This window comes from Micromonospora sp. Mcm103 (assembly GCF_024519755.1).
GTDB lineage: Bacteria > Actinomycetota > Actinomycetes > Mycobacteriales > Micromonosporaceae > Micromonospora > Micromonospora aurantiaca.
On record NZ_JALJRJ010000012.1, the window covers coordinates 69,778 to 127,290 of the forward strand.

The following is a 57,513-nucleotide window of genomic DNA, read 5'->3' on the forward strand; positions in this document are numbered from 1 at the left end:
CCTCTTCTACCACTACTACGCCGACGACGGCGCGTCGCTGCTCGGCGTCAACCGCATCGGCTACGACGCCGCTGCCTGGCCCTACGTGTACTGATCCGGCCGGCGCCCCGGCACGGACCGACGAACTCGCCGACCTGGGAGGGCGCGTATGTCGCCTCGGCACCTTCTCCGCCCGGTCCTGGCCGCGGCGCTCGCGCTGCTCACCACCTCGGCCGGCCTTGCCGTGCCCGGCCCCGCGCAGGCCGCGCCCGCGGTGAGCTACACCAACCCGCTTGTCGGCCAGCGGGCCGACCCGCACATCGTCCGGCACACCGACGGCTACTACTACATGACCGCGACGGTGCCGCAGTACGACCGGATCGTGCTCCGGCGGGCCACCACGCTGCAAGGGCTCGCCACCGCCGCCGAGACGACGATCTGGCGCCGGCACACCAGCGGCGAGATGGGCGCCCACATCTGGGCCCCGGAGATCCACTTCATCAATGGCAAGTGGTACGTCTACTTCGCCGCCGGGCGGACCGACGACGTGTGGCGGATCCGGATGTACGTGCTGGAGAACGCGAACGCGAACCCGCTGACCGGCTCGTGGACCGAACGCGGCCGGATCACCACGCCGTGGGACACGTTCAGCCTGGACGCCTCGACGTTCGTGGTGAACGGGGTGCGGTACCTGACCTGGGCCCAGCAGGAACCGGGCATCGCCACCAACTCCAACGTCTACCTCGCCCGGATGGGCGCCGAACCGTGGCAGATCACCGGCCCGGTGGCCCGGCTGGTCGTGCCCACGTACGACTGGGAGACCCGCGGTTACCGCGTCGCCGAAGGGCCGACGGTGATCCAGCGCAACGGCCGGGTCTTCCTCACGTACTCGGCCAGCGCCACCGACGCGAACTACTGCCTCGGCATGCTCACCGCGTCGGCCGGCGCGAACCTGCTCGACCCCGCCTCCTGGGCCAAGAGCCCGACCCCGGTGTTCACCAGCAACGCCGCCACCGGCCAGTACGGCCCCGGCCACAACTCGTTCACCGTCTCCGAGGACGGGCAGAGCGACATCCTGGTCTACCACGACCGCAACTACCGGGACATCAGCGGTGATCCGCTCAACGACCCGAACCGGCGGACCCGGATCCAGAAGCTGTACTGGAACGCCGACGGCACCCCGAACCTCGGCATCCCGGTACCCGACGGGGCCACCCCGGTCCGGTTGCGCCCGCACGACCTCACCGCGAGCTACGTCCGGCACTACGACTACCGGGCCCGCGTCGAACCGAACGTCACGAACCTCGCCGACTCGCAGTTCCGCATCGTCCCCGGCCTGGCCGGCGCCGGATCGGTGTCGCTGGAGTCGACGAACTTCCCCGGCTACTACCTGCGGCACCGGGCCTTCGCGCTCTACGTCGAACGCGACGACGGCTCGGCCCTGTTCGACAACGACGCGAGCTTCCAACGCCGCGCCGGCCTGGCCGCGGCCGACGGGCTCTCCCTCGAATCGCAGAACTACCCCGGCCGGTACGTCCGCCACCGGGACGGCCTGCTCCAGCTCGAAACGGTGGCCACCGACGCGGACCGGGCCGCGGCCACCTTCCACCTGGAGTGAACGCCCGACAACCGCTGCCGCCAACCAGCAGTTCCAGGTGCGCTACTCGGACGGCGGCCACATCCGGCTGATCAACACGCACTCCGGCAGGGCACTGGAGGTCTGGGAGAGGTCAACGACCTGACGCTCGCGCAGATCGACATGCGGCTGTTCGGCGGGACTGCCCGCAGGGCGTGAGGTCCGCGGTGTTCCGCGTTCGGCAGCGCGGGACGGGCCGTCTTTGTGACGCTTCGATCGTGGAGATACCCGGCGGCGACAGAGGCGTCGAGCTGCGCATCCACGGGGTGTCCGGCGCGTCGGCGGAGACGATCGTCGACCATCCCATCGTGGTACGCGTGGCCGGCGACGGGCACGCCGGGTTCTACCGGGTCCGGGAAGGGCTCGGCCCGGCCGGCGGCGCGACAGCCGGGGTGGTGGTGGAGGCGTACCGCTGGGGGACCCTGACCGCCGGGGTGGCGGTGCGTACGGCGTCGATGCTGGTGCTGCTGCCGTTCATGCTGAGCAACCTGGCGGTGTGGATGCGTTCCACCCCGGTGGACCGCTACGGCCTGCTCGGCGGGCTGTGCCGCCTGCTCGCCGGATCGCTGACCGTGGCGTTCACGCTGGCGCTGGTCGGGGTCACCATGAACCTGACCGGCTGGCAGTGCGTCCCGTACGCCGAGTGCCGGGAGGGGAGACCGTACCTGTCGTGGCTGGTGGCGTTGCCGATCGGCCCGCGCCTGGCCGTGCTGGCACTGGTCCCGCTGCTGGCGCTGCGGGTGTTCTGGGCCGTCGGGAAGCGGTCGGCCGCCGCTTTCGAGGGCTTCGGATCGGCCCCGCCGCGCGGGCGGTTCCTGGAGGCGACCGGGAGTCTCGCCGCCCCCGGCGTCTGGCACGACGAGCGGATGACCTCGTGGCTGCGCCAGATCCACGCCGGTCTCGGCGCCGGCACCGTCGGCGTCAGCCTCGTCGTCGCGGTGTCGCACGGCCGGTGGAGCGCCGTCGCCGTCGGGCTGCTCGGCCTCGCCGCCGGGCTCGTGGCCCTCTGCGCCGTGCTGCTGACAGTGACCGTCCCCGCCGGGTGGGCCGGACCGTTGCGCCGCGCGGTCTGGATCCTGGTCGCGGTCGCCACCGTGTCGAGCCTGGGATACGCCATGTCCCGGCGGGAGGTTCCCGTGCCGGCCGGGCAGATGCCCGGCTACGAGGGCGCCGTCGCCGGTCTGGTCGCGGCGCAGGGGCTGCTGCTGGTCCTGATCGCCGCGGTGACGCTCGCGCGCCGGCATGCCCAGCCGGCCGGTTCCCGCGCCCTGCTCCGCGGGCTCGGCACACCGCTGGTAGCCGCCATGTCGGTCACCGTCGCCTCCGCCTACACGGCCACGCTCGTGTTCCGGACGGCGGACCAGCTCGACCGGGGCCGCATCCCCGACCCGATCCGGAACAACCCGCCCGCCCTGGGACCGCTGGAACCACCCGTCGGGTACTGGTGGGCGGCGCTGGCCGGGCTCGCCGCTCTGCTGGTCGTCAGCGCGGCCATCGCCGTCACCCTGCCGGTGGCCCGGCACCGTCGGCGGGCGTACGCGCGACACGTGGTCGAGCGCGACTATCCCGACGCGCCCGCCGAGGCGACGCCACGACTCGACGCGGTCCGCTCGACGATCGCCCGGTCCTTCGTGACCGACGAACTCGGGCCGACATTCGTGGCGTTCTTCGTGATCTCGTCGGTCGGGCTCGCCACCGTCGCGCTCGACCTGATCGGGATCGGCCCCACCCAGCTCGTCGCCCGCCTCGGCCGCCGGCACGACACGCTCGCCGTGCTGACCGCGTACGTGACGGACGTCGGCATCTGGGTCATCAGTCTGCTCGTCATCGGGCTGCTGATCCTGGGCTACCGGGCGTACCGGTCGCCGGAGACCCGCCGGCTCGTCGGCGTGCTGTGGGACCTGGGCACGTTCTGGCCGCGTACGGTGCACCCGTTCGCGCCGCCGTGCTACGCCGCCCGCGCCGTACCGGAGCTGGCCCGGCGGGTCACCGCGCTCGCCGCGCAGGGCCCGGTGGTGATCTCCGGACACAGCCACGGCTCCGTCCTGGCCGCCGCCACCGTCCTGCAACTGCCGCCGGAGGCACTGCCCCACGTCGCGTTGCTGACCCACGGCAGTCCGCTGCACCGCATCTACGCCCGCCTCTACCCGGCGTATCTCGGTGAGCAGGCGCTGCGCGACGTCGGCGACCGGATCGGCTGGCGCTGGCGCAACCTGTGGCGCGACACCGATCCGATCGGCGGTCCGATCTTCGCCGACCCGGGTCTGCGGGCCCACCTGCCCCCGGCCGCCGGGGCGGTCGACGTCCGGCTGCGGGACCCCCGCAGCGTCGTCGTGGAGGCGCCGGACACCGTGCCGCCGCCCGTCGAACGCCACTGGCACTACCACACCGAGCCGGAGTACCGGGAGGCCGTGCGGGAACTCGTCGACGACATCCGGGCCGACGCCCCCGGCTGAGGCCGCCCCGCGTACCGGTGCCGGCCACCGCGACGACCGGCGGTCGCCGGCGCTCACAGCAGCCGGCGGCGGGTCAGGAGGCGGAAGGCCAGATACCCCGGCGGTACCGGGAGCCAGAACGTCGCGAGACGGTATATCAGGGTGCCCGCGACGGCGGCGTCCAGTGGCACTCCGTAGAGCAGCAGCCCGGACACGAGCGCGGCCTCGGTGGCGCCGAGCCCGCCGGGGGTGGGCGCGGCGGACGAGACGCCCTCGCCGACGAGGCAGACCAGGATCACCGGGGGCAGGTGCGCGAGGGGGAGCGGGCCGGTGGCCAGGAGCGCGAGGTAGAGACAGAGGCCGTAGGTGAGGGTGAGCGCCGTGGACGCGACGACCAGCCACCACAGGCCGTGCTGACGGGTCAGGGCGCGCAGGGCGGTGACGACCTGGCCGGCCGCGTCGCGTCCGCGCCGTCGGAGCCGTGGCGCGGCGAGGACGGCCGCCAGGACGAGCAGCACGGCCAGGGCGCCCAGCAGCAGCGGTATCGCTCTGGTCGCGTCATGGGTGAGGATGCGGGCGGGCCGGCGGGCGAACGGCAGCAGCACCGGCAGGAGCAGCACGACCGACACCGCACCGGCGGCGCGGGAGACGCCGACGGCGGTGGCCGCGTCGGCGGTGGTGAGTTCCCTCTGGTGCAGGTACCGCAGGCTGAGCGCGGCGCCGCCGAGGCTGCCGGGAGCCAGCCGGTTGGCGAACGACGCGGCCACCTGCACCAGGGTGGCCTCGCCCAGCGGGATCCGCTTGGCCGCGGCGAGCCGGAGCACGACGCCGCTGAGCAGGTAGGTCAGGGCGGAGCCGAGCAGCGTCGCGGCGACCGCGAGCGGATCGGCGTGCAGGATGAGCCGCGCCGCCGTGCGTATCTCGCCGAGCTGCGGGAGCAGCAGGTGCACGATCAGCCCCAGGATCAGCAGCTCCAGGACGGTGCGGCGGTTGAACCGGACCACCTTCGCCGCCCGGCGGTCGCGTTCGGGGCAGCGCCGCACGATCTCCTGGCGGAGGCTGTCGAGCATGCCGGGACGGCCGCGCAGGGCGCTGCGGCCGGCGCGGGACAGCACCGCGGGTTGCAGGAACGGCACGCTGTCCGCGACCGCCGCGGCGCCCAGACGGTCGACCGCGGCGGCGACCACAGCGGCGGGGTCCACCCGCGTGGACAGGGCGACCATCAGCTCGACGACGTCGCGGGCCCGCTGGTCGGCCGGGGCGTCGTCGGTGGCGAAGCCCAAATCCACCAGGTGGACGTGGTCCCGGCCGACGAGCACGTTAGCGGCGCGCAGGTCGCGGTGTGCGATGCCGGCCCGGTGCAGGCGAGCCACCTGGTTCCACGCGTCGCGTACGGCGGCGGGCGGGACCGGTCCGACGACGGCGTGCAGCGGGGCGGCGTCGATGAACTCCTGCACCAGGACGGCGTCGCCGCCGGACACGGCGGCGGTCGTGACGACCGCCGGGACCCGCACGCCGGCGCGCTCGGCCAACAGGGTCATGCAGGTTTCGTGTTCGCTCTGCTGGCGGGCGCTCAGATACGGAGGCGCGTCGGCCACATGCCGGTACCGCGCCCTGCGGTAGAGCTTGTAGGCCCAGTCCGCGTCGCGTTGCTCGCCGCCGGTCACCTTGACGAACAACCGCCGCCCGCCGGTGGTGACCGCCCGCCACGGCTGCGAACCCCGGGCGTCACCGTGGATCGGCGTCAGCCCTGCCACGTCGATCCCGCGCCGCCGCAGCGCCGCCCGCAGGGCGGGCACCGACCGCTGCGGCCCGACCTCGCCGACCACGAGCCGGGTCACGCAGACCGCGAGCCAGCCGACGAGGAACCCGCCGACCACGTCGACCGGCAGGTGCGCCCCGACGTGGATCCGGGCCACGGCGACCAGGGCGATCGCCGCCCAGGCCGCCCGGCGCCACCGGGTGCCCCCGGCCCGCGCCGCGACGAGCGCCAAAGCGGTGGCGACCGCGACGTGTCCCGACGGGTATCCGTACCGGCCGCTGATCGTCTCCCGCAGGACCACATCGGTGAGCAACGCCACCGGCCGCTGCCGGGCGACCGCGGCCTTGGCGGCGACCGCGAGCCAGTACGCCAGGTTCCCGGCCAGCAGCAGGCTCCACGCCGTGCCGATCCGGCGGGCCAGGACGGCTGCGGTGGCGGCGACGAACACCGCCGGGTAGGAGCCGAGCTGCATGACCAGGACCAGGACCGGAGTCAGCCCGGCGGGAAGGTGGTTGAGGAGGGCGAACAGGTCCCGTTCCCAGGGCGGCACCCGGCGGCTCCGGACGGCCGCGCTGAGCGCTGTCAGCAGACCGGTCGAGGCGGCCAGGCTGACCAGCAGGGCGGGCGACGGGCGATGCGTACGCGCTGCCACCGGTCCTCGGCCGCCCCTCAGTCGGCGCAGATGCCTGCTGTCGACCCGAACCCTACGGATCGCCGCCCCGGCGGATGCTCCGGTTCGCCACCGGTCAACCCGTCGGGGGCGACAATCAGCTGGTGGTGGACACGGTGGTGCAGACGCTCGTCGGGCTGCCGCCGGTCCTCGTCCTGACGCTGGTGTTCGTCCTGCCGGCGCTGGAGTCCTCGACGCTGCTCGGGCTCGTCGTACCGGGTGAGACAGCGATCCTGATCGGCGGGCTGGTGGCCCACGGTGGCGCGCTGCCGCTGTGGGCGGTGGTGGCCGCCGGGGCGGCCGGGGCCTGCCTCGGCGACCAGGCCGGGTACGCCCTCGGCCGCCGGTACGGCCCGGGTGTGCTCGCCCGCGCTCCACGGGTGCTGCGCCGGCGCCTCGACATCGCGCGGGCCCGCCGCCTGGTCGCCCGCCGAGGGGGGGGTGGGCGGTGCTCATCGGACGATGGGTGGCGGTGCTGCGCGCCGTGGTCCCCCTGATCGCCGGCACCGGTGGGATGCGGTGGCCGGTGTTCCTCCGGGCGAACCTGGCCGGCGGGCTGGTGTGGGCGACGGCCGTGGCGCTGCGGGTCTGGCGGATCCGGCGCCGCGCGGCGCAGCGCTGAACGGTGGCGTCAGTCGTGACCGCGTACCAGGGGCAGGAACACCTCGTCCACGATCTCGACCAGTACCTCGTCGGGGACGGAGGGGACGCCGCGCATCGCGTACTCGGCGCGCAGCAGCATCATCGGTACCGTCGCCACCCGGTGACGGACTGCTGCCGCCGGCGCCTCGCCCCGGGCCGCGGCCCGTTCCAGCATCCCGATCCACGCACGGTCCATGGTGTCGGCGCCGGACCGTTCGCGCATGAGGGTGAGCAGCTCCGGGTCGTCGGCCGCGGCGGCGAGCAGGCCGCGCAGGACGGCCCCGTGCGGCGACGACCACGTCTCGTTCGCGAGCCGGAGCATCTCGAGCGCGTCACCGCGCAGCGTGCCCGTGTCCGGGTTCGGCATGGCCGCGTCGGTCAGGTGGCGGTACGCCGCGACGCCCAGCGCCGCCCGGTGCGGCCATCGGCGGTAGATCGCGTTCTTGTTGGTCCCGGCGCGGGCGGCCACCCGGTCCATCGTCATCCCCGCGTATCCGGACTCGCGCAGTTCCTCCGCCGCGGCCCGCAGGATCGCCTGTTCCAGTTCCTCGCCCCGCCGCCTCCTGCTCATGCCTTGCAGGGTACGCGCCGTACCTTATAGGGTACGGCGCGTACCCTAAGAGTGGAGTCATCGATGCGCGTCTTCGGCATGAACTACGACACCGGCTTCGTCAGCGCCGGGTCCACCACCCACGAGCCGTTCGACCCCGACGTCGTGCGCAGCGACCTGCGTGTCATCCGCGACGAGCTGCGGTGCGACGCGGTCCGCGTCACCGGCGGCGTGCAGGATCGGCTGGAGCTGACCGCACGGCTGGCGGCCGAGGCGGGGCTCGAGGTGTGGTACTGCCCGTTCACCAACGGCCTGGACCGCGACGGCCTCATGGCGTTCCTGCTCGACGGCGCCGAGCGGGCCGAGCGGCTGCGGCGTGACGGCACCCCGGTCGTCTACCTCACCGGTTCCGAGATCTCCCTGTTCACCGACGGTTTCCTGCCCGGCCGTGACCTGACCGAGCGGATGGCGGTGTTCACCGACCCGATGCGGATGCGGGAGGCGGTCCCGGCCGCGCGGGCCGCGGTGCGCGACTTCCTCGCCGAAGCGGTACCCGCGGTGCGGGAGCGCTTCGGCGGCCCCGTCGGGTACGCCTCGATCCCGCTCGAGGACGTCGACTGGACGGCCTTCGACATCATCGCCAGCGACGCCGGCTACCGCGACGCGACCAACTCCGCGGCGTTCCCGCAGTCCCTGGCGGCGGCCGTGGGGCAGGGCAAGCCGTACGCGGCGACCGAGTTCGGCTGCTGCACGTACCGTGGCGCGGCCGACGTCGCGGGCGCGACCGAACCGGTGGCCTACGACGAGCACGGCCGTGCGGCGAAGCTCACCGCGGAACTGGAGCGCGACGAGGAAGGCCAGGCACGCTACCTCGTCGACCTGCTGCGCGACTACGAGGCCGGCGGGGCGGAGGCGGCGTTCGTGTACACGTTCGCGAACCGGCACCTGCCGACCACCGGCGACCCCGCGCACGACTACGACCTGGCGTCACGGGGGATCGTGCGCGTGCTGCCGGACGGCTCGTGGACGCCCAAGGCCGCCTTCCACGCCCTGGCCGAATACGGCCGCGCCCGTGCGCTGAGCCGGACCGAATTCGGTGGTGGCGATCGCGGCGGGCGGGCAAGGTAGGACTGCACGCCGGCGGCGAGCGCCGCCACGACGACGACCACCAGGAGAAACGATGCGAGCAGCTTCCACGCTTCGGACCCTTGCCCGTCCTACCGTGGAGCTCCGCCTTGGCCCTGTTGAACCTCGGAATCGTCGCGCATGTTGACGCCGGAAAGACCAGCCTGACCGAACGCCTCCTCTACGAGGCGGGCGCCGTGGCCGAGCCGGGCAGCGTCGACGCCGGCACGACCCGGACCGACTCGATGGAACTGGAACGCCGCCGCGGCATCACCATCCGGGCGGCCGTCACGTCGATCACGATCGGCGACCTCAGCATCAACCTGCTGGACACCCCCGGCCACCCCGACTTCATCGCGGAGGTCGAGCGGTCCCTGGCCGTCCTCGACGCCGCCGTGCTCGTGGTGTCGAGCGTGGAGGGCGTCCAGCCGCAGACCGTCGCCATCTGGCGGGCGCTGCGTCGCATCGGCGTACCGACCGTGTTCTTCTTCAACAAGGTCGACCGTGGCGGCGCCGACGTGGACCGGGTGACGGCCCAGGTACGGCAGCGGCTCGGTGCGCGGCCGGTCCTGCTCGGCACTGTCACCGGGCAGGGCACACGCGAGGCCAGGGTGCACGCCGTGGGCCTCGACGCCGAGCCGGTGGTGGCCGAGGTGGCGGAGGTCGACGACGCGGTGGCGGCGCGCTGGCTGGCCGACCGGCCGGTCCGCGTACGCGACGTCCGCCGGGCGCTGCGCCGCGCGGTGCGCCGCGCCGACCTGGTCCCGGCGGTGTGCGGCTCGGCCATCACCGGCGCCGGGGTACGCCGGCTGTGCGACGTCCTGGCCGACCTGCTGCCGTACGGCGAGGCGCGGGACGGACCGCCGGCGGGCACCGTCTTCGCCGTCGACCGGGACGGGCACGGCCGGCGTGTCTGGCTGCGGCTGTGGTCCGGGCGCCTGCGGGTACGGGACCGGGTGCGGCTCGGCGACGGCCGCCCGGAACCGGTGACGGAGATCGCCGTCATCGAGCCCGCCGGTGTGCTGGTGCGCCGGTCGGTCTCCGCCGGGCAGATCGCGGCGGTACGCGGGGTGTCCGCCCGGATCGGCCAGCACATAGGTGACCCGCCACGGCGGCACGACTACCGGTTCCCGCCACCGACCCGGCAGGCGGTCGTCGAGCCGGTCGACCCGGCGCAGCGCCTGGCGATGTTCGCCGGTCTGGCCGAACTGGCCGACGAGGATCCGCTGGTGGACCTACGCCTCGACGAGCAGCAGGCGGAGGCGGTGATCCGCCTGCACGGCGAGGTCCAGAAGGAGGTCCTCGCCGCCCTGATGGAGGACCGGTACGGCGTCCGGGTGCGGTTCTCCGGCACGCTCACCGCCTGCATCGAACGGGTCGCCGGCACCGGCAGCGCCGAGGAGCGGGTACGGGAACGCGGCAACCCGTACCTGGCCGGGCTGGGGTTGCGCATCGAGGCCGCACCGGCCGGGCACGGCATCGGGTTCCGGCCCGGGATCGAGCCGGGCCGGCTGCCCCCGGCGTTCGTCGCCGCCACCGAGGAGGGCGTGCGGGCCGCGCTGCGGCAGGGCCGGCACGGCTGGCCGGTCACCGACTGCACCGTCACCATGACGGCGTCCCGGTACTGGCCCCGGCAGAGCCGGCCGCACCAGAAGTTCGACAAGTCGATCTCGACGGTGGCGGCGGACTTCCGCAACCTCGCCCCGGTCGTGGTCGCCGCCGCGCTGCGGCAGGCCGGGACGCGGGTGTGCCAGCCGATCGAACGGTTCGACGTCAACCTGCCCCGGCACGCGGTGGAGACGGTGCTGGCGCTGCTCGGCCGGCTCGGCGCGGTGGTCCACGACACCGCCGTCGCGGGCGGCTACCTGGAGGTGAGCGGCACCCTGCCGTCCGCCCGGGTGCCGCGGGTCGTCGCCGCCCTGCCCGACCTCACCGGCGGCGAGGCGGTCCTGACCACCACCTTCGACCACTACGCGCCGGTCACCGGCGAGGAACCGCCGGCACTGCCCCGGCGCGGACCCGACCCGGACGACCGGGAGGCGTGGTTCCGGGCGGTACCGAGGTAGGCGGCGACGGCGGCGCTGCGGGGATAGGATCACCGGCGCCCGCCGCCGCCCGTACCCGTTGGAGCCCCGCTGTCCCCGCAGCCGGCCACCCACCTCGCCCGGCGAGTCCGCCGGGTGCTGGCAGTGGTGTGCCTGCTCGTCGTTGCCGGGCTGCCCGCCGGATCCTCGAACGCCGGCGCCACCGGCTCGGGAACGCTGCGGGTGCTCCAGATGAACCTGTGCAACAGCGGCCGAGCCGGCTGCTACACCGGCCGGGCCGTCCCGCGGGCCGCCGACGTGATCGCCGCCGAGGCGCCCGACGTGGTCACGCTCAACGAGATCTGCCGCGACGACGTGGCGACGCTGGAGCGGACGCTGCGGGCCGCCCGCACCGGCGGCACCGTGGTGTCCGCGTTCCAGGCCGCCGGTGACCGCCCCTCCGGCGGTCCCACCCGGTGCAACAACGGCGAGCCGTACGGGATCGGGCTGCTGACCCGCCTCGACGGCCGGGACGCGCGATCGTCCGTGCACCGGGGCACCTATCCGGCGCAGGACCTCGCAGACCCGGAGGAGCGGGTCTGGCTCTGCGTCCGGGGCGACCGGTTGCACGCCTGCACCACGCACCTGGCGAACACCAGCGGCCAGGTGGCGCTGGCCCAGTGCGGGCAGTTGCTCGGCGCGGTGGTGCCGGGGACCCGGGGCGACGCCGGGAGCGCGCCGACAGTTCTCGGCGGTGACCTCAACCTGCGCGTCGGTGGCACCCCGGACGTGCGCTCGTGCGTGCCGGTCGGTTACCGGCGGATCGACGACGGCGCCCGGCAGCAGATCCTGGCGTCCGGCGGCGTGACGATCTGCTGCCGCCGCGCGGTGGACATGCGCGGGACGACAGACCACCCGGCGCTGCTGGCGACCATGGTCCGCGCCCGCCGTCACCTGTGATCAGAGGAACCGCCAGCGCTGGTGCGCGGCCCCGGTGTCGTCGGCGAGGACCGCCTGCGCGCCCTGAGCGCCGGAGCCGCCGCTGAGCCCGAGCACCCGGCCCCCGTTCGCGCACTGGATCCGGAACCAGCCGCCTCCGCCGTGCCGCAGCCGCCACCTGTGATCGGCGGTGCCGTTGTCGGCCCACTGGACGATCCGGGCGCCCGCCGCGGTCGAACCACCCTCGACGCCGAGCACCTTGCCGCTGTTGCCGTTGCGCAGCCGCAGGTAGCCGCCGGTGTCCACGAGCGCGGTCCAGAGGTGGTCGGCGGTGCCGGTGTCGCCCCACTGGATGACCGGCCCGCCGTCGGCAGTCGACATGTCCTGCACGCCGAGCACCAGCCCGCTGCCGAGGTTCTGGATCCGCCGCGCGCCGTCGGGCAGGAACCGCCACTGGTTGTCCAGGCTGCCGTTGTCCGGATCCTGCACGGCGAACGCGCCCTGGGCGGTCGAGCCGCCGGAGATGCCGAGCAGCTTGCCGGTGTGCACGTTGCGCAACTTGTGGCTGCCGTCGCCGACGTCGACCACTGTCCACAGGTGGTCGGCGGTGCCGTTGTCCGCCCACTGGAGGATCCGGGCGCCGTCGGCGGTGGACATGTTCTCCACCCCCAGCACCTTGCCGCTGTTGACGTTGCGCAGCCGCAGCGCCGACCCGTCCACCACCAGCTGCCAGTCGTGGTCGGCGGTGCCGGTGTCGCCCCACTGCAGCGCGAGCCCGCCGTCGGCGGTCGACATGTTCTGGATGCCGAGCACCAGCCCGCTCGCCGCGTTGGCGAGCCGGAAACTCGCCTCACCGCCGCCACCGCCCGCGCCGACCCGCCAGTAGACCGTGTAGTTGTGCCCGTGGGCGTCGTAGAACGGGCCGAGGTCGACGGTGGCGCCGTCGGCCCGGGCGGTGAACGCGAGAGAGCCCGTGCCGGTACGGGTGACCGAGGCGGGATCCAGCGTGGGCAGGCCGCTCAACGTGGTGTTGCCGTAGTTGCCGGAGAGCACCACCGGCCCGTACGTGACGGCCTGCACCGCGGCGTCGTCGTTGGCAGGCACCGTGGCGACCCGCATCGGCAGCCGGACCGTGACCGTGTCGCCGGAGGTCCAGGCCCGGGTCAGGACGGCATAGCTGCCGGGCGTGGTGGCGATGCCCGCCGCGACGCCGTTGACGCTGACGCTCGCCCCGCTGGTCCACGCCGGGATCCGGATCCGCATCGTCCACGACCCGGCCACCGAGCCGGTGACGGTGAGCGTCGTGGTGTCGCCGACCGGGTACGACGTGGCCTGGGTGACGGTGATGTCGCGCTGGCTCCAGGTGAGCACCGACGGGACGAACAGGTTGACGGTCAGCGTGGTGCCGTTGTGGAAGTAGATCCCGTCCGCCAGCGTCGTGTTGGTCTCCAGCCCGGTGCCCTGGCAGCACCAGAACGAGTTGTAGTCGGTGCTCCAGGTGCCGCCGCCCCACGCCGGGCCGACACCGCGCCGCCCGCCCGGGTTGAGCGGGGTGAAGTAGGTGACGTGACCGTGCGCGTCGGCCGGGTTCTGCTGGCCGATCATGTGGTTGAGCAGTGCCCGTTCGTAGAAGTCGGCGTACGCGACCCGGTCCGGGTCGAGCTGCCACAGCTCCCGGGTCAGCTTGAGCATGTTGTACGTGTTGCACGCCTCGCAGGTGTCGTTGCGCAGGTAGCCGGCGATCGCGTTGGGCGCGCGGAAGTGCTCGGCCTGGCTGTTGCCGCCGATGGCGTACGTGTGCGCGCCGACCGTGATGGCCCACGCGTTCGCGGCGATGTCCCGGTAGCGGGTGACGCCGGTGGCCTTGTACTCCCGGGCCGTGCCGATCCACTTGGGCACCTGCGTGTTGGCGTGCAGCCCGTTGAGCTGGTCGGAGTTCGCGGCGAGCGGGTTGAACACGGCGGCGTGGTCGAACCGCTGGGCGACAGTCAGCCACCGCCCGTCGCCGGTCTGCTGGTAGAGGTCGGTCAGCACCGCGTTCATGCCGCCGAACTCGGTGCCGAGCATCGCCTGCATCTGGGCCGAGGTGAGGCGGCTGGTGCGCTGGTCGACCCAGCCGGCCAGCGCCAGCAGCACGTCCCGGGCCTGGGTGCTGCCGATCAGCCGCCACACGTCCAGCAGCCCGGCCAGCGTCTTGTGGATGCAGTAGTAGGGGACGTTGCCGTTGCTGAGCGTCCGGGCCTCCAGCGCGGTGAAGTCGGACTCCGGGAAGCCGGACAGGTAGCCGGCGTTGAACCCGGCCGCGCCGTTGTTGGCCTGGCAGCGGGCGAGCTCGGCGACCATGGTGAGCGCCTTGTCCCGGCAGGTGGTGTCGCCGAGCACCGCCCACGCCTGCGCCCAGGCGGTCAGGAAGTGCCCCTGCATGTGGGTGCGGAACGGGAAGTTCGGCGCGTCCCAGCCGCCGTTGGCGGCGGCGCCGCCGGTGGACAGGCGGTGGTTGGCCCGGAAGTTGTAGAGCAGCCGGTTCACGTCGACGAAGCGCAGGTAGGCGACCGTACGGTTCTGGTTGTCCTGCCAGCGGCCGGCGGTCAGCCGGACCTGGCCGCTGTCGAACGCGTACGCGGACACGCCGATGTCGGGGCGGGCCGGTGGCAGCGCGGCGTGTGCCGTAACGCCTGCGGAGACGGACCCGGCGGTGGCTGCGACGGCTGTTGCGGCGGTCGTACGCAGGAGGAATCGGCGGTTCACCAGGGGAGCGGGCATGACGGCCTCCGTGGCGGGGGACGGTGGTGGTGGGTGACGGTTACGCGGTGACCCGGAAGGTGGCGTCCTGCCTGTCGATCGCCGGTGAGCCGGCGCCCAGCGGGTCGATGCGCAGCCGGTAGTCGTAGTGCCGTAGATAGCGGGTGGGGAAGTTGTGCGAGCGGAACGACGACCAGGTGCTGTCCGCCAGGCCGGCGGTGCGGTGGAAGGTGGCGTCGGCGCGGAACGTGGCGGTGCCGTCGTTCGGGTCCAGCCGGACCGCGTAGTCGTAGTGCCGCAGGTAGTTGCCGGGGTAGTTGACCGACTCGAACGAGACGCCGGCGGAGTCGGCCAGGCCGGGGACCATGCGCCACATCTGGTCCTGGTAGGGGTCGAACGGGTACGCGTCGACGCGGGCGATCCGGTCGGCGTGGCGGACGTAGCGGTCGGGCAGGTTCGACGACTTGAGCCGGACCCAGTTCGGCGTGCCCCAGCGGTTGACCAGGCCGGCGTACCCGGCGTCGCTGATGCCGATCATCGAGCCGTGCTTGGAGTTCAGCGGCGGGGTGTAGTCGCGCTGGTTCAGCGGCGTCCACGAGTTGCCCGAGATGGTCGTGGTGGACCAGGCGTAGTAGTCGTTGTTGACCGGGCTGAACGAGTCGCCCCACAGCCGCCAGCCGCCCTCGTTCGTGCGCAGCAGCAGCGGCGCCTCGATCGCGTTGCCCTGCCGCAGCCCGCTGGTGTACGTGGTGAAGCTGTTCGGCGCGGCGGTGGTGGAGCGGGCGCCGTACAGGTAGCCGTCGTCGAGGTTCTTGTAGTAGAGGTACGTGGTGCCGCCGTCGACCACCACGTCGCCGTCGAGCACACCGAAGCCCGGGCTGAAGTAGACCTGCGGCGCGCTGACGGTGCGGAAGTCGCTCGTGTAGTTGACGAACAGTACGTCCCGGCCGTTGTTGGCGGAGTAGACGATGGCGTACTGCCCGCGGGCGGCGTCCCAGAACGCGGTCGGCGCCCACGTGTGGGTGTCGAGCGTGTGCATCCGGATGCGCCGGTAGCCGGTGAACGCGGTCAGGTCGGCCGAATCCCACACGTGCAGGTACTGGCTGGTCAGCCCCCAGTTGGTGCCCTTGAGGTCGGTCGCGAGCACCACGAAGGTGCCGTCGGTCTTGCGCAGCACGAACGGGTCGCGCAGGCCGAGCTGCCCGGCGGTCGGGGTGACCACCGGGTTGTTCTGGTTCAGCGGGGTCCAGTTCAGGCCGTCCCGGCTGACGGCCAGGTGCAGGCCGTAGTCGGCGCCGAGTCCGTTCGGCGTCTCGGTGAAGTAGGCCATCGCGTAGGCGGTGTTCGGGGCGGCGAGCGCGCCGCGGGGCCGGCTGAGCGCGCCGGTGGCGGCGGCAGCGGCGGACAGGGCGCCGACTGTGAACGCGCGTCGGGTGAGGGGCACGGGAGGGCCTTTCTCTGCGGGGAGATGACGGCCGCGTTAACGCTAACAACGTTCCCTAGCCTGGCGTTCACATAGCTGACTGTCAATCGATCCGCAGCGTTGACGCGAGCGTGGCGCGCTCACCTGCGGCGCACGCGCCGCAGGGCGGGCCGCGTTCTCACGGCCCGCCCTGCCCGGCTGTCCGGCGCCCGGCCGGCGACGGATCAGCGGTTGCGGTAGTGGTTCATGGCAAGGGCCACGCCGGACGCCAGCGCCAGCACGCCGAAGGCCGAACCGGCCCACGGGTTGTCCAGGACGTTCGACAGCGTCACGTTCGCCACCACGCCGACGACGAGCACCAGCCAGAGCAGCGGGCGCATCCGGGTGACGGGCGTCGTCGCGGCGGTGGTCTCGGCGGTACGGTCCAGGTCGTTCACGGCTGCCTCCTCGGGTGATGTCCTTGCACCTGAACGTTAGGCGCGCGGCCGGCCGGCAACGATCCCGCCAGCACGACAACCGGGGTACAGCAGGCTGTACTTTCCGCCCCCGGCCCTGACGCACGGCGACGGCGGTGACCTATCGTGACGGCCGGGGGTGGGCCGGGGATGGAGTACGTACGCGGGCGGTTCCGTGCTGCGGTGACCGCGCTGGAGCACCTCGTCGGCGGGCTCGGCACCGCCGTGCTGGCGCTCGGCGTGCTGCTCGGGACGCTCGTGGTGGCGGCGGCGTGCGTCGGCGGGGTCGGGCTGCTGCTCGTACCCGGGCTGCTCCAGGCGGTGCGGTCGGTGGCCGACCGGGAACGCGCCCGGCTGTCCCGGTGGGGGCCGCCGATCCCGGCGCCCGGCCCGGCGCCGGCCGGGGTGCGCCCGGCACTGCGCGACCCGGTCGTCCGGCGGGAACTGCGCTGGGTGGCCCTCCACGGAACGCTCGGCTTCGGCGCCGGGCTGATCGCACTCGCGCTGCCGATCTACGCCGTGCAGGACATGACGTTCCCGCTCTGGTACCGGCTGGTGCCGCCGGAGGCCGGCGCGCCCGGCCTCGGCTGGTGGCACATCGACGGGCTCGGCGACGCGCTGACGGTCGCCGTGCTCGGGGTCGGCTGGCTGGTCCTCGCGGTCACGACCGGCCCGGCGCTCGCGCGGGTCCAGGCCCGGCCGGGCCGTCGGCTGCTGCCCCCGCCGCCCGGGTTCGACCTGTCGTTGCGGGTCGCCGAACTCACCGCCACCCGGGCCGCCGCGCTCGACGCCCACGCGGTGGAGCTGCGCCGGATCGAACGCTCGCTGCACGACGGCACGCAGAACCGGCTGGTCGCGGTGAACGTGCTGCTCGGCGCCGCGCGGCGGGCGGTACGCCGTGACCCGGCCCGCGCCGACGAGATCCTGGAACGCGCGCAGAACGCGGCCGAGCAGGCGCTCGGCGAGCTGCGTACGGTGGTGCGCGGCATCCTGCCGCCGGTGCTCGGCGACCGGGGCCTGGCCGGGGCGCTCGACGGACTCGCCGCGGAGTGCGCGGTGCCGTGCCGCCTGTCGGTGGACGTCGACGTGCGCTGCGCGGCGTCGGTCGAGGCCACCGCGTACTTCGTGGTGGCCGAGGCGCTGACGAACGTGGTCCGGCACAGCGGCGCGAGCGCGGTGGACGTCGCCGTGCGCCGGGAGGGGGACCGGCTGCTCGTGACGGTCACCGACGACGGGCGCGGGGACGCCGACGAGACGCGCGGCTCCGGGCTGACCGGCATCCGCCGCCGGGTCGAGGCGTACGACGGGCGGATGACGCTGACGAGTCCACCGGGAGGACCGACGAGGATGCACGTGGAGCTGCCATGCGGATCGTGATCGCCGAGGACGACGCGCTGCTGCGCGAAGGGCTGGCGCTGCTGCTGCGCGCCGAGGACCTGGACGTGGTCGCCACCGCCGGCACGCCGGGGGAGTTCCTGACCGCTGTGGACCAGCACCGGCCGGACGTGGCGATCGTCGACGTGCGGATGCCGCCCACGCACACCGACGAGGGCATCGTCGCCGCGGTCGAGGCCCGCCGCCGCCTGCCGGACCTCGCGGTGCTGGTCCTGTCCGCGTACGTCGAGCAGGCGTTCGCCACCGAGCTGTTCTCGGTCGGCGCCTCCGGGCTCGGCTACCTGCTCAAGGAACGGGTGGGCCGGGTCGAGGAGTTCCTCGCCGCGCTGCACCGCGTCGCGGACGGCGGCAGCGTGATCGACCCCGAGGTGGTCGGGCAACTGCTCGCCCGCAACCGGCGGCCGGACACCGCGCTGGCCGAGCTGTCGCCGCGTGAGCACGAGGTGCTGGCGCTGATGGCCGAGGGGCTGGGCAACGGCGCGATCGCGGAACGGCTGTTCGTCACCGAGGGCGCGGTGCACAAGCACATCCGCAGCATCTTCGCGAAGCTGAGCCTGCCGCCGGACGACCGCGCCGACCGCCGGGTCACCGCCGTGCTGCGCTACCTCGACGGCCGGCGGTAGACGTACGCACGCGCGCCGCCTCGCGGGAGGCGGCGCGCGTGCGGTGAACCGGGGATCAGCGGCCGGTGCCGCACAGGGCCGCGTCGACGGTGCTGGTGACCGCCTCCAGCATCTCCAGGCTGGTCGGCAGCGCGGTCACCGCGACCACCGCGCTGCGCCCGTCCGTGGTGGCCAGGTTGCGGGTCTGGAAGCCCTGGATGTCGCCGCCGTGCCCCCAGGCGTGGCCGCCGCAGGGCAGCTCGTGCCGGGCGATGCCCAGGCCGTACTCCCACACCCCGGTGGGCTCGAAGTCGGGTGCCGGCACCGTGCGCGTCAGCGCCGCCTGCTGGGCGGGCTTGAGCAGCTTGCCCGCCAGCAGCGCCTCGAAGAACGTCCGCAGGTCCGACGGGGTCGAGACGAGCTGACCGGCGGCCCAGCCCAGCGACGGGTCCATCCGGGTCACGTCGATCCACGGCGCGCCCGGCTCCACCGCGACGTATCCGCGCGGCAGACGCCCCGGCAGGTCCTGCTCGCCGGTCTGCGGCCAGTACGTGTCACGCAGCCGCAGCGGCTCGATGATCCGCCGGGTGATCTCCTCGCCGACCGGGCGTTTGGTGACCCGCTCGACGATCAGCCCGGCCAGGACGAAGTTGGTGTTGCTGTACTCCCACCTCTGACCCGGCGGGAAGCGCCGCGACTGGGTGAGTGCCTCGTCCAGCAGCCGGCGCGGGTCGAAGTAGTCGCTGCGGCGGTCCACCAGGTCCTGCGCCTCGCTGAACACGACCTCGTCGTAGTCGGGCAGGCCGCTGGTCTGTTGCAGCAGCTGACGTACGGTGATCCGCCGCCCGTCGTTGCCGTTCGCGCGCACCATGCCTGGGAGGTAGCGCTCGACGGTGGCGTCCAGGTCGACGCGGCCCTCGCCGACGAGCTGGAGGACGACCACGGCGGTGAACGTCTTGGTGTTGCTGCCGATCCGCACCCGGGCGTCGAGGGGGATTCCGGCGCCGGTGCGCAGGTCACCGACCCCGGCGGTGTAGTCGCGCACCCGGCCGTCGCGGCGTACGGAGGCCAGCGCCCCGGGGAAGCCGTGCTCGGCGACCATGCCGTCCAGCCGCTGCTGGACCGCGTCGGCGGCCGGACGCCGGGCGTCGGTGGTGGTGGCGGACGCGGCGGGCACACCCAGTGCGGTGACGGTCAGCAGAGCCGTGGCGCCGACGGCGACCGGGAAGGTACGGCGGGTCATGGGAACTCCTCGACGGGGTGAACGGGTACGGGCTCAAGCCTCGCCAGAACCGGTCCCGCGCTCCATCCCGCCAGCTACCGAGCCGGGGTAGCGCTGGCACTACTTGATCGCTCCCGGCGCCGCCGGTTAGGCTCCGCGCAGCGTCGCGTGCCGGTGGCAGACCGTGTCAGGCATGGAGGCGCCGGATCGAAGGGAGCACGACGATGACACTCGTCGTCCCTTCGCCCTTGCCACGTGGCTGAGGGCGAACAGACCAGGCTGGTGGCCTGGAGCCGGGAGATGCGCGCCGTCCACGAGCGGCTGCGCGAGGCGCTGGCGGTGACCCGGCGGGCGCTCGCCGACGGTGAGCCGGCCCGCCCGGCGACACATGAGCTGCTGTTGTTCTGCCACGGGTTCTGCGCGGCGCTCACCGCGCATCACGAGGGCGAGGACCACAGCCTCTTCCCGGCGATCGCCGCGCGGCATCCGGAGCTGCGCGGCACGCTGGACCGGCTGCGGCAGGACCACTCGATGATCGGGTACCTGCTGACCGGGCTGAGCGCGGCGGTGGCCCGCGACGCCCCGCCCGGGGAACTGGCCCGGCACCTGGAGGGCGTGGCGGCGATCATGGAGTCGCACTTCCGGTACGAGGAACGGCAGCTGCTCACCGTGCTGGAGACGCTCTCGCTGGACGCCGACCCGGGCGACGTGTTCGGGCCGTTGTGACCGCCGCCGCGGCCCGGCGGATGCGCACCGCCGGGCCGCGACAGTGGCCGGTCAGTTCAGGCCGCAGGTGGCGAACCCGTCCAGGTCCGGTCGCTGCGCGCCGACCCGGTTGAACGCGATCTCGATGCGGTCGAGCGCCGCGACGCGCTTGCTGCGCAGCGGGCCGAGGATGGCGTTGTCGATGAACGCCGGGCCGCCCTCGGGGCGTACCGCGAGGCGGGCCAGGCGGGCGTCGGCCTCGGCGATCTGCTTGTCCAGCGTGGCCAGTTCGGCCCGCACCTGGCCCGCGGCCGCCGCCGGGACGGCGGGCAGCGCCACCCGGGGACAGTTCACGGTCCGCGCCGCGCCACCGGCGTTGCCGTTCTGGCCGCCCGCGTTGCCGTTCTGACCGTTGCCGTTCTGCCCGCCGGCGTTGCCGTTGCCGTTCTGGCCGGAACCGTTCTGGCCGGCACCGCCGTTTACGGCGCTCGGGACGCCCGGGGCGTTGAGCGAGCAGGCCGCCAACGCGTCCAGGTCCGGCCGCTGCGCGCCGATCCGGTTGAAGGCGATCTCGATGCGGTCGAGCACGGCGACGCGCTTGCTGCGCAGCGGGCCGAGGATGGCGTTGTCGATGAACGCCGGGCCGCCCTCGGGGCGTACCGCCTGCCGGGCCAGCCGCTCGTTCTGCCGGGCGATCTCCTGGTCCAGGTTGGCCAGTTCCTGTTCCACCTGGGCCGACGCCGCAGCGGGGACGGCGGGCAGCTTGTCGCGTACGGTCGGGCAGTTCACGGTCTGCGCGGCGGCGGTGGTGGTGGCCGGGCGGTTGTTCTCGCCCGCCGACGCCAGTTGCAGTCCGCCGGCGAACAACAGCGCCGCGAGGGCGCCCACCCCGCCGAGCTTCAGGACCGCGGTCTTGCGCGTACCCCTGGCCATGCACCTCTCCTCTGGTTGACCGGGAGGACCGGCGCGGCGGGTGCCGCCCCGTCTCCACGGTGCGAAGTGACGACTGGAGGAATCGTGCTCGTGCCCGCTCCGGCATCGCGGTCCCGGCCGATGTTCCGGTCGGCAGTGGATACGGACGGCGCGGCGGGATCGTTCAGTGCGGGCCGAGGTTTGACCACATCGACGTCCATCGTTAGGCTGCGCTGAAAGCGCTTACTGCGCGGGAGACGTGAGCGTTCGTGGCACGGCCGTCCGGGTATCAAGGCCCGTCCCCGACACCGACCGGGCATCGGTGCCGGTGGGGGCACGGCACCACCACCCGCAGGAGACCAGCATGATCAACCGACACCGCCGTACGGTGCTGTGGACGTCCGCCGCGGCGACGGCCGCGCTCGCCGCGTCCGGCCTGGCCGTCGGCGCGACCGCCGCGCAGGCGGCCGCCGGCTGCCGCGTCGACTACGCCGTCACCGCGCAGTGGGGCGGCGGCTTCACCGCCAACGTCAACCTGACGAACCTCGGCGACCCGCTCAACGGCTGGGCCGTCACCTGGACCTTCGCCGCCGGTCAGACCGTCGCCCAGGCCTGGGGCGCCGAGATCACCGCCAGCGGGGCCTCGGTGCGGGCCGCCAACGTCAGCTACAACGGCAGCCTGGGCACCAACGCGAGCACGTCGTTCGGCTTCAACGGCACCTGGAACAACAACAGCAACCCGGTCCCGACCGCGTTCGCCGTCAACGGCGTCACCTGCACCGGCGGGGTCACCCCGACCACCGGTACGCCGACCAGCGCCCCGCCGAGCAGCCCGCCCCCGAGCACCCCGCCGCCGACGACGCCGCCACCGACCACGCCGCCGCCGGCCGGCGGGGCGATCTACGCCGCGCCGAACGGCACCGCCGGCGCGGCCGGCACCCAGGCCAGCCCGACCACGATCGCCGCGGCGATCACCCGCGTCGGCGCCGGTGGCACGATCTACCTGCGCGGCGGCACGTACAACCTGTCCCAGACGGTCACCGTCGCCGCCGGCAACAACGGCACGTCGAGCGCCCGCAAGAACCTGTACGCCTATCCGGGCGAGACGCCGATCCTGAACTTCTCCGCGATGAGCGAGGATCCGGCCAACCGGGGACTGGCGCTGAACGCCTCGTACTGGCACGTGCGCGGGCTCGTGGTGGAGCGGGCCGGTGACAACGGCATCTTCGTCGGCGGCAGCAACAACGTCATCGAGCGGACGGTGACCCGCTTCAACCGCGACACCGGGCTGCAACTGTCCCGGATCGCCTCCAGCACACCCCGCGACCAGTGGCCGGCGAACAACCTCATGGTCAGCGTGGAGTCGCACGACAACGCCGACTCCGACGGCGAGGACGCCGACGGCTTCGCGGCCAAGCTCACCGTCGGCGGCGGCAACGTCTTCCGGTACGCGGTGTCGCACCACAACATCGACGACGGATGGGACCTCTACACCAAGTCCGACACCGGCGCGATCGGCACGGTGACCATCGAGGACTCGCTCGCCTACAGCAACGGCACGCTGAGCAACGGCACGCAGAACGGCAACGGCGACCGCAACGGCTTCAAGCTCGGCGGCGAGGACATCGCCGTCAACCACACCGTCCGGCGCACCATCGCGTACCGCAACGGCAAGCACGGATTCACCTACAACCGGAACCCGGGCACGATGACGATCTCGAACAACCTGAGCATCGACAACACGGAGCGCAACTTCTCGTTCGACGCCGGCACCTCGGTGTTCCGGAGCAACACGTCCTGCCGCTTCGCCGGCAGCGGCTCCAACGACAAGACGGTCGGCAACGTGGACGGCTCGAACCAGTTCTGGTCCGGCAGCAACGGCTCCCGCTGCGCCACGTACTCCGGTGCCCTGGCCTGGTCCTTCGCCTCCGACGGCCGCCTCACGGTGACCCTCGGCGGCCGCCCGGTCTCGCTCTGACCCCCGGCAACCCCACACGGTTGATCATGAGGTTGGCGGCCGGATCGGAGATCGACATCGCCGTCAACCTCATGATCGACCGGGGGAGGGGTGGGGTGGGGGTGGGACGGGGGAGTGAGATCGGACCGAAGGACCGGCTTGACAGGATGATCGAGTCTTAGGTTAGCCTAACCTGCGTGACGAGCGGAACGATGCGGGCCGACGGCCTGCGCGGCAGTGAGCTGCGGCTGGGCTACCACGGCAAGACGGTGGTGCACGACGCCGCCATCACGCTGCGGCCCGCGGCGGTGACCGCGCTGGTCGGCCCCAACGGCAGCGGCAAGTCGACGCTGCTGCGCGGACTGGCCCGCCTGCACCCGCTGGAGCACGGCGAGATCGTGCTCGCCGACGGCACACCGGCCCGGACGCTGTCCGCCCGGGACTTCGCCCGCCGGGTCACGCTGCTCGCGCAGAGCCGGCCCACCCCCAGCGGGGTGACGGTGCGGGACGTGGTCGGGTACGGCCGGCACCCGTACCGGCAGCGGTGGCGCGCGAACGACCTCGACGGACCGGCCGCGATCGACCGCGCCATGCGGGTGACAGGCGTCGACGGCATGGCCGGACGGCCGGTCGACGAGCTCTCCGGCGGCGAGCTGCAACGGGTCTGGCTGGCCACCTGCCTGGCCCAGGACACCGCGATCCTGCTGCTGGACGAGCCGACCACGTTCCTGGACCTGCGCTACCAGGTGGAGATCCTCGACCTGATGCGCGACCTCGCCGACACCGCCGGCGTCGCCGTCGGTGTGGTGCTGCACGACCTCAACCAGGCGGCCGCCGTCGCCGACCAGGTCGTGCTCCTGCACGAAGGCCGGGTACGCGGTACCGGCACCCCGCACGAGGTGTTCACCGAGGCGGCACTCACCGAGGCGTACGGCATCCGCGTCGAGGTGAGCGTCGACCCGGTCACCAACCTGCTCTCCACACGTCCCGTCGGCCGGCACACGACCCGCGTCTCCGCCTGACCGACTCCTGCACACAGAAGAGAAGCCCGATGCTGCGTACCCGAATGACCCTGCTCGTCGCCGCCGCGGCGAGCGCGCTGCTGATCGCCGGCTGCGGCACCACCGAGGAGCCCGCCGCCGCACCGTCCCCCTCCGACGCCGCGTCCACCGGCCCGGTCACCGTCACCGACAGCCGGGGCAAGACCATCACGCTCAAGAGCCCCGCGACAAAGGTCGTCGGCCTGGAGTGGGGCGAGGTGGAGATGCTCGTCGGCCTCGGCGTGATGCCGGTCGGCGTGGCCGACCCCAAGGGGTACGCCACCTGGGTGACCGCCGCCCCGCTCGACGCGAGCGTCAAGGACGTCGGCACCCGGGGTGAGCCGAGCGTCGACTCCATCGTCGCCCTCCAGCCGGACCTCGTGGTGATGGAGGCCGAGCGCGGCTCCGCCGTCGTCACCCAGCTGGAGAAGTACGTCCCGGTGCTGGTCACCAAGGGCAGCGACGCCTCCGACAACATCGGCCGGATGCGCGCGGACCTGAAGATGATCGCCACCGCGACCGGCCGTACCGCCCAGGCGGACAAGCTGCTCGCCGACTTCGACGCCGCGATCGCCGACGGCAAGAAGAAGATCGCCGACGCCGGGGCGGCCGGTAAGCAGTTCGCCATCGCCGACGGCTGGAAGGAAGGCAGCACCGTCTCGATCCGGATGTTCGGCCAGGGCGCGCTCGTCTCCCAGCTCGGCATCCAGCTCGGCCTCAAGAACGCCTGGACCGGCAAGACCGACGAGATGTGGGGCCTGGGCCAGACCGACGTCGAGGGCATGACCGTCCTCAAGGGCCAGGACGTGCACTTCTTCTACAACGCCTCGGACGGCACCGACGTCTTCGCCGACGGCCTCGCCGGCAACGCGATCTGGCGTTCCCTGCCGTTCGTCCAGCAGAACAAGCTGCACAAGATGCCCAACGGCATCTGGACCTTCGGCGGCACGCTGTCCGCCAAGCAGTACATCGACGAGCTGGTCAAGGTCTACACGGCTTGAGCGCGATGACCGCCCCCGCCCCGCCGGGGCCGGCCACCCGGCCGGCCCCGGTCGGGCCGCCGCCCGCCCGGCGCAGCCGGGTGGCCGGCGCGTTCGCCCTCGCCGCCGCGCTGCTCGTCGCGATCACCGCGGTGCACCTCACCCAGGGCACCTCCTCGGTGGGGGCGCTGGACCTGCTCCGGCTGCTCACCGGCGGCGACGACGAGACCGCCCGGGTGCTCGTCGCCTCCCGCCTGCCCCGGCTGCTCACCGGCCTGGCCGTCGGCGTCGCGCTGGGCTTCGCCGGCGCGGCGTTGCAGTCGACCACCCGCAACCCGCTCGCCTCGCCGGACACGCTCGCCGTCAACGCGGGCGCCCACCTGGCGATCGTCTCCACCGCCGCGTTCGGGATCGCGCTGCCCGCGCTTCCCGCGGGCGGACTGGCGTTCTGCGGCGGACTCGCCGCCGCCTCCCTGGTCATGCTGCTCTCGGCCGGCGGTCAGGCCGCCACCACCCGGCTCATCCTCGCCGGCTCGGCCACCGCGATGGCGCTCTCCTCGCTGACCATGCTGCTCATGCTGCTGTTCGAGCAGGCCACCATCGGCCTGTTCGCCTGGGGCAACGGCTCGCTCGTACAGGGCGACCTGGTCGCGTTCACCCAGCTCGCCCCCGTGATCGGGGTCGCCGCGCTGGTGCTCGTGGCCCTCGGGCACCGGCTGGACCTGCTCGCCCTCGGCGACGACACCGCCACCGTGCTCGGGCTCAACGTGCGCCGTACCCGGCTGACTGTCGTGCTGCTGGCGGTGCTGCTCTCCGCCGCGGCGGTCACCCTGGCCGGCCCGATCGGCTTCGTCGGCCTCGGCGCGCCGGTGATCGTCCGCCTGCTCGGCCGGTGGGTGCCCGAGGTGCACCGGCACCGCATCCTGATGCCGCTGTCCGGCATCGTCGGCGTGGTCATCGTGCTCGGCTCCGACGTGCTGCTGCGCGCCGTGCTCGGCGGCCAGGCCGGAGTCGACGTGCCGACCGGCGTGGTGACCACGCTCTTCGGCGCGGTGCTGCTGGTCTGGCTGGCCCGCCGCCACCGCGACGCCGGGCCGACCCGGCAGGCGCCGGGCGGCCACGCCGCCGTCCGCTCCCGCGGCTTCGTCGCCACCGTCGTCACGGTCTGCGCGGTGGTCGTCACCGCCGCGCTGGTGCTCGGCATGCTCGCCGGCGACACGTGGGTGCTGCTCGGCGACATCGTCAACTGGGTGCAGGGCCGCACCGGACCGGCGTACACCTTCGTGCTGGACGCCCGCTGGCCGCGCGTCGCCGCGGCGCTGCTGGCCGGCGCCGCGCTGGCCCTGGCCGGCACCACGGTGCAGGCGGTGTGCCGCAACCCGCTCGCCGAACCGGGCATCCTCGGCATCACCGGCGGCGCCGGCATCGGCGCGGTGTCGCTGCTGACGTTCGCGCCGATGGCCGGCGTGCTCGCCCTGTCCGGCGCTGCCGGTCTCGGCGCGGTCGTCGCGTTCGCGCTGGTCTACGGCCTGGCCCGGCGGCGAGGGCTCAACTCCGACCGGCTGGTGCTGATCGGGTTCGCGGTCTGGCAGGGCGGTACGGCGATCATCACGTTCATCGTGGTGTCGTCCGACCCGTGGAACACCGGCAAGGCGCTGACCTGGCTGTCCGGCTCCACCTACGGGCGTACCGCGCCGCAGGTGCTGCCGGTGGCGATCGCGCTGCTGATCGCGCTGCCGGTGGTCGCCGCGGTGCGCCGCGAGCTGGACCTGCTCGCGCTCGACGACGACACGCCCCGGGTACTCGGCGTCCGGCTGGAACGCGCCCGGCTGGTCGCGCTCGGCCTGGCGGCGCTGCTCACCGCCACCGCCGTGTCGGCGGTCGGCGTGATCGGCTTCGTCGGCCTGGTCGCGCCGCACGCGGCCCGGGCGCTCGTCGGCGGGCGGCACACCCGCGTCCTGCCGGTCGCGGTGCTGCTCGGCGCCACCCTGGTCAGCCTCGCCGACACGCTCGGCCGCAGCGTCATCGCCCCCGCTCAGGTCCCCGCCGGTCTGGTCACCGCCATGATCGGCACCCCGTACTTCGTCTGGTTGCTGTGGCGTTCCCGCGCCGCGGCAGCCGCCCGTTGACCCGTTCACCGACGCACCCCCCACCGGCCGTGAGAGGAATGACGCATGACCAGCACCCTGGCCGTCGCGCCCTGGCGAGTCTTCACCGTCGAGGTCCGCGCGCTACGCCGGCTCGGCCCGTCCTTCCTTCGGGTGACGCTGACCGGCCCGGACCTGGACCGGTTCGCCGACAACGGGTACGACCAGCGGATCAAGCTGGCCCTGCCGCCGGTCGACGGCGCGCCGGGGGAGCTGCCCGACGGGCCGGACTGGTTCCCGCGGTGGCGTGAGCTGCCGGACGCGTTGCGCAGCCCGATCCGCACGTACACGGTCCGCGCCGTCCGGCCCGAGGCGTACGAGGTGGACGTGGACATGGCGCTGCACGGCGACGGCGGCCCGGCCACCCGGTGGGCCCGGCGGGCCCGCCTCGGCGACCGGATCGCCGTCGTCGGCCCCGACGCCGGGTGGGACGGCCCGCACGGCGGGGTCGAGTTCCAGCCGCCCGCCGGCGCGACGCTGCTGCTCGCAGGCGACGAGACGGCCGCGCCGGCGATCTGCGCGATCCTGGAGCGGCTGCCCGCCGACGCGCGCGGGCACGCGCTGGTGGAGGTGCCGGAGAGCGGCGACGAGCTGCCCTGCCGGGCCCCGGCCGGCGTCACTGTGACCTGGCTGCCCCGCGACGGCGCCCCGCACGGCAGCCGGCTCACCCCGGCCGTGACGAGCCTGGCCGGCCGGCTGGTGCCGGTACCGGTACCGGTGGCCGCCGCGCCGCTGGCCGAGGTGGACGTGGACCGGGACATCCTGTGGGAGGTGCCGGAGCGGCCCGACGGCGCGGCGCTCTACGCCTGGCTGGCCGGGGAGGCGGCGGTGATCCGCGGCCTGCGGCGGCACCTGGTCACCGAGCGGGGCATGGACCGGCGCGCGGTGGCGTTCATGGGCTACTGGCGGGCCGGTCGCGCGGAGAACTGATCGTCCCCACCACCGACGGAAGCGGGCCGGCGCATGGCGCCGGCCCGCTTCCGTCATGCCATCAGTCGCGCGGTGCGTACGGGGCGAGCGGGTTGACCAGGGTGCCGGCGAACTGCAACGCGGCCGACGGGTCGGACAGGTCCACCATCTGCTGGTTGTTGCGCAGCTGGAGCCGGTTGAGGCAGGACAGCGTGAACTCCGGCGCGAACAGGTCGTGCCGGCGCATCCGGTCGGCCAGGTGCGGCACCGTCGCGGCGTAGCCGGCGGCGCACGCGGCGACGGTGCGCCAGAACTCGTCCTGGTCGAGGACGCCCCGGGTGTGCAGGGCGGCGCTCAGGTGCCGCAGGAAGCAGTCGAAGACGTCGGTGAAGATGGACAGGATCTTCTCGTCCTCGGGCACGGCGGCCCGGATCCGCCGTACCCGCTCGGGCAGGTCCGCGTTCGGGTCCATCACCACGATCTCCTCGGCGATGTCCTTGAACACGACCCGCTCCACGGCGCCGCCGTGCAGCACCAGGATGACGTTCTCGCCGTGCGGCATGAACGCCAGGTCGTGGGCGTACAGGCTGTGCAGCAGCGGCACCAGGTAGGCGTCCAGGTAGCGGCGCAGCCAGTCGGCCGGCGCCAGCCCCGACTCGTCGATCAGCGCCGCGGCGAGCGACCGCCCGTCGCGGTCCAGGTGCAGCAGCGAGGCCATGGTGGCCAGCCGCCGCCCGGGTTCCAGCGCGGGGACCGGGCTCTCCCGCCACAGCGCCGCCAGCATCTTCCGGTACGGGGAGTACCTGTCGGTCGCCGCCTCGTACTGCCGGTGCCGGTAGCCGATGGCGGCCCGCTCCCGGATGATCGACAGGCCGGTGCGCTTGAGCACCGGGTCGCCCTCGATCAGCCCGGCCAGCCAGTCGTTGATGGCCGGCGTCGCCTCCATGTACGCGGCCGACAGCCCGCGCATGAAGCCCATGTTCAGCACCGACAGCGCGGTCTTCACGTAGTGCTTCGCCGGGTCGCTGACGTTGAAGAAGGTCCGGATGGACTGCTGCGCGAGGTACTCGTCCGGCCCCTCACCGAGGCAGACCAGCCGGCGCGCGGCCACCTCACCGGCGAACGTGACGGCGAGCTTGTTCCACCACTGCCACGGGTGCACCGGGACGAACAGGTAGTCGGCCGGGTCCAGGCCCAGCCCGGTGAGCGTGGCGGTGAACCCGGCCCGCGTCTGCTCGCCCAGCTCGGCCCGGACCAGCGTGTCGTAGTCCAGGTCGTCGGCGCAGGTGAACGTGGTGTGGTCGCGGTGCGCGGCGAGCCAGAGCAGCCGCACCGGCGCAGCGGCCTCCGGGGCGTACGCGTGGTACTCGTGCACGCCGAAGCCGATGCGGCCGTTGTTCGCCACGAAGCAGGGGTGCCCCTCGGTCATGCCGGTCTCGATCGCCTGGAACCCGGCAGCGGCCAGTTCGGCGGCGCTCACCGCGGGCTTGGCCAGCTTGTACGCGGTCCCGGCGAGCGTGGAGGTGATCTCCTCCAGGTAGACCGGCAGGATCGCGTCGGTGAGGCCGAGCGCGCCGCGCAGTTCCACGCACAGGTCGACGGCGTCGGGCGGCAGGTCCGCGCCGTCGCGGCGGCGCACGATGCTGTCCGCGTCGACCTCCCAGTGGTCCAGCGCCAGCCGCTGCGCCGCGAACCGGTACTCGACGGCGCCGTCGTCGCTGCGGACCAGCCACCGCCCCGAACCGTCGGGCTCGGGGGTGATCAGGCGCTCGTGGGCGAACTCGGCGAGCGCCTTGCGCACCAGCAGCCGGTTTGCCGTCGCCCACGCCTCGGGGGTCAGGTGTTCCACGGATGCGCTGGCGTTCACGCCGGTGCCCCTTCCTCGCCTGCGGGCGCGCCGGTGGCGGCCCGGAACTGGTCCCGCGTGCAGACGCTGAGCAGCGCCTCCTTCTCGGGCTTGCGGATCGGGCCGACGACTGAGAAGCCGACTGCCGCGTTGAGTGCGTGCACCGCCCTGTTGCGCACGTCCGGCTCCACCACCACCCGCCGGGTCGCCGGGTCGGCGAACAGCCAGGCCATCACCGTGGTGATGACGGCGCGGGTGAAGCCGTGCACGGGCGTGTCGGCGGGGGCGCAGAGGAAGTGCATGCCGACGTCGCCGGGCTCCGGGTCGTACAGACCGGCCAGCTCGACGTGTGCCGGGTCGTACCGTTCGGCCAGGAACGCCGGGGTGCCGCGCCACGACCCCAGGTACGCGTCGTGGTGCGGGTGGTCGGCGATGCGCCGGTACTCGGCGGCGACCGCGTCCACGTCGGCGTCCTGCATCAGCCAGAACGCGGACTTGGGATGGGTGACCCAGCGGTGCAGCAGCGCGGCGTCGGCGTCCGGGTCCAGCGGGCGCAGCGTGAATTCGCCCAGCGCGTCGTCGACGCGGGTGAAGGTGCTCATGCCGGGCTGTTTGGGCATGCGCTCGCGGCCCTCGCTTCGCTCGGTGCGCTCGCTCATGCGGGGCCGGCTGGGCATGCGCTCGCGGCCCTCGCTTCGCTCGGTGCGCTCGCTCATGCCGGCACTCCGAACTCCTGGAACGCGATCGCCTTCTCGATCGGGTAGTGCTCTCGGCCGGTCATCTCCCGGATCAGCCACGAGTTGCGGTACGGGCCCATGCCCAGGTCGGGGGAGGTGATGCTGTGCGTGTGGGTGCCGCCGTTCTGGAGGAACACGCCCCGGCCGGTGTGGTCGACGCTGTAGTTGCGGGCCACGTCGAAGCGGCCGTGCGCGTCGAAGCGGAGCCGGTCGCGTACCGGCGCGAGGAACTCCGGCACCCGGTAGTGGTAGCCGGTGGCGAGCACCAGCCCTTCGGTGTCCAGCGTGAACGCGCGGTCCTGCTCGGTGTGGCGCAGCCCGAGCCGGTAGCGGCCGTCGGTGTACGCCGCCTCGACCAGTTCGGTGTTGGTGAGCAGGCGGGTGGGCACCGGCCCGGGCAGGCTCTTGGCGTACAGCAGGTCGTAGATGTCGTTGATCAGGTCGGCGTTGATGCCCTTGAACAGCGGCTTCTGCGCGGCCTCCAGCGCGTAGCGGGTCGGCTCGGGCAGCGCGTGGAAGTAGTCCACGTAGTCCGGCGAGGTCATCTCCAGCGTGAGCTTGGTGTACTCCAGCGGGAAGAAGCGGGGCGAGCGGGTCACCCAGGTGAGCTGGTAGCCGTACGTGTCGATGTCGCCGAGCAGGTCGTGGTAGATCTCGGCGGCGCTCTGGCCGCTGCCGACGATGGTGATGCTGTCCTTGGCCCGCAGCGCCTCCCGGTGTTCCAGGTAGCGCGAGTTGTGGATCATGTCACCGCCGAGCCCGGCGCAGGCCGGCGGCAGGTACGGCGGGGTGCCGGTGCCGAGCACGAGGTGCCGGGCCCGGTGGGTGACCGGCCCGTCCGGCGTGTCGGCGTGCACCACGTACCGGTCGTCGGCCTCGTCGTACTCGACAGTGGTGACGCCGTGCCGGAAGCGCAGGTTCGGCAGCTTGGCGGCGGCCCAGCGGCAGTAGTCGTTGTACTCGGCGCGCAGCGGGAAGAAGCTCTCCCGGATGTAGAACGGGTAGAGCCGGCCGGTCTCCTTCAGGTAGCTCAGGAACGAGTACGGCGAGGTGGGGTCCGCGAGCGTGACCAGGTCGGCGATGAACGGCGTCTGAAGTCGGGTGGATTCGAGCAGCATGCCGGGATGCCAGTCGAAGCTGTCCCGCGCCTCCAGGAACAGTCCGTCGAGGTCGTCGATCGGGGCGGTGAGGCAGGCCAGTCCGAGGTTGTAGGGGCCCAGCCCGACGGCGATGAAGTCGTGGGTCGACATGGGGTTCTCGTTCTCCTCGACGGGGGTCAGCCGACCGGGCAGGACAGCTCGGTGGCGGTGGCGGTCCGGGCGTACCAGGCGGCGTGGTCGGCGACGAGGTCCAGCACGTGGGCGACGTCGTCCACTGTGGTCTCCGGGTTGAGCAGGGTGAGCTTCAGGTGGTGGGCGCCGTCGACCCGGGTGCCGGCGACCAGTGCCGCGCCGGAGGCGGCGAGCGCCTCGCGGGCGTACAGGTTGGCCTCGTCGACCAGGTCGGCGGCGAGGCCGGCGGGCCGGTACCGGAAGACCACGGTGCTCAGCTGCGACGGCGCGGCCACCTCGAACCGCGGGTCGGCGTCGAGCCGCCGCCACGCCTGCGCCGCGAGGTCGACGACCTGGTCGAACAGCGCGCCGATCGCGTCCGGCCCCATGATCCGCAGGGTCAGCCAGAGCTTGCAGGCGTCGAACCGGCGGGTGGTCTGGATGCTCTTGTCGACCTGGTTCGGGATGCCCTGCTCGACCGCGCGGGCCGGGTTGAGGTAGTCGGCGTGCCAGGTGGCGTGGCGCAGCGTCCGGCCGTCGCGGACCAGCAGCGCGCTGGAGCTGACCGGCTGGAAGAACGACTTGTGGTAGTCCACAGTCACCGACGCGGCCCGTTCGATGCCGTCCAGCAGGTGCCGGCGGGTGGGGGAGACCAGCAGCCCGCAGCCGTACGCGGCGTCGACGTGCAGCCAGGCGCCCGCGGCGGCGCAGATGTCGGCGATCTCCGGCAGCGGGTCGACGGTGCCGAAGTCGGTGGTGCCGGCGGTGGCGACGACTGCCATCACCACCTGACCGTCGCGGTGACAGCTGTCGATCGCGCGGGCCAGCTCGTCGGTGCGCATCCGGCGGTTCGCGTCGGTGGGCACGGTGAGGACCGCGTCGGCGGCCAGTCCGAGCAGCTTGGCGGCCTTCTGCACGCTGAAGTGCCCTGCCGCGGAGGTGATGACGCGCAGCCGGGACAGCACCTGCGGCCGGTCCGGCCGGCCGCCGGCGCCGCCCACCACGGTGCGGTACGCCTCCTCGCGCGCCAGCAGGAGCGCCTGGAGGTTCGATTGGGTGCCGCCGCTGGTGAAGACCCCGTCGGCGCCGGTGCCGAACCCGATGCGCCCGGCCGTCCACTCGATCAGGCGCCGCTCCATCAGCGTCGCACCGGCGCTCTGGTCCCAGGTGTCCAGTGAGGAGTTGACCGCGCTGAGGACCGCCTCGCCGAGCAGCGCCGGGATGACCACCGGGCAGTTCAGGTGGGCCAGGTAGCGCGGGTGGTGGAACCAGACGGCGTCGCGCAGCCACACGTCGTGCAGCTCGTCCAGGGCGGCGTCGGTGTCGCCGAGCGGCCGGTCCAGGTCGATGGCGCCGACGAGCGGGGCCAGTTCCTCGGGCGTGACGCCGGTGAACGGGCGGTCCGCCTCGGCCACCCGGCGGGCCACCCGGTCCACGCCGCGCGCCAGCACGTCCCGGTAGCGCCCGAGCGAGCCGGCGTTGAACAGGTGGCCGCGTGCCGTGGCGGCGGCGCGGCCGGTGTCGGCGGGCGCGGCGCCGGTCGGGCTCCCGATCGAACTCATGCGACATCCCAGCGGTCGTACGGACAGGACGCGGCCAGAGCCGCGGCGATCAGGTTAGGTTAGGCTGGCCTAACTATCAAGCGCGACTCGGGATGCTTTGTCCCGGATGTGCCGCCGGTTGGCGCCCTGCGCGCGTCGCGGTAAGGTCGCCCTCGGTTAGGGGAGGTTATCCTAAGTTGACTGTCGAACGGAACCGTCGCCCGGCGCGTCGAGGCGGCGCAAGACGATGACACACGTCGATCGCGATCACTGGGGCGTGCCCCAGCTGTGGGCTGGCGACGTCGACGCGCTCGCGCGTCTGCAGGGGCGTGTCGCCGCTACCGACCGGGCCTGGCAGATCAGCGTCGAACGATGGCGCGCCGAGGGTCGCCTGGCCGCCCACGTCGGCCCGGCCGAACTGGCGTGGGACCGGTTCGCCCGCCGCGTACGGCTGGACGACACCGCCCGGCGCTGCTACGAACGGCTCGACCCGGACACCCGGCGGTGGGTCGGGGCGTACGTCGACGGGGTCAACTCCGGGCTCGCCGAGGGCGCCGCCGCCGCACCCGAGTTCGCCGCCACCGGCACCGCGCCCGAACCGTGGCACCCCTGGTCGCCGCTGGGCGTCTTCCTCGTCCAGCACGTGCTGTTCTCCACGTTCCCGAACAAGCTCTGGCACGCGCACGTGGCCCGGACGCTCGGCCCCGAGGCGGCCGGACTGTTCGCGGTCGAGGGACCGGCCTCGTCCGGCAGCAACGCCTGGGCGCTGCCCGCCGACCCGGCCACCGGGCGCGGCCCGCTGATCGCCGGTGACCCGCACCGGCTGCTCGAACTCCCCGGCGTCTACCAGCAGGTCCGCCTGGCCTGCCCGGAGTTCGACGTGGTCGGTCTCGCCTTCCCCGGCGTGCCGGGCGTGCCGCACTTCGGCCACACCGGCCACGTGGCCTGGGCCGTCACCAACGCGATGGCCGACTACCAGGACCTCTACCGCGAACGGCTGCGCCGCGACGGCGACCGGGTGCTGGTGCGCGACGCCGACGGCTGGACGCCCGCCGCGCGCCACGTCGAGGAGATCGAGGTCCGCGGCGGCGCCCCCGAGACGGTCGAGGTGATCGAGACGCCGCGCGGGCCGGTGATCGACCACGACCGGGTCACCGGCGAGGCGATCACGCTGCGCACCCCGAGCCGGGTCGAGGCCCGGCTCGGCTTCGAGGCGTTGCTGCCGCTGCTGCGCGCCCGGCGTACCGGTGACGTCGCCGACGCGCTGCGCCACTGGGTCGAGCCGGTCAACAGCGTGCTCGCCGCCGGCACCGAGGGAGGCGTCCGTCGCCTGGTCGCCGGCCTGGTCCCGGTACGCGACGAGCGGTGCCGCCGGGAGCCCGTGCCGGCCTGGGAGCCGGCCTACCGGTGGCGGGGCGACTACCTGCCGCTTGTGGACGAGCCGGTCGACGGCGTGGCGGTGTGCGCCAACGACCGGCGCGACGACGTCGCCGCGCACGGCGCCGACTTCGCCCCGCCGCACCGGGCCCGCCGGATCCGGGCGCTGCTCGCCGACGGCACCGAGCCGTCCACAGTGCACACCGACGACCGGCTCCCGGCCGGCCCGCTGTACCGGCTGCTCGACCGGCTCGACCCGGACCGGCTCGACGAACCCGCCCGCGCGCTGCTGCTGCGGCTGCGCGGATGGGACCGGGCGATGGCGGCCGGCTCGGCCGAGGCCGGCGCGTACGCGGCCTGGCGGGCGGCGCTGGCCCGGCGGTTGCGCGTACACCCGAGGTTGCGTGCGCTCGACGAGCCGTGCGGGTTCGACGAGCTGTTCGCCCCCTGGACCGACCCGGCCGCCCGGATCGGCCTGGCGCTGGACCACCTGGCCGCCGCGCTCGACCTCGCGGAACCGGCGGCCGAGGCGCTGGCCGAGGTGGCCGCCGGCCCGGCACCCGGTGAGTGGGGCAGCCGGCACCTGCTGCACCCGGTGCACCTCGGCGTCGCCCCGGCGGTCATCGACGCGGTGGCGGCGATGCGGCGGCGGGTGACGCTCGCCGGTGACACCGACTGCGTGCTGGCCACCTCCAGCGTGCCGGGCGTGTCCGACGCCTGCTGGCGCGGCCCGGTGGCCCGCTACGTGTGGGACCTGAGCGACCGGGCGGCCAGCCGCTGGGTCGTCCCGTTCGGCGCGTCGGGGCGCCCCGGCGACGCGCACTTCGCCGACCAACTGACCCACTGGGCCGCCGGGACGCTGATCCCGGTGCCCGCCGGCCCCCTGACGGGAGACGAGACGACGTGATCCACCTGGAGCGCATCCCCGGCCTCGGCGAGCTGGCGCTGGAGCCGGTACGCCCCGACCGGGACGCCGGCCTGCTGCACGGCTGGGTGATCCGGCCCCGCAACCGGTTCTGGGGCATGGGCTCGCACACGGTCGACGAGGTACGCGAGATCTACGCGTTCGTCGACGGTCTGGAGACCCATCACGCGTACCTGATCCGGCTCGACGGCGAGCCGATCGGGCTGTTCCAGACCTACCAGCCGGAGGCGGACCCGGTCGGCGAGCGCTACCCGGTGCAGCCCGGCGACGTCGGGACGCACCTGCTGCTCGACGCGCCCCGGCCGTACCCGGGTTCGCTGACCGGCGCGGTCTTCCCGGCCCTGATCCGGTTCCTGCTGCGCGACCCGGCCGCGCGCCGCGTGGTGGTCGAGCCGGACGTGCGCAACGACGCCATGCTGCGCCGCCTGCGCATCGAGGGCTTCACGTTCGGCCCCGACATCGACATGCCGGACAAGCGGGCGAGGCTGGCGTTCCTCACCCGGGACCGGTTCGAGGCGGACCACCCGCCCGCGTAAGCCCGGCCCGCGTCACGGCCCGGCGGCGCGCAGCCGCCCGGCCAGGTCCCGCACCGTCTCGGCGTACGCCGGGTCGTCCTCCGACGGGAGGTGACCCTTGATCGGCGGCGGAACGCTGTCCCAGGGCGGGGCCACCAGGCTCTCCGGATCGCGGAGGCGACGGTCCACTGTCGCCTCCGGGTCGGTGACGCGGGCCGGCTCGTCCGCGCGGTGCGGGGAGAAGATCCATCCGCCCAGCGCGTCGGTGTCCCGCCACAGGTTGCGCCACCGCCAGCCGACCCGCCCGCCGATCCCGCGCAGCATGTCGTCGTCGACGTAGGCGGGGAACAGCCGGGCGTAGAGCCGGCGCAGCGGCGAGCTGTAGGTGAGCAGGGCGACCCGCGCGCTGACCTCCGCCGGTAGTTGCAGGACGGTGGCGGCGACGAGCACCGAGCCGTGGCTGTAGCCGGACAGCAGCACCCGGTTGCCGCTGTGCACCAGGTACGTGATGCGCCGGGCCAGCTCCGGCACGGCCCGCTCGGCGTAGCAGGGCGGGGCGAACGGGTGCGCCGCCCGGGGCCAGAACGTGGCCAGGTCGAAGAGCACGCCGACGTGGTGCCGGAAACCGGGGCTGCGGTAGGCGAAGATCCCGGCGAGGATGAGGGCCAGCACCGCCGCCGAGATCGCCACTCCGCCCACCTCGATACCGAACATGACCAGCTCCGCCGGGACGTGCGTGCGGTGCTCCAGCGTCTCGCCCGGATCGGGCCGGACCAGCGCCATCGCGGTGGTCGCCGCGCCCAGCCCGGCCATGACGGCGAACAGCACCGCCAGCGGCACCAGCAGGTCGGTGAACCGGGCCCGCACGATCATCGTCCGGACCTGCCGCAGCCGGGGCGCCGCCTCGGCCGGCGGCGACGGGAAGTCCCGCTCGACGATCGCCCCGGCGGCTCGCGTCCGGCCGCGCCGGGACACCAGCGCCACCACGGCCGCGACCACCAGGGTGACGAGCAGCGCGCGGAAGAAGCCGTAGATCGCCCAGGTGTACGCGTGCGCCGGACCCGGAATGTCGTCCGCCGGAGACACGCCCCGGTCCAGCAGGTCGGCGGTGCGCTGGACCAGCTCGGCGGAGTACGCCACCGCGAGGCCGCCCGCCGCCGCGGCGACCACGAGCGCGCCGAGCCCGTTCGGCGGCTGGTGGCCGCGGACCCGCAGGCGGTGCCAGATCAGCACCGCGGCCAGGCCGCCGAGCAGTACCGCGTGCGTGACCAGCAGCCAGGTCAGGATCGAGCCGTAGCCGGGCAGCCCGCCGCCGGTACGCCAGCGGGCCGGGGCGAACAGCAGATATCCGGCCACCACGACGGTGAGCCCGATCGCGGTGCCGCGCAGCACCCGTGCCACCCGGTCACGTCGCGGGTCGGTGGGTGCCCGGTCGACGAGCGGCGGCACGCAGACCAGGACGACGCAGGCGAGCAGGACCGCGCCGGTGACCGCCAGCAGCACCGCCACCGTGGGCGGGACACCCTGTGCGGCCCGGGCGGCGAGGAGACAGCCGTCGAGCATGGCGAAGGCCGCCGCGATGTGGATCGAACGCAGCCGGCCCATCAACGGCTCGGTGTCCCACTGGCCGATCGTGCTCAGCGGAGGCCCGGCCGACGCCCGCTCCGGCGCCCGGAACGCGGTGAACGAGCGTCCCGGCCGCCGGGCGCCCCACCAGACCAGGCTCACCGCGGCCGCCGGGACCAGTGCCAGCACCACGAGCCGCAGCCCGACCGGCCGCCCGCCCATCCAGGACAGCCACTCCCGGTCGGCGACGCAGGCCGGCACGGACAGGCACTGCCAGGCCACCAGGTCCAGCGCGACCCCGGCCCCGGCGAGCACGTACAGCGCGGTCAGGCTCAACCCCAGCACCCGGCACAGCGCCCGCACCACCACCCCGCCGACCGCGTCGCCCGGCCGCATCCACACGGCCACGTTGAGCAGCATGAAGGGCATCAGGAACAGCAGCGACAGGGTACGCAGCGCGGTGCCGGACGGCAGATCGTTCCACTGGTACGCCTCCAGCGTCACCCCGCTCGCGCCGCGCTCGTCGGCCAGGCCCGGACGGGGACGGTAGAAGCCGGCGCTGCGGTCGCCCGCGACCTGCCGGACCAGCGGCCGGCCCAGCATCTCGGCGGCCCCGCCCGCGGAGACCCCGTGCACCCGCAGCTCCACCACCTCGCCCGGCGGGGCCTGTGCCCGCCCTGGTCCAGCCGTCATCGACCCTCCGCGACGTCCCGGCCGCCCACGCCGCCTGCACGGCCCGCCCTCGGGTGGCGCAGCGTCCTACCCGGCCGGGCCGGAGGCAAACGCCCGCGCCGGCCCGGCGGACGCCCGTTCGAAGCCGCGCCGTCCGGGTAACCGCCGCCGGACGTACTCCGAAGGGGGCCCGGATGAGCGGCACACCATCACCGCGCGGCCGGATGACGGGGGCCACGGTGGCGACCCGGCTGCCGCCGATCGACGTCCGCCGGTGGGTGAACTCCGCGCCGTTGACGCCGCAGGACCTGCGCGGACGGGTGGTCCTGGTGGACGTCTGGGAGTACACCTGCGTGAACTGGATCCGCACCGCCCCGTACGTGCGGGCCTGGCACCGCGACTACCGCGACCTGGGGCTCACGGTGATCGGCGCGCACGCGCCGGAGTTCGGCTTCGGCCGGCTTCCGGGGAACATCGACCCGGCGATCCGCGACCACGGGCTCACCTACCCGATCGCGATCGACGACGACTACACGTTCTGGCGTGCCCTGCGCAACGACGCCTGGCCGGCCAGGTACCTCTTCGACGCCGACGGGCGGCTGACCGACCGCTGGGTCGGCGAGGGCGGCTACGACCGGACCGAGGCGCTGATCCGGCGGCTGGTCGAGGCCGCCACGCCCACGCCCGCGCTGCCGCCGGTCACCCCGGAGGTGACCGCGTTCGTGACCAGCCCGCAGCCCACGTACGCGGGGATCACCCCGGAGACCTATCTCGGCGCTGACCGGGGTGTGCCCGGCACGTACGCGCTGACCGGCGACTGGCGGGTCGAGGGCGAGTACGTCGAGGCGGCCGGCACCGGCGCCGAACTGGTCCTGCCGTTCACCGCCGGCGAGGTGAACCTGGTGGCCGACCCGGGACCGGAAGGGCCGGACGGGGTTCGGGTGCTGTTGGACGGGAAACCGGCAGCGGACGCGCGCGGCGCCGACGTGGGACCGGACGGCCGGGCCCGGGTCGACCGGGCGGCCATGTTCCGGCTGGTCGACGGCGCGACGCCGGGGGAGCACCGGCTCACCCTGCGCGCCGAGCGGCCCGGTCTGCGCGCGTACGTCTTCACGTTCGGTCCCTGACCCGACCCGAGGAGGACAGCCCGTGGCCGTCAAGACCATGACGCGTACCGGCACCGACATCCGCGAGTTCCGTGTCGACGTGCCGGAGGAGGACCTGGCGGACCTGCGGGCCCGGCTCGCGGCCACCCGCTGGCCGGAGCGGCAGACAGTCGACGACCAGTCGCAGGGCGTGCCGCTGGAGACCAGTCAGGCGCTCGCCCGCTACTGGGCCACCGAGTACGACTGGCGCAAGGTCGAGGCGCGGCTGAACGACCTGCCGAACTTCGTCACCGAGATCGACGGCCTGGACATCCACTTCCTCCACGTCCGGTCCCGGCACGCCGACGCGCTGCCGCTGATCGTCACGCACGGCTGGCCGGGCTCGGTGATCGAACAGCTGAAGATCATCGGTCCGCTCACCGACCCGACCGCGTACGGCGGCCATGCCTCGGACGCGTTCCACCTGGTGATCCCGTCGATGCCCGGCTACGGCTTCTCCGGCAAGCCGGACCGGCCTGGCTGGGACCCGCAGCACATCGCCCGCGCCTGGACCGAGCTGATGCGGCGGCTGGGTTACACCCGGTTCGTGGCCCAGGGCGGCGACTGGGGCGCGCTGATCACCGACATGCTCGGCGTGCAGGCACCGCCGGAGCTGGCCGGCATCCACACGAACATGCCGTGCGTGGTGCCGCCGGACATCGACGCGTTGCTGCAGGGCGGCATCACCGGCGTGAACAACCCCCTCGCCGACCTGCCGTCCGGGCTGTCGGCCGAGGAACGGGCCGCCTGCGAGCGGATCGACTTCTTCTGGAAGCACTCCGCGTACGCGCTGATCATGACCACCCGCCCGGAGACGCTCATGGCGCTGGCCGACTCGCCGGCCGGGCTGGCGACGTTCATGCTCGACCACGACGCGGCGAGCCTGGACCTGATCTGCGCCGCCTTCGCGGGCCGGCCCGGCGGCCTGAGCCGCGACGACATCCTGGACAACATCACGCTCTACTGGCTGACGAACACGGGTGTGTCCTCGGCCCGGCTCTACGCGCAGAACGCGTTGTCGTTCTTCGCCGCCAAGGGCGTCCAGGTCCCGGCCGCGGTGAGCCAGTTCCCGGACGAGATCCTGCTCGCGCCGCGCAGCTGGGCGGAGCGGGCGTACCCGAACCTGATCCACTACAACACGCTGGACCGGGGTGGGCACTTCGCCGCCTGGGAGCAGCCGGAGCTGTTCGCCCAGGAGATGCGGGCGGCCTTCCGTTCGCTGCGCTGACCGACGGCGGACGCGGCCGGGTGGGTCGCCCACCCGGCCGCGTCGGTACGTCCGAACTCAGACCTCGGTCAGCCGGACCGCGTCGGCGATGACCAGGCCGGCGGCGGAGCTCCACCGGCTGACCGCGACGCGGTTGGCGTCCCCGGCCGGCAGCGTGAACGTGCCGAGCGAGCGCCACTGCCCGCCGGTGGCCCGCTGGTCGACCACTATCGTCCGGTTGCCGGTGGTGGTGGCGACGATGTACGGCGTGGCCGCGTTGTAGCCCGCGTTCGCCGGCCACCACGCCTCGACCCGGTAGTTGCCGGTGCGGGGGACGTTGAACTTGTACCAGGCCGCGTCGCTCGCGGCGACCGGGTCCGCGTAGCGGTAGTCGGCGCCGTAGCGCTGCCCGGAGAACGTCGAGGTGCCCCAGCTCGCGCTCGCGGTGAACCGGCCCGCCGTCGCGTTGTCCACGATCGACGTCCAGCCGGTGCCACCGCCGGCCATCTTCGCGGCCACGTCCGCGCGCATCGTGTTCAGGTCGATGAAGGACGGGTCGATCTTGCCGGTGGTGCTGGTCTCCCGGTGCCCGCGGGCGTAGCTGGAGTCCCGGCCGAGCCGCTTGAGCACGGCGGCGGTGGCCGCGATGCTCGCGTTGTACTGGGCGGTGGTCATCCGCTGGTCGACGCCGTTGTAGTCGATCTCCCACCCGATCATCAGGGTGTTGCCGTCCCCGGCCGGGATCGGGCCGCTGCCGCCGCTGGTGCCGGCGTGGTTGCACCGGCCGGCGGAGATCACGTGGAACACGCCGTGGTAGTCCACGAGCGCCTGGCAGAGCGGGCCGGGCAGGTCGGACCGGCCGTTTATGCAGATGTTCAGCGCCGGGTGCGGGTTGGTGGCGCTGGACGTGGCGGCGGTGTGGTGCCAGAGCACGCCGATCGGGTCGAACGAGCCGGAGCGCATCCGGTTGAGCCAGTCGCCCTCGACCACGACCTGTACGCCGGCGCCGCGCAGCACGTCCACGAGCCAGGGAATGGTGGCCATCACTGCTCCCCGAGCAGGTCGGCGAGGCACTCGGCCTTCGGCGCCGCGTGCGCCGTACCGGGACGGACGGCCACCGCGAGGGCGGCGGCCACCAGGGCGGGTACGCCGAGCAGACCTCGGCGTCGCAGACGGGGGGATCGTGACGTGGGCATGGCGCTCCTCGGGTGACGACGCTTCACCGATCGACGGATGTGAGTGCGGGCACGCTATACCGGCACCCGTCGTCTTGTCGATACCCTTCAATGATCGTTTCCGTCGTGAAAACTTTCGCCACTGACATCTGTCGTCATCCGTCGATGCGTGGTAGAAATCCTGCCCAGGTCTCGCCGTCGAGCGAGGAATCCTTCACAGGAGGGGCGCCGATGAGATCGATCGCCACGGCCCTGACACTTCTCGCCGTGCTCGCGGCCCCGGCCCCGGCCACGGCCGCGGCCGGGGCGACTGCCGCGGCCGAGGCGCCGGCCGCCGTCGCCGCGGTCGGCCCGCAGCCCGGCACCTTCACCGGCAAGGGCTTCGACACGTGCACCGCGCCGTCGCAAGCCGCGATGGACGCCTGGCTGACCGCGTCGCCGTACCGCGCGGTCGGCGTCTACATCAGCGGCGGCAGCCGCACCTGCGCCCAGCCGAACCTGACCGCGACCTGGGTCGCCGACCAGACCCGCAAGGGCTGGCGGCTCATCCCGATCGAACTGGGCTACCAGGCGCCGTGCGGCACCCGTACGCCGAAGATGTCCGCCGACCCGGCCACCGCCCGCGGGCAGGGGAGGACCGCGGCGGACAGCGCGGTCGCCGCCGCGGCGGCGCTCGGCATCGGCGCGGGCAGCACGCTCTACAACGACATCGAGCAGTACCCGTCGAACGCGAGCTGCCGGGCCGCCGTGCTCTCCTTCCTCTCCGGCTGGGTCGAGCGGCTGCACACGCGCGGCTACCTCGCCGGCATGTACTCCAGCGGCTCGTCCGGCATCACCGACGTCTGCGCCGCCTACGACGACACCCGGTACCTGCGCCTGGACCAGATCTGGATCGCCTGGTGGAACGGCGTCGCGGACACCGACGGGGGCACGTACTGCGCCGACGACCGCTACGCCGACCAGCAGCGCCTGCACCAGTACGCCGGGGACGTCACCGAGACGTGGGGCGGCGTGACCATGAAGATCGACCGCAACTACCTGGACGTACGGGCCGGCACCCCGCCCGCGTCGTGGAGCGTCACAGTCGACAACGCCACGTCGGGCGGGTTCAGCGCGGGCGCCGCCTGGGGCACCTCCGCGTACTCCGGGCAGCGCCACGGCGCCGACTACCGCTTCGCCACCCCGGTGGCGTCCAGCGACGTGGCCTGGTTCCGGGCGAGCCTGCCCGCGACCGGCTCCTACGAGGTGTCGGTGTGGTACCCGGCCGACCCCGGCTACAACGACCGCACCCCGTACCTGGTCGCCACCACGACCGGCAACCGGTCGGTGGCGGTCGACCAGCGCACCGGCGGCGGACGCTGGGTCTCGCTCGGCGTGTTCACGCTCGCCGCCGGGACCGGGGACAAGGTCGGGGTGAGCCGCTGGAGCGCCGGCGCCGGCTACGTGGTCGCCGACGCGGTCCGCATCACCCGGGTGTGAGGCCGCCGAACCGTGAGCCGGCTCCGCCTCGGCGGGGCCGGCTCACGGCGTGCTGTCAGCTCAGGTGCGCCAGCAGGGCGGTGGCCATGCCCTGCTCACCGCGGGCGTTCGGGTGGAACGGCGCGGCGGAGTTCTGCGGCACCAGTCCCTCCACCCAGCGGGTGCCGCTGCTCTTGCACGCGTCCCGCCCGATCGACGGCGCGTAGACGTCGGCGTAGCTCGCCCCGCCCGCCGCCGCGGTGTCGGCGAGCATCGTGTTCAGTGCCTTCTGGACACCGCGCAGGTACGGCACGTCCTGGTAGGCGATCGGCACCACCGGCCAGCAGCCGTACCCGCTGTCCGGCAGGATCGCCGGGTAGCCGAGCACCACCACGCGCGCGTTCGGCGCGGCCTGGCGGACCGCCCGCAGCACGGCCGTCACCTTCGGCGCGGTGGCGGCGATCCGGGCCCGCAACTGGTCCGTGCCGCCCGCGGTGAACCGGTCCTTGCAGGGCGACCCGAGCGGGCTGCTCACGCTCGCCTCGGCGCAGTCGCCGATGATGCCGGAGAAGCCGATGTCGTTGCCGCCGATCTGGACGGTCACCAGCGCGGTGGCCGCTGTGACGGCGTTCACCTGCGGCGGCAGCGCGATGCCCAGCGCGCCGTCGCCGCCGTACAGGATGTCCTCGGTGGTGGCGCCGGAGCAGCTCACGTCGGCGAACGACGAGGACCCGGCGGACGCCGCGACCAGCGACGGGTAGTTGCGGTTGGAGCGCAGGCAGTTCAGGTCGACCTGGGTGGGCACGAGCGGGGCGGAGGTGTAGGAGTCGCCGAGCGCGACGTAGCGCCCGGCGGGTGCGGCGGCGACGGCGGGCGCGGCGACGGTGAGCAGCATGCCGGCGGCGGCCGCGACGAGCGCGGTCATCCGGCCGGCGGTCCGCAGGAGCGGCAGGCGGGGACGGTTCATGGGGCCCTCCCGGAGGGGTCCTGGTGGTGGTGCTGGGGATTCTGTCCGCGCCAGTGACGTGCGTCAATATCGATGGACCTCACTAAATGGCGGTCCAGGATGTGGTCCGCCGCCGCCCCGCCGGGCGTCAGTCGGTGTCGCGTACGTCACACTTTTCGGCGTCGGGGATGTCGGGTACGGGTCGATCGCCGATCAGTCGATCCGTTGCGTCACAACGGTCCCCGGCCCGTCACGCCTGATAGGCGGGCGGATGCCGGATCCGGGCGCGCACGCACCGGAGTGACCCCGGCACGGCTGGTGAAGAACGTATCGAATGTCGGCGATCGTGAATTTGCAGGCGTCATTACGCTGCGGGGTGGTTGATCGCCGGAACCACGGACGACAGGTGGAAGAACCTCAGATGAGTGACAATCACCCTCCCTACGGAGGCTATCCGGACCCGAACGCCGGAGCGTGGGGCAACCAGCCCGACCCGAACGCCCCGTACGGCGCGCAGCCGGCCTCCGGCGCGCCCTACGGCTCGCAGCCGGCGTCGGGTGCGCCCTACGGTGCGCAGCCCGCGTCGGGCGCCCCCTACGGCGCCCAGCCGGGGTCGGGCGCTCCGTACGGCGCGCAGCCCGCGTCGGGCGCTCCGTACGGCGCGCAGCCCGCGGCGCCGTTCCCCGGCCAGCCGGGCTACCCCGGGCCGGCGCCGTACGCGCCCACCCCGCCCCCGAGTGGCGGCAAGAGCAAGGGCCTCATCGTCGGCCTCGCCGCCGGCGCGGTCACGCTGACGCTGCTGTGCTGCGGCGGCGGCCTCGCCTACGTCGCCTTCAACGGCGACGAGGAGGACCCGAAGCCGGTGGCCTCGGGCAGCGCCACCCCCGGGCCGGACAACAGCCCGTCCGCGACCCCCAGTGCGGGCGGTCCGGAGTCGACCGGGCCGGACGGGCCCACCAACAACGACTCGATCACCGCGCGGTACGCCAGCGAGATGTCGGCGGTCTGCGACGGCGGCGCGATCCTCAACGCCGCGCCGTACACCGCGCCGGCCGGCTCGAAGGCGTACGTCTTCTCCAACTCCCCGGACCGGCCGTCGTTCTGGTCGCAGAAGACGATCAGCTCGGCCAAGCCGTACTACGCGAAGTCGGCCGACTTCGCCACGGTGTCGGTCATCGGCTGCCTGAAGATGGTCGAGGGCAGCGAGGGCACGCCGAAGAAGTGCCAGTACAAGAACAGCGAGGACAAGGTCGTCACCGTCGACTACATCTCCTCGCGGTACACCCTGACCTTCCACGCCGCCAAGACCGGCGAGAAGGTCGGTGACGGCGGCACGGTGACCGCGCCCGCCGCCCGGTGCCCGAGCTTCATCTCCTACAACAAGGTGACGATGAAGTCGTACGCGTCGCCGGACAGCGGCACCATCGAGGCCGCGCTGGACCGCTTCCTCAAGTAGGCGACACCCGGTCGCGGTGTGTGGGTCGGACCGACCCGCACACCGCGATCGGCGTTCAGGCCGGAAGCGGCCGGCCGTGCGCGTCCACGCGCTCGCGGGCGAACAGCCGCAGCAGCTCCGGCAGGTGGAAACGCTCGCCCGGGGCGCCGGGGTCGACCGGCACCAGCAGATTGTGCTGGATCAGATGCTCCACCATCCGGTTGGCCTGCTGCCGGGGCAGGCGCAGGATCTCCACCGCGCTGGCCAGGGTGATGAACGAGTCGGTGCGGGCCAGCGCGTGCAGCGCCCGGCGGGCGTCGACGTCCAGTGCCTGGTAGCTGACCGAGAGGCTGTCGCGTACCGAGATGTCCCCGACGGACAGCTCCGACAGCCGGTTCTCCTCGTCCTCCAGATGCGCGGCGAAGCCGGGCAGGGCGACGTCGGGCTGGGTGACGAGCCGGCTGCCGACGATCCGCAGGGCCAGCGGCAGCCGGTCGCAGGCCGCCGCGATCCGGCCGAACACCTCCGGCTGTTCCCGTACCCGGCGCTCGCCCGCGATCGTGGCGAGTAGTTCCACCGCGTCGGCCCGGTCGAGCGCGCCGAGCGTCAGCCGCCAGCCGACGTCCAGGTCCAGCAGGCGCTGCCGGCTGTTGATCAGCACCAGGCTGCGGCCCGCACCGGGCAGCAGCGGCCGCACCTGCTGCGCGCAGTCGACGTCGTCGATGATGAGCAGCAGCCGCCGGCCGGCGAGCGCGCACCGCAGCACGGCCGAGCGCTCCCGGATGTCCTCGGACACGTCGGTCAGCGGCACGCCCAACTCGACCAGCAGCTCCCGGATCAGCTCCCCGCTGCCGCGCGGCGGCTCGTCGCCGCTGTCGAAGCTGACGAAGAGCTGGCCGTCGGGGAAGAGGTCGGCCAGGTCGTACCCGCTGCTCACCGAGAACGACGACTTGCCGACGCCCGGCGCGCCGGAGACGAGCACGACCCCGGCGTGCTCGTCGGCGCCGGCCGGGTCGGCGATCCCCTCGGCGATGGCGCGCAACTGGCCCGCCGTGGTGTCCCGGCCGACCAGGGACGGCGGTTTCATCGGCAGGGCCTGCGGGCTCGGCGGCGGGTCGGGCGGCGACGCGGGCCCGGCGCCGAGGGCCGCCGACCAGCCGGCCGGTGGACGGACCTCGGCGGAGTCCGCGTCCAGTGCGGTCTGGAGGGCGCCCTGGAGGGTGGGACCGGGGTCGACGCCGAGTTCGTCGACGATGCCGCGCCGGGCCTGCTGGTACACGGCCAGCGCCTCGGCCACGCGCCCCTCCAAGGTCAGCGCGGTCACCAGTTGCGCCTGCCGGCGTTCGTCGAGCGGCTCCTCGGCCACCATCCGGCGCAGCGGCGGGATGACCCGGGCCGGCTGACCCAGCCGCAGGCGCAGGTCGATCAGCTCGGTCGTCATCTCCCGGTGCTGTTCCCGCAGCGCCGTGACGGTCGCGCCGAGGTCGGTGCCGAGATCCGCCAGGTCCTCCAGCGGATACCCGCCCCACAGCTCGACCGCCCGGTCGAACAGGTCGGCGGCGGCCTCGGGGCGGTCCCCCCGCGCGGCCCGGCGGGCCTCGTCGGCGAGACGCCGGAACCGCAGCAGATCCAGCTCGTCCTCGTCGACCCGCAGGTGGTAGCCGGTGCCGTCGTGGACCAGCCGGTCGGCCGAGTCGCCACCGCGGTCCAGCGCCTGCCGCAGCCGGTGCACGTACGTGCGCAGGTTGCGGACCGCCGACGCGGGCGGCGCGTCCGGCCAGAGGCCGTCGACCAGCCGGGATGTGGGGACCGTACGTCCCGGGCTCAGCAGCAGCACGGCGAGCAGGAGGCGGGGCTTGGTGCCGGTGAGCGTGACCGGCCGGTCGTCCACATGAACGGTCAACGGGCCGAGAACACTGAACCGCATCGATGTATTCCCCCGCTCCGCAGTACCGTCCACAGTGTGGTGTACCGATGGATTTCCCACCTTCGGCTGGGGAATACCTCGCTCCCAGATGGTGCAAGTAGTCACCGATCGGTGTGTACTTCGTGACCCCGAGTCAGCTGTGCCGTCGCCCGCCGCGCCGCGTCGAGCACCGCCACCGCGTCCGCCACCCCGGCACCCGCCGACCGGCCCTCCCGGACCAGCCCGGCGAAGTCCTCCGCCTGACGGGCCAGGGCCGTGTACATGGTGGCGTCCCCGTCGGCCGGGTCGAGGAAGGTCAGCCGCTCGTGGTCGCGGGTGCCGAAGACCTCCACCGTCGCCATGTCGCCGCCCCGGTGGTGCCGGCCGAGCGACACCAGCGCGGTGCCGCCGCCGGACAGGCCGAGCAAGGCCTGCGCGCTGTCCACGTCCCGGCCGCGTACCGCCGGGTCGGTGACCGGACCGGCCGGCTGCACCGCGAGCCGGTCGATCTCCTGCCCGGTCAGCCACCGGATCTGGTCGAACTCGTGCACGCCCATGTCCACGAAGATCCCGCCGCTGCCGGTCCGGAACGCCGCCGCCGGTGGTTCGCCGTCCCACTGCGCCGCGGCCACGAACAGGATCTCGCCGAGCTCTCCGCCGGATATCCGCTCCCGCAGTCGTCGTAGCTGCGGGACGAACCGGCGCCAGTAGGCGACCTGGAACGGGATCCCGGCCGCGGCGGCCACCCGGCCCGTCTCCGCCGCCTCGGCCGGGCCGAGCCCGGCCGGCTTCTCGCACAGCACCGGCAGCCCCGCCTTGGCGGCCGCCGCGACCAGCGCGCCGTGCCGCCCGGTGGGCGCGGTCACCAGGAGACCGTCCGGCACGGCGTCCGCGAGCAGGTCCTCCACGCTCGGGTACGCCGGCAGCCCGGCGGCGGTGACCGCCTCCCGTGCCGCCGGAACCGGATCGACCACGTACCGGATCCGGACGGCCGGGTGGTCGGCCAGGGCCCGCAGGTGGTGGTGGCCCATCCGGCCCGCCCCCACCAGTGCCAGCCGGAACTCATCGCTGCCGGTCATCGTCGGTTCCCCTCTCCTCGTCGGTGTCGGTGTCGGCTTCGTCGGTGCTGTCGGCGCCGCCGCGGCTGTCGATGCCGTCGCGGCCGTCCGCGCCGTCGTCGCCCAGCCAGCCGGCCAGCGCGGCCACCACGGCCGGCGCGCCGGTGGCGAAGACCACGAACCCGTCGTGGGCCCACCGCCGGCTCACGCCGCCGGCGGCCTCGACCAGCGCGGCGCCGGCCGCGATGTCCCACGGCGCGGGGTCGAAGCTGACGAACGCGTCCAGCTCGCCGCGGGCCACCGCCGCCAGGTCACAGACCGTGGAGCCGGTGTTGCGCAGGTCGGCGACGCGGGGCGCGACGCCCACGAGCGCCTGGTACGCCCGCCGTCGCGGCCCCGGCGCGTTCGGCACCGCGAACGCCACCAGGGCGTGCCCCGGCTCGGCCTCGCGGTTCACCGCGACCGGTGCGTCGCCGTCGAGCGCGCCGTCGTCGTCGAGGACCAGGCAGGCGCCGGTGGCCGGTTGCAGCACGGTGGCCGCGACCACCCGGCCGTCGCCCACGTCGCAGCCGGTCGCCACCGCGATGCTGACCGCGTAGCGGCTCGCCCCGTGGCTGAAGTTCAGCGTGCCGTCGAGCGGGTCGACGATCCAGCGCAGGCCGGAGCAGCCGTCGCTGGCCCCGGACTCCTCGGCCAGCACGGCGTCCTGCGGCCGGTCGCGGGCGAGCAGGCCGAGGATGGCCCGCTCGCTGGCGTGGTCGGCGCTGGTCACCGGGTCCTGGGCCGCGCCGCCCTTGTGTTCGGTCTGCAAGCCCTTACCGCGCGCCTCGCGGATCGCGTCCGCCCCGGCCCGCGCCGCGCGCAGGCTCAGGTGGCGCAGGTCGCCGGGAGCGGCACCGATGCTCATCGCGCCACCTGCGCTTCCCGCGGCGCGGCGACCCGGGCGTAGCCGCCGTCCACGAACAGCAGCGGCGGGTTCGGCCGCAGCAGACCGGCGGAGCGGACCGCGCCCATCAGCACCGCGTGGTCACCGGCCGGATTCGCGGAGACCGCCTCGCATCCGAAGTACGCCACCCCGTCGGTCAGGCGCGGGCAACCGGTCGCCCGCTCGTCGTCGTACGCCACACCCGCGAAACCCTCGGCGCCCGCAGGCCGGCCCCGGCTGGCGAACCAGGCCGCCTCCTCGCGCTGGTCGTCGCCGAGCACCGTCACCGCGAACCGGCCGGTACGCCGCACCGCGCCGAGCAGCCGGCAGTCCCGCCGCAGGCAGACCAGCAGCATCCGGGGCGACAGCGACACGGTGGTGAAGGAGTTGACTGTCATCCCCACCGGTCCGTCGGGCCCGACGGCGGTCGCCACCGCCACTCCGGTGGCGAAGCGCCCGGCCACCGAGCGGAACGCCCGTTCCTGGTCCTGTCCCTTTCCTGTGCCGGTCATCACCGTGCTCCTCTCGTCGCGCTGCCGACCAGGTCGGCGGCCCGCCGCCGGTCGGTCTTGCCGTTGGCGTTCGTGGGCAGCGCGGCCACGTGGTGGATCCGCGCCGGCACCATGTAGGCGGGCAGACGCTCCGCGCACCTGCGGGTCAGCTCGCCGGTGATCCCGGCGGCGCCGGTGTAGACCGCGCGCAGGGAGACGTCGTCGCCCGCGCCGAACGCCAGCACCACCGCGTCCTGCACCCCCGGGTGGCCGCGCAGGACCATCTCGATCTCGCCCAGCTCGATCCGGTAGCCGCGCAGCTTCACCTGGTCGTCCAGGCGGCCGTGGTGCACGAACGTGCCGTGCTCGCGCCGGACCCGGTCACCGGTGCGGTAGTACCGGCGGCCGGCGTACGTGACGAACCGGCCCTCGTCGTCGGCCGGGTCGAGGTAGCCGTCGAACCGCTGCGGCCCGTGCACGCACAGCTCGCCGTCGTCCACGCCGACGGCGCCGTCCTCGGCGCGCAGGATCGCGTCCAGCCCGGGGTGGGCGTCGCCGATCGGCACGGTGCCGTTGGAGGTGGCCGGCCAGGCCGCCGGATCCGCCGGCAGCCGGTGACCGGTGCAGGTCACGGTCAGCTCGGTGGGACCGTAGAGGTTCTCCACCACGCTGCCCGGCGCCGCCGCCGCCCACGCCCGCGCCTGCTCCAGCGTCAGCGGCTCGCCGGCGAAGAGACTGTGCCGCAGGCCGGGCATGGCGCCGGAAGAGAGCATCCGCATCCGGCGGGCCAGCGAGACCACCGAGGGCACCGAGAACCAGTGCGTGATCCGCCGTTCGTTGACGAACCGCACCGGCGTCAGCACCTCGTCCGGCTGCGGCACCACGAGCGTGGCGCCACCGCCCCAGGCGACGAACATGTCGAACACGGACGGGTCGAAGGTCAGGTCGAAGGTCTGGGACAGCCGGTCACCAGGGCCGACGGGGTAGCGGTCCCGGCAGTACGCGAGGAACGCGTCCACGTTGCGGTGCCGGACCGGCACGCCCTTGGGCCGCCCGGTCGAGCCGGAGGTGAACAGCAGGTACGCCACGTCGTCCGGCGCCACCGGGGCGGCCGGCGGCGGGACGGCGGACGCGCCGTCGAGGCGTACCGTCACGGTGTCGCCCGCGACCTGCGCCGCGGTCGCGGCGCCGGCGTCGTCGACCACGAGCGCGTCCACGCCCGCGTCCCGGCACTGCCGGGCGGTGCGGGCCGGTGGGAAGGCCGGGTTGAGCGGCACCACCACCGCTCCGGCGCGCAGCGCGGCCAGATAGCCGGCGTACGCGGGCAGGCTGCGGGCGGCCAGCAGGCCGACCGCGCGCGGACGGTGGCCCACCTCGGCGTGGATCCGCCCGGCGAGGCCGTCGGCGAGGTCGCGCAGCCGGCGGTAGGTCACCGGCTCTCCGCCGACCTCCAGCGCGACCGCTTCGGGCACGCGTGCCACGGTCCGCTCGAACCAGGAGTAGAGACTCACGGCGTTGCTCCCTTCACTGTGCTGTCGTCGATCGGTCTTCCGGCGCCACCGGCGCGGGACGTCGTGCTCAGGTCACCGTGCCCACGAGTTCGTCGGCGTGGTCGGCGATGCCGGCGAGCATTGCGCCGGTGGCGCCACCGGCGATGCCGAACATGGCCGCCTCGGTAAGCAGCTGCGCCTCCCCGCCGTCGCGGAACGCGTCCGCGCCGCGCAGGCGCACCGCCTCGGCGGCGACCCGGTCCACGGTCTCGGCGGCGCTGACCTTGAGCAGCATCCCGGTGACCGCGGACGGGACGGCGGCCGGCGCGTCCAGCAGCGGCGCGCACAGCGCGTCGAGCTGGTGCATGGCGACCAGGCACCGGGCGTACCGCTCGCGGACCGCCGGGCGGTCCCACAGCGTGCCCGCCCCGGCCGGCCGCCGCCGCAGCCAGTCGTGCAGGCCGGTCAGCATCCGGTGGCACATCGCCCGGGCCCACAGCGCCCCGGCGACCCGTTCGACGCCGACCTGCCGGGCGAACCCGGCCAGCGCCCGGCCGGGGCGGCCCAGCACGGCGTCCGGGCCCAGCGCCACGCCGGCGAAGCGCAGGTGGCCCACGCCGGACCCGGCGAACGCCCGCCCGGCGGACTCGGCCGTCACGCCCGGCGCGGCGGCGGGCACCAGCACCCAGCAGAAGCTGGTGAAGTGCCGCGCCTCGCGGTGCCGGGCCAGCACCAGTGCCGCGTCGCAGCTCGTCGCGTTGGTGATCCAGTCCTTGCCGCCGTCCAGGACGGCGCCGTCGTCGCCGGGCTTCACCCGGGTCGTGGCGTCGAGCAGGTCCGAGCCCGACCCGGCGGCGTCGGTGACGGCGAGCGCCACCACCGTCTCGCCGCGCAGCATGCCGCGCCGCGCGGTCTCCGCCGGGCCGGTCGCGCCGGCCAGCAGCGGCAGTACGGTGGCGACCTGGACGCAGACCGACAGCGTCACGCCGAGCGGGCACCGGGCGTCCAGTTCGGTGAGCAGCGCCGACAGCCGCCGGGGGTCCGGCTGGACGCCGTCCGGATAGAGCGCCTCGACGATGCCGGCGGCGCCCAGCGCGCGCCACACCGCGCCGGGGTCGGTGGGATCCGCACCGGACAGGGCGGCCCGCACCGCGGCGGCGTCGTCCCCGGCCGGCGTCGGCTCAGGCAAGACGCACCCCCGGGTCGCGCAGCGACAACGCACCGTTTGCCAGGCGCAGCCGGTCGTTGGCGTAGTTCAGCGAGGCCGAGCGCAGATCCCGGAAGGTGCGCTCCAGCGTCAGCGGCGAGTCGGTCAGGTAGCCGTGGCGCAGGCCGGTCAGCTCGACCAGCTCGTCGGCGGCGGCGAAGGACTCCTCCGCCGCCCGGATCTTCAGCGTGTTGAGCAGCAGTTGCACCGGCGCCGCCGACATGTCCGGCGCGTCGGTGACCACCGCGACGGTGTGCCGCAGCAGCGCGTGCGCCGCGTCCAGCCGGGTGCGGATGCCGGCCAGCCGCAGCAGCACCAGCTCGGAGGAGGGGGCGAACTGCCGCCGTCCCGCCTCGCTGCGGGCGTGCCGCAGCACCCGGGCGTACGCACCGGCCGCCGCCCCGATCCAGGCCGCCGACCAGCCGACGTGGGCCAGCGGCGCGAAGACCCGGGTGGCGATCTCCCGGAACCCGCCGTGCTCGCCGATGACCTGCCACTGCGGCACCGCGCCGCGCAGCCGCATCGGCACGCTGTGCGTGGCCCGCATGCCCAGCGGGCGCCACCCGCCGGTCACCTCGGTCTCCACCTGGTCCCGGTCGGCGTAGACCAGGTCCACCTGGGCGGCCGAGCCGGCCCCCGGCGCGCGGGTGGTGATGAGGAAGGCGTCCGCGTAGGGGCCGCCGGTCACGATCGGCGCCTGCCTGTCGATCAGCAGCATCTCGCCGTCGTGCTCCAGCGCCGACTCGGCGGTCAGCAGGTGCCCGCCCTTGCCGGCCTCGGTGGTGACCGAGCCGAGATACCGCTCGCCCCGGGCCACCGCCGGCAGCACCTCGGCGCGCAGCTTCTCCCCGCCGTACGCGGTGATGGCGGCGACCTGCTGGCAGTGCATGGCGAAGACCATCGCCACCGACATGTCCACCCGGCCCAGCGTCAGCGTGACGTCGACAAGGTCCGTCAGCGTGCCGCCGGCACCGCCCTCGGCGGCCGGGACCAGCAGCCCCAGCAGCCCGGTGCGGCGCATGGCGGTCAGCGCCTCGGTCGGGAAGGCGGCGTCCTCGTCGGACTGGCGGGCGTGCTCCGCAGCGACCTCGGCGACGGTCTCGACGGCCGGGGCGTACCCGGCGGTCGCGGTCATCGGGAACCACCGCCGACCGGGGCGCGCAGTTCCTCGACCACGCCCCACAGCCCGCCGGCCGTGGCGAAGGTCGAGTCGACCAGCTTGTCGTCGGGCACGGCGACTCCGAACGTGTCCTCGATGGCGAACAGCAGCTCGATCTCGCGCATGGAGTCCAGGCCGAGGTCGCGCAGGCGCGACTCCTCGGTGATCTCGTCCGCGCCGGCGAACTTGAGGAACGGGCGGAGCAACTCGGTGAATTCGGCGTTCATGACGTCACCTTTCTTCTCGGGGTTCGGCAGGGGCGCCCGGCGCGTCGACCGGGTGCCGCGTCAGGGTCAGCCGGGACGTCTCGACGACGCGGTCGCCGTCGCAGACGACCTCGACCGGCGCCGGGTGGCCGAGGAAGGCCAGCAGGCTCGCCGAGAGCCCGTACGCCCCGACGTTCGGCACGGCGAGCACGTCGCCGGGCCGGACGTCGGGCAGGTTCGCGGCGCGGGCCCAGGTGTCCAGCGGTGTGCACAGCGGCCCGGCGACGATCGCGGCCTCCAGCGGCGCGCCGTCGCGTCCGTCGGCGGCGTGCAGTGCGGGCACGAGCGGCGGCAGCCGGCGCAGGCCGGACATCCCGCCGAGGTGGTTGATGCCGGACTCCAGCACCACCACCGGCGTGCCCTGCGACCGCTTGACGTCCAGCACGCGGGTCAGCAGCGTGCCGGCGGTGGCGGTGAGGAACCGCCCCGACTCGAAGGCCACCTCGGGGGTGCCGTCGCGCCAGGCGGGGAAGAGGTCGTCCAGGGCCGCGGCGACCCGGTCGGCGAGGCCGGTCAGGTCCGCGTTGTGGCCGGGCCGGGCGAACGGCGCGCCGAAGCCGCCGCCCAGGTCGAGCAGGGTCAGGTCGATGCCGAGCAGGTCCCGCAGCCGCCGGGCGGTACGTGCCGCCGCGGTGAACTGGGCCACCAGCGCGTCCACCGAGTCGACGTTGCTGCCGGTGTAGAGGTGGAATCCGCGTACCGGGGCGGACGGGCGGGAGCGGAACCGATGCGGCTCCTGTTCGATCCAGTCGGCGTCGGCGCCGAACTGCGACGCGACGCCGGTCATGGTGAGCCCCTGGCCCGGGTTGGGCACCCGGTCGTTCACGCGCAGCAGGCAGCGCACTTCGACGCCGTGCGCGGCGGCGATCCGGTCGGCCTGGTCGAGGCCGGCCGGCGAGTCGACGGAGAACCAGCGGACCCCGGCGCGTACCGCCTCGGCCACCTCGGCGTCGCGCTTGCCGGGTCCGGTGTAGAGCATGCGCTCGCCCGGCACGCCGGCGCGCAGCGCCGCTGCGAGTTCGCCCGGCGAGCAGATCTCGGCGTCGCAGCCGGCGGTGTGCAGCGCCGCGACCAGCGCCGGGTGCGGGTTGGCCTTGAGCGAGTAGAACAGCCGGCTGGGCGTGGGCAGCGCGCCGACCAGGGTGGCGTGGCTGGCGCGTACCCGGGCCAGGTCGTAGCGGTACGCCGGGGTGTCGAAGGGCAGGTCAGCCATTGTGCTCACCCGCCAGCCGGGCCAGCGCCCGCCGGTCCACCTTGCCGTTGCCGGTCAGTGGCAGGTCGGGCAGCACGACGCAGCGCGCCGGCACCTTCATCTCCTCCAGCTGTTCCCGCAGCCGGCGCAGCACGTCGGCGGGGGTCAGCGCGGCCACCACGAACAGCGTCGCGCCGTCGCGGCCGTCGGCCGGCGGCAGCACCCCGGCCGCGTCCACGCCGTCGACCCGGTACGCGGCGGCCTCCACCTCGGTGGCGCTCACCCGGGTGCCCTTCTCCTTGTAGACGTCGTCGCGGCGGCCGGCGAAGTGGACGTACCCGTCGGCGTCCACGTGACCGTGGTCGCCGGTGTGCAGCTGCGGGAACAGCCCGTGGGCGCGGCGGAAGCGTTGCGCTGTCAGTTCGGGCCGCCGCCAGTAGCCGGCCATCACGTGCGGGCCGCGTACCACAAGCTCGCCGCGGACGCCCGGTGGCTGACGCCGCCCCTCGGCGTCCACAGTGAAGATCTCGGTGCCGGGCAGCGCGCGCCCGCAGGCGCCGGGCCGGCGCAGGTCGGCGTCCGGCGGCATGATCGCCGCGCGTTTGCACTCGGTGAGGCCGAACATCAGCTGGACGGCCAGGCCGGGCAGCAGCCGGCGCAGGCCGGCCAGCACCTCCGGCGGCATGGCGGCGCCGGTGTTGGTGAGCAGGCGCAGCGGCGGGCGCGGCGCGCCGGCCCGGCCGAGCAGCCGCAGCAGGTTGATCGCGAGCGACGGTACGCAGGGCAGCACCGTGGCGCCGGACTCGACGAGGGTCGCCAGCAGGCGGCCACCGGTGTCCCCGGGATCACCGAGGCGCAGCCGGGCACCGGCCACCGTGCTCAGGAAGATCTGGTAGAGGCCGTAGTCGAACGACGGCGGCAGCAGGACGTGCACCACGTCGTCGGGCCGGTAGCGCAGCTCCGACTGGATCGCCCGGACCGCGAACGTGACCTGGGCGTGCGTGGACACCACGGCCTTCGGCATGCCGGTGCTGCCGGAGGTGTAGATCAGGCAGACCGGGTCGACAGCCAGCGGGGCCGGACTGGCGGGCGCGCCGCCGATCGCCGCGGCACGGCGCGTTTCGGCCGCGCCGCGCACCGGGACGCCGCGGGCGCGGGACAGGCCGGTCAGGACCGGGTCGTCGGTGAGGACCAGGCCCGGTTCGGCGTCGTCGAGCACGTGGGCGAGGGCGACCTCGGGGGCCGGCGTCCGGAGGACGACGAAGACCGCGCCGGCCCGGGCGACCGCGTACAGCAGCGCCGGCAGGGTCGCGTCGGCGGGCAGCGCCACCAGCACCCGGTCGCCGCGCCGGACGCCCTGCCCGCGCAGCCAGCCGGCCAGGCGCAGGCTGTCGGCCCGGACCTGACGGTACGTGAACTCGACGGTCCCGTCCCCGGCGGCGGGCGCGTCGGGTCGCGTGTCGGCGGTGCGGTCCAGCAGGTCGTGCAGCAGTTCGGTACTCATCGGGCACCTCCGGTGGCGGCGCCGAACATGGCGCACAGGGAGCCGACGTCGCGCAGGTCGGCCGCGGACAGCGCGGTGGCCGGCACCTCGACGCCGAGCCGGCGTTCGACCCGGTCGATGACGTCGACCAGCCGGAACGAGTCGAAGCCGGGCAGTTCCCGGAGTACGTCGGTGGTGCGCAGGGCCGAGCCGTCCAGGTCCAGGGTGTCGCCGAGCGCGCCGAGCACCGCCGCGCGTACGCCGTCGTC

48 protein-coding genes (2 of these 48 cut by a window edge) are annotated in these 57,513 nt (G+C 73.9%); 22 read left to right on the forward strand and 26 right to left on the reverse strand.

From position 1 onward, the window contains the following. From OC439_RS16710 to OC439_RS16720, 3 genes are all read left to right on the forward strand, one after another. Positions 1–94: the 3' end of a family 43 glycosylhydrolase gene (locus OC439_RS16710; RefSeq protein ID WP_262014217.1), read on the forward strand. Its footprint begins 1,376 nt before the window's first position; the window shows 94 of its 1,470 coding nt (coding positions 1,377–1,470); the start codon falls outside the window, past its left edge; it ends in the stop codon at positions 92–94. Positions 95–148: 54 nt separating this feature from the next. Next, the gene (locus tag OC439_RS16715) at positions 149–1,597 is read left to right on the forward strand and encodes a family 43 glycosylhydrolase (protein ID WP_262014218.1); all 1,449 of its coding nucleotides are present in this window, start codon (positions 149–151) and stop codon (positions 1,595–1,597) included. Between the two features lie 236 nt (positions 1,598–1,833). Further along, the gene (locus OC439_RS16720) at positions 1,834–4,071 is read left to right on the forward strand and encodes a hypothetical protein (RefSeq protein WP_262014219.1); all 2,238 of its coding nucleotides are present in this window, start codon (positions 1,834–1,836) and stop codon (positions 4,069–4,071) included. 53 nt (positions 4,072–4,124) lie between these two features. Here OC439_RS16720 and OC439_RS16725 read toward each other — a convergent pair whose 3' ends face one another. Further along, complete coding sequence (locus tag OC439_RS16725) at positions 4,125–6,464, reverse strand: lysylphosphatidylglycerol synthase domain-containing protein (protein WP_262014220.1); 2,340 nt, start codon at positions 6,462–6,464, stop codon at positions 4,125–4,127. 122 nt (positions 6,465–6,586) lie between these two features. Between OC439_RS16725 and OC439_RS16730 the strand changes: the two genes are divergently transcribed. Then, positions 6,587–6,979, forward strand: coding sequence for a DedA family protein (locus OC439_RS16730; protein ID WP_262014221.1), 393 nt, complete (start codon positions 6,587–6,589; stop codon positions 6,977–6,979). After that, positions 6,955–7,104, forward strand: a complete 150-nt coding sequence (locus OC439_RS16735) for a hypothetical protein (RefSeq protein WP_262014222.1) — start codon at positions 6,955–6,957, stop codon at positions 7,102–7,104. Before OC439_RS16730 ends, OC439_RS16735 begins: the two co-directional genes overlap by 25 nt. A 9-nt stretch (positions 7,105–7,113) precedes the next feature. Here the strand turns inward: OC439_RS16735 and OC439_RS16740 are convergent, their stop codons facing one another. Then, a complete protein-coding gene (locus OC439_RS16740) occupies positions 7,114–7,695 on the reverse strand; it encodes a TetR/AcrR family transcriptional regulator (RefSeq protein WP_262014223.1) in 582 nt (193 codons plus the stop codon). A gap of 63 nt (positions 7,696–7,758) precedes the next feature. On the opposite strand from OC439_RS16740, the gene OC439_RS16745 reads away from it, so the two are divergent. From OC439_RS16745 to OC439_RS16755, 3 genes are all read left to right on the forward strand, one after another. After that, a complete protein-coding gene (locus tag OC439_RS16745) occupies positions 7,759–8,802 on the forward strand; it encodes a hypothetical protein (RefSeq protein ID WP_262014224.1) in 1,044 nt (347 codons plus the stop codon). A 107-nt stretch (positions 8,803–8,909) separates the two neighbouring features. Continuing rightward, positions 8,910–10,865, forward strand: coding sequence for an elongation factor G (locus OC439_RS16750; protein ID WP_262014225.1), 1,956 nt, complete (start codon positions 8,910–8,912; stop codon positions 10,863–10,865). Positions 10,866–10,979: 114 nt separating this feature from the next. Further along, positions 10,980–11,783 (forward strand): endonuclease/exonuclease/phosphatase family protein, encoded by an 804-nt coding sequence (locus tag OC439_RS16755; RefSeq protein WP_262014226.1) that lies wholly within the window; start codon positions 10,980–10,982, stop codon positions 11,781–11,783. Here OC439_RS16755 and OC439_RS16760 read toward each other — a convergent pair whose 3' ends face one another. The 3 genes from OC439_RS16760 to OC439_RS16770 form a co-directional block, all read right to left on the reverse strand. Further along, positions 11,784–14,525: a beta-L-arabinofuranosidase domain-containing protein gene (locus tag OC439_RS16760; protein ID WP_262014227.1), complete on the reverse strand. Its 2,742-nt coding sequence runs from the start codon at positions 14,523–14,525 to the stop codon at positions 11,784–11,786. A 40-nt stretch (positions 14,526–14,565) separates the two neighbouring features. After that, positions 14,566–15,948: a glycoside hydrolase family 43 protein gene (locus tag OC439_RS16765; RefSeq protein ID WP_262014228.1), complete on the reverse strand. Its 1,383-nt coding sequence runs from the start codon at positions 15,946–15,948 to the stop codon at positions 14,566–14,568. A gap of 203 nt (positions 15,949–16,151) precedes the next feature. Then, entirely contained in the window at positions 16,152–16,364 is a 213-nt protein-coding gene (locus OC439_RS16770; protein ID WP_262014229.1) for a hypothetical protein, read from the reverse strand. A 168-nt stretch (positions 16,365–16,532) separates the two neighbouring features. On the opposite strand from OC439_RS16770, the gene OC439_RS16775 reads away from it, so the two are divergent. Continuing rightward, entirely contained in the window at positions 16,533–17,759 is a 1,227-nt protein-coding gene (locus tag OC439_RS16775) for a sensor histidine kinase (RefSeq protein ID WP_262014230.1), read from the forward strand. After that, positions 17,747–18,400 carry a response regulator transcription factor gene (locus OC439_RS16780; RefSeq protein ID WP_262014231.1) on the forward strand — a complete coding sequence of 218 codons (654 nt, stop codon included), beginning with the start codon at positions 17,747–17,749 and terminating at the stop codon, positions 18,398–18,400. The genes OC439_RS16775 and OC439_RS16780 overlap by 13 nt, the downstream gene beginning before the upstream one ends. Before the next feature lie 55 nt (positions 18,401–18,455). Here the strand turns inward: OC439_RS16780 and OC439_RS16785 are convergent, their stop codons facing one another. Continuing rightward, positions 18,456–19,622 (reverse strand): serine hydrolase domain-containing protein, encoded by a 1,167-nt coding sequence (locus OC439_RS16785; RefSeq protein WP_262014232.1) that lies wholly within the window; start codon positions 19,620–19,622, stop codon positions 18,456–18,458. 234 nt (positions 19,623–19,856) lie between these two features. Between OC439_RS16785 and OC439_RS16790 the strand changes: the two genes are divergently transcribed. Beyond that, a complete protein-coding gene (locus OC439_RS16790) occupies positions 19,857–20,327 on the forward strand; it encodes a hemerythrin domain-containing protein (RefSeq protein ID WP_262014233.1) in 471 nt (156 codons plus the stop codon). 51 nt (positions 20,328–20,378) lie between these two features. On the opposite strand, the gene OC439_RS16795 is transcribed toward OC439_RS16790, so the two are convergent. After that, entirely contained in the window at positions 20,379–21,239 is an 861-nt protein-coding gene (locus tag OC439_RS16795) for a hypothetical protein (RefSeq protein WP_262014234.1), read from the reverse strand. Between the two features lie 343 nt (positions 21,240–21,582). On the opposite strand from OC439_RS16795, the gene OC439_RS16800 reads away from it, so the two are divergent. From OC439_RS16800 to OC439_RS16820, 5 genes are all read left to right on the forward strand, one after another. Further along, the gene (locus OC439_RS16800; protein WP_262014235.1) at positions 21,583–23,196 is read left to right on the forward strand and encodes a cellulose-binding domain-containing protein; all 1,614 of its coding nucleotides are present in this window, start codon (positions 21,583–21,585) and stop codon (positions 23,194–23,196) included. A 191-nt stretch (positions 23,197–23,387) separates the two neighbouring features. Then, complete coding sequence (locus OC439_RS16805; RefSeq protein WP_194800125.1) at positions 23,388–24,197, forward strand: ABC transporter ATP-binding protein; 810 nt, start codon at positions 23,388–23,390, stop codon at positions 24,195–24,197. A 29-nt stretch (positions 24,198–24,226) separates the two neighbouring features. Next, positions 24,227–25,216 carry an iron-siderophore ABC transporter substrate-binding protein gene (locus OC439_RS16810; RefSeq protein ID WP_262014236.1) on the forward strand — a complete coding sequence of 330 codons (990 nt, stop codon included), beginning with the start codon at positions 24,227–24,229 and terminating at the stop codon, positions 25,214–25,216. Positions 25,217–25,221: 5 nt separating this feature from the next. After that, positions 25,222–27,324, forward strand: a complete 2,103-nt coding sequence (locus OC439_RS16815) for an iron ABC transporter permease (protein ID WP_262014304.1) — start codon at positions 25,222–25,224, stop codon at positions 27,322–27,324. A gap of 45 nt (positions 27,325–27,369) precedes the next feature. Then, complete coding sequence (locus OC439_RS16820) at positions 27,370–28,272, forward strand: siderophore-interacting protein (protein WP_262014237.1); 903 nt, start codon at positions 27,370–27,372, stop codon at positions 28,270–28,272. Positions 28,273–28,333: 61 nt separating this feature from the next. Here the strand turns inward: OC439_RS16820 and OC439_RS16825 are convergent, their stop codons facing one another. The 4 genes from OC439_RS16825 to OC439_RS16840 all read right to left on the reverse strand — a co-directional run bounded on the left by OC439_RS16825 (position 28,334) and on the right by OC439_RS16840 (position 33,667). Then, positions 28,334–30,118, reverse strand: coding sequence for an IucA/IucC family protein (locus OC439_RS16825; RefSeq protein WP_262014238.1), 1,785 nt, complete (start codon positions 30,116–30,118; stop codon positions 28,334–28,336). After that, positions 30,115–30,699, reverse strand: coding sequence for a GNAT family N-acetyltransferase (locus tag OC439_RS16830; protein ID WP_262014305.1), 585 nt, complete (start codon positions 30,697–30,699; stop codon positions 30,115–30,117). The genes OC439_RS16825 and OC439_RS16830 overlap by 4 nt, the downstream gene beginning before the upstream one ends. A 110-nt stretch (positions 30,700–30,809) precedes the next feature. Beyond that, positions 30,810–32,084 (reverse strand): lysine N(6)-hydroxylase/L-ornithine N(5)-oxygenase family protein, encoded by a 1,275-nt coding sequence (locus OC439_RS16835; RefSeq protein ID WP_262014239.1) that lies wholly within the window; start codon positions 32,082–32,084, stop codon positions 30,810–30,812. Positions 32,085–32,110: 26 nt separating this feature from the next. Beyond that, positions 32,111–33,667, reverse strand: a complete 1,557-nt coding sequence (locus OC439_RS16840; protein WP_262014240.1) for a pyridoxal phosphate-dependent decarboxylase family protein — start codon at positions 33,665–33,667, stop codon at positions 32,111–32,113. A 226-nt stretch (positions 33,668–33,893) separates the two neighbouring features. Here OC439_RS16840 and OC439_RS16845 point away from each other — a divergent pair, with 226 nt between their 5' ends. Then, positions 33,894–35,930 carry a penicillin acylase family protein gene (locus tag OC439_RS16845; RefSeq protein ID WP_262014241.1) on the forward strand — a complete coding sequence of 679 codons (2,037 nt, stop codon included), beginning with the start codon at positions 33,894–33,896 and terminating at the stop codon, positions 35,928–35,930. Next, positions 35,927–36,484 (forward strand): GNAT family N-acetyltransferase, encoded by a 558-nt coding sequence (locus OC439_RS16850; RefSeq protein ID WP_262014242.1) that lies wholly within the window; start codon positions 35,927–35,929, stop codon positions 36,482–36,484. Before OC439_RS16845 ends, OC439_RS16850 begins: the two co-directional genes overlap by 4 nt. Positions 36,485–36,496: 12 nt before the next feature. Here OC439_RS16850 and OC439_RS16855 read toward each other — a convergent pair whose 3' ends face one another. Continuing rightward, on the reverse strand, positions 36,497–38,722 hold the full coding sequence (locus OC439_RS16855) for a hypothetical protein (RefSeq protein WP_262014243.1): 2,226 nt from the start codon (positions 38,720–38,722) through the stop codon (positions 36,497–36,499). Positions 38,723–38,895: 173 nt separating this feature from the next. Between OC439_RS16855 and OC439_RS16860 the strand changes: the two genes are divergently transcribed. Together OC439_RS16860 and OC439_RS16865 are read left to right on the forward strand one after the other, a co-directional pair. Next, positions 38,896–39,828: a redoxin gene (locus tag OC439_RS16860; RefSeq protein WP_262014244.1), complete on the forward strand. Its 933-nt coding sequence runs from the start codon at positions 38,896–38,898 to the stop codon at positions 39,826–39,828. A gap of 22 nt (positions 39,829–39,850) precedes the next feature. Next, positions 39,851–41,074 (forward strand): epoxide hydrolase family protein, encoded by a 1,224-nt coding sequence (locus OC439_RS16865; RefSeq protein WP_262014245.1) that lies wholly within the window; start codon positions 39,851–39,853, stop codon positions 41,072–41,074. A 57-nt stretch (positions 41,075–41,131) separates the two neighbouring features. Here the strand turns inward: OC439_RS16865 and OC439_RS16870 are convergent, their stop codons facing one another. Then, positions 41,132–42,097 carry an N-acetylmuramoyl-L-alanine amidase gene (locus OC439_RS16870; RefSeq protein WP_262014246.1) on the reverse strand — a complete coding sequence of 322 codons (966 nt, stop codon included), beginning with the start codon at positions 42,095–42,097 and terminating at the stop codon, positions 41,132–41,134. Further along, entirely contained in the window at positions 42,097–42,249 is a 153-nt protein-coding gene (locus OC439_RS16875; RefSeq protein ID WP_013285768.1) for a hypothetical protein, read from the reverse strand. The genes OC439_RS16870 and OC439_RS16875 overlap by 1 nt, the downstream gene beginning before the upstream one ends. Positions 42,250–42,459: 210 nt before the next feature. On the opposite strand from OC439_RS16875, the gene OC439_RS16880 reads away from it, so the two are divergent. Beyond that, positions 42,460–43,707 carry a glycoside hydrolase domain-containing protein gene (locus OC439_RS16880; protein WP_262014247.1) on the forward strand — a complete coding sequence of 416 codons (1,248 nt, stop codon included), beginning with the start codon at positions 42,460–42,462 and terminating at the stop codon, positions 43,705–43,707. A gap of 55 nt (positions 43,708–43,762) precedes the next feature. On the opposite strand, the gene OC439_RS16885 is transcribed toward OC439_RS16880, so the two are convergent. Then, positions 43,763–44,653, reverse strand: coding sequence for an SGNH/GDSL hydrolase family protein (locus tag OC439_RS16885; protein WP_262014248.1), 891 nt, complete (start codon positions 44,651–44,653; stop codon positions 43,763–43,765). 400 nt (positions 44,654–45,053) lie between these two features. Here OC439_RS16885 and OC439_RS16890 point away from each other — a divergent pair, with 400 nt between their 5' ends. Further along, complete coding sequence (locus OC439_RS16890) at positions 45,054–46,088, forward strand: hypothetical protein (protein ID WP_262014249.1); 1,035 nt, start codon at positions 45,054–45,056, stop codon at positions 46,086–46,088. A gap of 55 nt (positions 46,089–46,143) precedes the next feature. Here the strand turns inward: OC439_RS16890 and OC439_RS16895 are convergent, their stop codons facing one another. From OC439_RS16895 to OC439_RS16945, 11 genes are all read right to left on the reverse strand, one after another. Continuing rightward, complete coding sequence (locus OC439_RS16895) at positions 46,144–47,994, reverse strand: AfsR/SARP family transcriptional regulator (RefSeq protein WP_262014250.1); 1,851 nt, start codon at positions 47,992–47,994, stop codon at positions 46,144–46,146. 101 nt (positions 47,995–48,095) lie between these two features. Then, positions 48,096–49,052, reverse strand: a complete 957-nt coding sequence (locus tag OC439_RS16900; protein WP_262014251.1) for a Gfo/Idh/MocA family protein — start codon at positions 49,050–49,052, stop codon at positions 48,096–48,098. After that, positions 49,036–49,938, reverse strand: coding sequence for an inositol monophosphatase family protein (locus OC439_RS16905; RefSeq protein ID WP_262014252.1), 903 nt, complete (start codon positions 49,936–49,938; stop codon positions 49,036–49,038). The genes OC439_RS16900 and OC439_RS16905 overlap by 17 nt, the downstream gene beginning before the upstream one ends. Continuing rightward, entirely contained in the window at positions 49,935–50,468 is a 534-nt protein-coding gene (locus tag OC439_RS16910; protein ID WP_262014253.1) for a flavin reductase family protein, read from the reverse strand. Before OC439_RS16910 ends, OC439_RS16905 begins: the two co-directional genes overlap by 4 nt. Continuing rightward, positions 50,468–51,958 carry an amino acid adenylation domain-containing protein gene (locus OC439_RS16915; RefSeq protein ID WP_262014254.1) on the reverse strand — a complete coding sequence of 497 codons (1,491 nt, stop codon included), beginning with the start codon at positions 51,956–51,958 and terminating at the stop codon, positions 50,468–50,470. Before OC439_RS16915 ends, OC439_RS16910 begins: the two co-directional genes overlap by 1 nt. Before the next feature lie 67 nt (positions 51,959–52,025). Continuing rightward, positions 52,026–53,126, reverse strand: a complete 1,101-nt coding sequence (locus OC439_RS16920) for an acyl-CoA dehydrogenase family protein (RefSeq protein ID WP_262014255.1) — start codon at positions 53,124–53,126, stop codon at positions 52,026–52,028. Further along, the gene (locus OC439_RS16925) at positions 53,119–54,279 is read right to left on the reverse strand and encodes an acyl-CoA dehydrogenase family protein (protein ID WP_262014256.1); all 1,161 of its coding nucleotides are present in this window, start codon (positions 54,277–54,279) and stop codon (positions 53,119–53,121) included. Before OC439_RS16925 ends, OC439_RS16920 begins: the two co-directional genes overlap by 8 nt. Next, positions 54,276–54,530, reverse strand: coding sequence for a phosphopantetheine-binding protein (locus OC439_RS16930; protein ID WP_135239575.1), 255 nt, complete (start codon positions 54,528–54,530; stop codon positions 54,276–54,278). The genes OC439_RS16925 and OC439_RS16930 overlap by 4 nt, the downstream gene beginning before the upstream one ends. 4 nt (positions 54,531–54,534) lie before the next feature. Beyond that, complete coding sequence (locus OC439_RS16935; RefSeq protein ID WP_262014257.1) at positions 54,535–55,782, reverse strand: type III PLP-dependent enzyme; 1,248 nt, start codon at positions 55,780–55,782, stop codon at positions 54,535–54,537. Next, positions 55,775–57,265, reverse strand: coding sequence for a class I adenylate-forming enzyme family protein (locus OC439_RS16940; RefSeq protein ID WP_262014258.1), 1,491 nt, complete (start codon positions 57,263–57,265; stop codon positions 55,775–55,777). Before OC439_RS16940 ends, OC439_RS16935 begins: the two co-directional genes overlap by 8 nt. Next, a protein-coding gene (locus tag OC439_RS16945) for an acyl carrier protein (protein WP_262014259.1) crosses the window boundary here: on the reverse strand, positions 57,262–57,513 show its 3' portion. It continues 993 nt past the right edge of the window; the window shows 252 of its 1,245 coding nt (coding positions 994–1,245); its start codon lies off the right edge, out of view; its stop codon occupies positions 57,262–57,264. Before OC439_RS16945 ends, OC439_RS16940 begins: the two co-directional genes overlap by 4 nt.

What these genes read in the sequence shown, in the direction of transcription:
- OC439_RS16715 (WP_262014218.1), top strand. Translation starts at nt 149, where the DNA reads ATGTCGCCTCGGCACCTTCTCCGCCCGGTCCTGGCCGCGGCGCTCGCG.
- OC439_RS16740 (WP_262014223.1), bottom strand. Translation starts at nt 7,695, where the DNA reads ATGAGCAGGAGGCGGCGGGGCGAGGAACTGGAACAGGCGATCCTGCGG.
- OC439_RS16745 (WP_262014224.1), top strand. Translation starts at nt 7,759, where the DNA reads ATGCGCGTCTTCGGCATGAACTACGACACCGGCTTCGTCAGCGCCGGG.
- OC439_RS16760 (WP_262014227.1), bottom strand. Translation starts at nt 14,525, where the DNA reads ATGCCCGCTCCCCTGGTGAACCGCCGATTCCTCCTGCGTACGACCGCC.
- OC439_RS16775 (WP_262014230.1), top strand. Translation starts at nt 16,533, where the DNA reads ATGGAGTACGTACGCGGGCGGTTCCGTGCTGCGGTGACCGCGCTGGAG.
- OC439_RS16780 (WP_262014231.1), top strand. Translation starts at nt 17,747, where the DNA reads ATGCGGATCGTGATCGCCGAGGACGACGCGCTGCTGCGCGAAGGGCTG.
- OC439_RS16785 (WP_262014232.1), bottom strand. Translation starts at nt 19,622, where the DNA reads ATGACCCGCCGTACCTTCCCGGTCGCCGTCGGCGCCACGGCTCTGCTG.
- OC439_RS16795 (WP_262014234.1), bottom strand. Translation starts at nt 21,239, where the DNA reads ATGGCCAGGGGTACGCGCAAGACCGCGGTCCTGAAGCTCGGCGGGGTG.
- OC439_RS16800 (WP_262014235.1), top strand. Translation starts at nt 21,583, where the DNA reads ATGATCAACCGACACCGCCGTACGGTGCTGTGGACGTCCGCCGCGGCG.
- OC439_RS16805 (WP_194800125.1), top strand. Translation starts at nt 23,388, where the DNA reads ATGCGGGCCGACGGCCTGCGCGGCAGTGAGCTGCGGCTGGGCTACCAC.
- OC439_RS16810 (WP_262014236.1), top strand. Translation starts at nt 24,227, where the DNA reads ATGCTGCGTACCCGAATGACCCTGCTCGTCGCCGCCGCGGCGAGCGCG.
- OC439_RS16815 (WP_262014304.1), top strand. Translation starts at nt 25,222, where the DNA reads ATGACCGCCCCCGCCCCGCCGGGGCCGGCCACCCGGCCGGCCCCGGTC.
- OC439_RS16820 (WP_262014237.1), top strand. Translation starts at nt 27,370, where the DNA reads ATGACCAGCACCCTGGCCGTCGCGCCCTGGCGAGTCTTCACCGTCGAG.
- OC439_RS16830 (WP_262014305.1), bottom strand. Translation starts at nt 30,699, where the DNA reads ATGAGCACCTTCACCCGCGTCGACGACGCGCTGGGCGAATTCACGCTG.
- OC439_RS16835 (WP_262014239.1), bottom strand. Translation starts at nt 32,084, where the DNA reads ATGTCGACCCACGACTTCATCGCCGTCGGGCTGGGCCCCTACAACCTC.
- OC439_RS16840 (WP_262014240.1), bottom strand. Translation starts at nt 33,667, where the DNA reads ATGAGTTCGATCGGGAGCCCGACCGGCGCCGCGCCCGCCGACACCGGC.
- OC439_RS16845 (WP_262014241.1), top strand. Translation starts at nt 33,894, where the DNA reads ATGACACACGTCGATCGCGATCACTGGGGCGTGCCCCAGCTGTGGGCT.
- OC439_RS16855 (WP_262014243.1), bottom strand. Translation starts at nt 38,722, where the DNA reads ATGACGGCTGGACCAGGGCGGGCACAGGCCCCGCCGGGCGAGGTGGTG.
- OC439_RS16860 (WP_262014244.1), top strand. Translation starts at nt 38,896, where the DNA reads ATGAGCGGCACACCATCACCGCGCGGCCGGATGACGGGGGCCACGGTG.
- OC439_RS16870 (WP_262014246.1), bottom strand. Translation starts at nt 42,097, where the DNA reads ATGGCCACCATTCCCTGGCTCGTGGACGTGCTGCGCGGCGCCGGCGTA.
- OC439_RS16875 (WP_013285768.1), bottom strand. Translation starts at nt 42,249, where the DNA reads ATGCCCACGTCACGATCCCCCCGTCTGCGACGCCGAGGTCTGCTCGGC.
- OC439_RS16880 (WP_262014247.1), top strand. Translation starts at nt 42,460, where the DNA reads ATGAGATCGATCGCCACGGCCCTGACACTTCTCGCCGTGCTCGCGGCC.
- OC439_RS16885 (WP_262014248.1), bottom strand. Translation starts at nt 44,653, where the DNA reads ATGAACCGTCCCCGCCTGCCGCTCCTGCGGACCGCCGGCCGGATGACC.
- OC439_RS16890 (WP_262014249.1), top strand. Translation starts at nt 45,054, where the DNA reads ATGAGTGACAATCACCCTCCCTACGGAGGCTATCCGGACCCGAACGCC.
- OC439_RS16895 (WP_262014250.1), bottom strand. Translation starts at nt 47,994, where the DNA reads ATGCGGTTCAGTGTTCTCGGCCCGTTGACCGTTCATGTGGACGACCGG.
- OC439_RS16900 (WP_262014251.1), bottom strand. Translation starts at nt 49,052, where the DNA reads ATGACCGGCAGCGATGAGTTCCGGCTGGCACTGGTGGGGGCGGGCCGG.
- OC439_RS16905 (WP_262014252.1), bottom strand. Translation starts at nt 49,938, where the DNA reads ATGAGCATCGGTGCCGCTCCCGGCGACCTGCGCCACCTGAGCCTGCGC.
- OC439_RS16910 (WP_262014253.1), bottom strand. Translation starts at nt 50,468, where the DNA reads ATGACCGGCACAGGAAAGGGACAGGACCAGGAACGGGCGTTCCGCTCG.
- OC439_RS16925 (WP_262014256.1), bottom strand. Translation starts at nt 54,279, where the DNA reads ATGACCGCGACCGCCGGGTACGCCCCGGCCGTCGAGACCGTCGCCGAG.
- OC439_RS16930 (WP_135239575.1), bottom strand. Translation starts at nt 54,530, where the DNA reads ATGAACGCCGAATTCACCGAGTTGCTCCGCCCGTTCCTCAAGTTCGCC.
- OC439_RS16935 (WP_262014257.1), bottom strand. Translation starts at nt 55,782, where the DNA reads ATGGCTGACCTGCCCTTCGACACCCCGGCGTACCGCTACGACCTGGCC.
- OC439_RS16940 (WP_262014258.1), bottom strand. Translation starts at nt 57,265, where the DNA reads ATGAGTACCGAACTGCTGCACGACCTGCTGGACCGCACCGCCGACACG.